The organism is Actinopolymorpha sp. B11F2, assembly GCF_040195635.1.
In the GTDB taxonomy this organism is placed as follows: domain Bacteria; phylum Actinomycetota; class Actinomycetes; order Propionibacteriales; family Actinopolymorphaceae; genus Thermasporomyces.
In genome coordinates, this window is sequence record NZ_JBEFTX010000002.1 from 400,071 (window position 1) to 456,775 (window position 56,705).

Here is a 56,705-nt window from a genome sequence, read left to right on the forward strand (position 1 = left end):
GCGAGGCCACTCACCGGGTTCGGCCGGTCGAGTACGACGAAGCGGACGCCGAGCCGGGCCGAGGACGCGAGCAGGTCGTACATCGTCCAGACGTAGGTGTAGAACCGGGTCCCGATGTCCTGCAGGTCGAAGAGCAGCGTGTCGACCTCGGCGGCCGCCACGACGGCGTCGAGCCCCAGGCCGCTGGAACGGTACGTGTCGTGGAGCGGCAGCCCACTCACCGGATCATGGGTGTCCGGCTCGCTGTCGCCTGCCTGAGCGGTGCCGCGGAGGCCGTGCTCGGGACCGAAGAGCGCCACCAGGGGCACGCCGGCAGCGAGGAGCGCCGCGGCATCGGAGCTGAGGTCCGGCATCACGCCGGTGTAGTTGGTGACGAGACCCAGCCGGCGTCCTGGGCCCGCGAGTGTCGGGTCGGCGCTCAGGCGTTCGGCACCGGTCCTCGTGCGTAGGGGCGTCTCACGCTCGCTCACGTGCCGGCCCTCCTGCCTGCCGTCGCCCCGTGATCACCGGTTGGTGGCGGCCGGCGACGGGCACGGCCGGTTTCTCACCGGTGCCGCGCAGTGGGCGCCGGGTCACCAGGCGGTCTCCGTGTGGTGGCCAGGCCCACCACCTGGAGACACGGTGAGAAATTACCCGTGGTCGTCATGGATCGTCAATTAACCACGTGGCCGGGTGAAGGCATCGGGGGGGCGGCTCAGACCTCCGTGCGCTGGTCGCGGCGGAGGATCTTCGAACCGAGCCACACCAGCGGGTCGTACTTCCGGTCGGCCACGCGCTCCTTCATCGGGATGATCGCGTTGTCGGTGATCTTGATGTGCTCGGGGCACACCTCGGTGCAGCATTTGGTGATGTTGCACATGCCGAGCCCGGCGGCGGCCTGCGAGAGCTCCCGGCGGTCATTGGTGTCGAGCGGGTGCATGTCGAGCTCGGCGTACCGCAGGAAAAACCTCGGCCCCGCGAACGCCTCCTTGTTGTCGTCGTGGTCGCGGATCACGTGACAGGTGTCCTGGCACAGGAAGCACTCGATGCACTTGCGGAACTCCTGCCCGCGTTCGACATCGACCTGCATCATCCGGCGCTTGCCGTCGGCGTCGGGCGGCTGCGGCGCGAACGCCGGGACCTCCTTCGCCTTCTCATAGTTGTACGAGACGTCGGTGACGAGGTCCTTCACGATCGGGAACGTCCGCATCGGCGTGACCGTGATCGTCTCGTCCTGCGCGTACTCCGACAGCCGTGTCATGCACATGAGCCGAGGCCGGCCGTTGATCTCGGCGCTGCACGAACCGCACTTGCCGGCCTTGCAGTTCCAGCGCACCGCGAGGTCACCCGCCTGCGTCGCCTGCAACCGATGGATGGCGTCGAGGACGACCTCGCCCTCCTCGACCGTCACCGTGAAGTCCTGCAGCGCACCGCCGTCGAGATCGCCGCGCCAAATCTTCATCGACAGGTCGTAGCCCATCTCGTCTCCTCGGTCCTTCGTCCTCGTTGCGGCTAGCTCTGGGCGAACAGCGTGTTCAGGTCGTCGGGCATCGCGGTCAGCGGTTGGATGGCCAGGTCGATCGCTCCGGCGCGTTCGCGCAGAACGATGTTCTTGGTTCCCCACTCGTCGTCGGTCATCGGGTAGTCGTCGCGGGTGTGACCGCCCCGGCTCTCGGTCCGGGTGAGGGCCGCACGGGCGATGCACTCCGAGACCCACAACATGTTCTGCAGGTCGAGCGCGAGATGCCATCCAGGGTTGTACTTCCGGTCACCGGCCACCGTGAGGTGGTCGGCGCGCTCGGCAAGCTTCTCGATCTCGAGCAGGGCCTGTTCCAACTCGTCGGCCTTGCGGATGATGCCGACCAGGGAGTGCATGACGTCCTGGAGCTCGCGTTGGACGTCGTACGGGTTCTCGCCGCCCGCGTCGGCGAAGGGCGTCAAGGCGGCGTTGACGGCCGCCTGGACCGCGGCGGAGTCCACCGCCGGCCGTGCCGTGCGGACCTTCACCGCGTGGTACGCGGCGTTGAGACCGGCCCGGCGCCCGAACACCAGCAGGTCCGACAACGAGTTGCCGCCAAGGCGGTTGGAGCCGTGCATACCACCGGAGCACTCGCCGGCGGCGTAGAGGCCCTCCACCGCCGACTCGCCGCTGTCGGCGTCGACCTCGATGCCGCCCATGACGTAGTGGCAGGTGGGGCCGATCTCCATCGGCTCCTTGGTGATGTCGACGTCGGCCAGTTCCTTGAACTGGTGGTACATCGACGGCAGCCGCCGCCTGATGAACTCCGGGTCACGCCGCGACGCGATGTCGAGGTAGACACCGCCGTGCGGGGTGCCGCGTCCTGCCTTCACCTCGGCGTTGATCGCGCGCGCGACCTCGTCGCGGGGAAGCAGTTCCGGTGGTCGGCGGTTGTTGGTCTTGTCGGTGTACCAGCCGTCGGCCTCCTCGATCGTGTCGGCCGTCTCGGCTTTGAAGAACTCCGGGATGTAGTCGAACATGAAGCGCCGACCCTCGGAGTTCTTCAGGATGCCGCCGTCGCCGCGGACCGACTCGGTAACCAGCAGCCCGCGCACCGACAGTGGCCACACCATGCCGGTCGGGTGGAACTGGACGAACTCCATGTTGATCAGGCTCGCGCCAGCGCGCAACGCCAGCGCGTGCCCGTCGCCGGTGTACTCCCAGGAGTTCGACGTGACCTTGAACGACTTGCCGATCCCACCCGTGGCCAGCACGACCGACGGCGCCTCGAAGAGGACGAAGTTGCCGCTGTCGCGCCAGTAGCCGAGCGCACCGGCCACCTTGTCGCCGTCCTTGAGAATGTCCGTGACCGTGCATTCCATGAAGACGTCGATGCCGAGCGCGACCGCCCGTTGCTGCAGCGTACGGATCATCTCCAGGCCGGTGCGGTCACCCACGTGCGCCAACCGGGCGTACCGGTGACCACCGAAGTCGCGCTGCGAGATCAGCCCATCCGCGGTGCGGTCGAAGAGCGCGCCCCACTCCTCGAGCTCGAGCACCCGGTCGGGCGCCTCCTGGGCATGCAGCTGGGCCATCCGCCAGTTGTTGAGCATCTTCCCGCCACGCATGGTGTCGCGGAAGTGCACCTTCCAGTTGTCCTCGGGATAGAGGTTGCCCAAGGCGGCGGCGGCACCGCCCTCGGCCATGACGGTGTGGGCCTTGCCCAGCAGGGACTTGCAGACGATCGCCGTGCGTGCCCCCGCGTCGTGGGCGGCGATCGCCGCGCGCAGGCCGGCGCCGCCGGCGCCGACGACGATGACGTCGTAGGAATGCCGTTCGTCAACTGTGTCTGGAGAGTTGGCGCTCATCGATGGTCCCTCAGGTCTTGGCGAGGCGTTCAGTTGTAGAAGCGGAAGTCGGTGATCCAGCCCGCCGACACGGCCATGATGTAGGCGTCGGTGCCGATGACCGTGACCAGCGAGATCATCGCGTACTGGCCGTGCCGGGTGTTGAGCTTGGACACGAAGGTCCAGTAGCGGTAGCGCCACGGATGCTTGGAGAAGCTTCGCAGCCGCCCTCCGACGATGTGGCGGCACGCGTGGCAGGACAACGTGTAGGCCCACAGCATCGCGAGGTTGATCCAGATGATGAGGGTGCCGAGGCCGATGCCGATCCCACCGTCCTTGCCGTTCAGTGCGAGCACGGCGTCGTAGACGTTGATCAGGCCGAAAACGAGTGCGCCGTAGAAGAAGTAGCGGTGGAGGTTGAGCAGGATCAGCGGGAACCGCGACTCACCGGTGTACTTCTTGTGTGGTTCGGGAACCGCGCACGCCGCCGGGGCGAAGAAGAGTGAACGGTAACCAGCCTTGCGGTAGTAGTAGCAGGTGCCCCGGAAGCCCGCGAGGATCACGAAGGTGATGACCGCGATCGGGATGAACGGCGGCATTGCTGGCAGCGGAGTCCCGAAGTGGCTCGACCCTGGCACACACGCCGAGCTGATGCACGGCGAGTAGATCGGCGTGAGGTAGTGCTCCTCGCCGGCCCAGTAGTACTTGTTCATGAAGATCCGCGCCGTCGCGTAGACGATGAAGAAGAGCAGTACGGCACCGGTGGTCAGCGGGCCCCACCACCACTTGTCACGGCGGAGCGTCCGCTCCGTGATGCGTGCGCGTTCGGGCCCCAGCACTCCCGTGGCCATCTCGCCCCTTCCTCTCCAGGTGTCCTCGGCCGGCCAATCTCGTGGCCGGACGGCCGCGACCTTCGGGTCTGGAGTCTGCCGCATGGCCTGCCGGCTGCCGCCCGTGGGTGATCGGTGAAGATCATCGCGCTGGGCTCGTGCCGGCGTACTCCCGGTCAGCCTCCGCAACGCATCGTGCACCTTCTCGGCCCCGAACGGTGGAACCTGCAGTCCGCATCACATGTGGCATCGGACACACTGTCGCGCGACGACCGGCCCGACGACGCCGGCGTGCGGGCGGTTTCATGATCACCGGAACCTGCCGGCCGGAGCTCACCGGCTTGGGCATGGGGCACTTGTTCCGGCGCGAAGCGGGCGTCGGACATGATGGACGGGATGGCGGATACCTCGCACCAGGTGGTTGTCGCGGCGGCGGTCCTGCGTACGGGCTGCCTGCTCGCAGCACGGCGGCGTACCCCCGCGCGGTTGGCCGGCGCCTGGGAGCTCCCTGGAGGCAAGGTCGAGCCGGGGGAAACCGACGCGGCCGCCCTCGTGCGCGAGTGCCGCGAGGAGCTCGGCGCGGAGATCGATGTGATCGAACGCATGGAGCCCGCGGTCACGCTGGAGTCCGGCTGGGTCCTGCGCGGCCACGTCGTCCGCCTCGCCGCCGGATCATCCGAACCCGTACCCGGGGCCGAGCACGACGCGATCCGCTGGCTGATGCCCGAGGAACTCGACGACGTGGCCTGGCTCGATGCCGACCGGCCACTGGTCGACGCGCTGCGAGAGCGCCTCCTGGACGGCGAACCGCTGCCGGGCGGTGGGGTCGGCGGTGCTGTGCGGATCGGGCCGACCGTACGCCGGCCCGCCGGGCCATGGACCCCGACCATCGCGGAGCTGCTCGATCACCTGCGGGCACATGGCGTTCCCTGCGTGCCTCGCCCGTTGGGCGTCGACGCGCGCGGCCGCGAGGTGCTGTCGTACATCCCGGGGGAGACGGTCGCGGGTGGCGACGGCAGTGTTCCCGGATGGGCACGCGGCGACGACGTGATCGGCGCGGTGGGTAGGTGGTTGCGCCGCTACCACGAGGCGGCGCGGTCGTTCCGGCCCGCCGATCCGCGGTGGCGGCTGGCGGGTGGCGACGCTGAGGAGCTGGCGCCGGACCGGGTGGTATGTCACAACGACATCGCGCCGGCGAACATCGTCGTCGAGCGTGACGTCACGACCGGACGGGTGGAGCTCGCCGGTGTCCTCGACTGGGATGTCGCTGGGCCGGGGCGGGCGATCGACGATCTCGCCTTCGCGGCGTGGAACCTCGTGCCCCTGCACGCCGAGCTCGCGGCAGTCGAGGCGGCCCGCCGGCTGTGGGTACTCGCCGAGGCGTACGGCGGGATCGATCCGTACGAGCTGCTCGCGGCTGTACCCGTCCGCCTGGGCACGTCGATCGACCGGATCCAGGCGGGTGCGGCCCGGGGCGACGCCGGGATGCGACGGCTGCTCGCGGCCGGTGTGGTGACGAGGGTCGAGACCGCACGGGCACGGCTGACCGAACGCCTCCCGCAGGTCGACCGCGCGCTCGCCCGCGAGTCCTGAGCCGAGTTCGACCAGTCGGGATCCTGTCCTTGCACATCGTGCTGGCACGTCATACCGGCACAACGCGTGGTGGCGGTGTGCACGCCCGCCGGACTGGCGGGAAGCGGACAAGGGTGCTTGTCGCCGTGATCGCCACACAGTACGTTCCCGGCGCATGACGTCCTGAACACTTCCATACATGCCGTGACTAGACCCCACTTCTGGTTGGTCGCGGGGCAGCAATGGTGAATCCACCCGACATGTGGCAGCTCCACTTCGAGGAGTTCTTTAGATGACTGCATCTGTCCCGCGAATATCACGCCGAGGGTTGCTCGGTACGGTCCCGGTTCTCGCCGTTGCCGGAGGTGTTCTGTCCCCACGCGGCACCGCGTGGGCGGCCGGATCCGACGGAATCTCCTGGCCGGCCGGGCAGGAACTTCCCACGTTCGCGGGGCCCGAACGCCTTGACGCGCTCTTCATGGCCGGCGACACCCCCACCGACGTCCAGCTTCTCGTCACCACGTTGCAGGGTCTGGTCAACCGGAAACGGCCAGAGATCTACATCATCAAAGGCGAGGCCGGCGAAGGGCGCAAGACCTGGCTCGATGACTCGAAGGTGCCATACCGCGAGTTCACCGATCCGTGGAAAGTCATCAGGACACATCTCGACCGGGCAAAGGGCGTCGTCATCTATGATCCGGCGGTCGTCGAGAGCATCAATGTCGCGACCACACTCGCCGGTCTGAAAGACGCCGTGATCGCGAGCCCGGAACTCGCGGAGAAACTGGCCGCCGAACCGTTCGAGATGCGCGTTGTCGACGACCTGCGCGGGCGGTTCTCGTCCAATATCGAGGCGACGGCCTGGCAGTTCGACAATCTCTGGCCGCAGACCTCCCATCGCGTCGTGCTCGGCATCAATCCTGGCCAGGCCGCGCCGATCCCGCCGGACAACTGGAAGGACTTCGCCGAGGTCGCCCGGGAGGACCGCCCGATCCGCGACGGCTCCAACCGGCAGGTGTACGAGTTCGACCTCAGCAACTTCGCCGGGGGCGACAAGCTCTATCTGCGGTTCCAGGATTCGCAACCGTCCGACGGATGGGGTGGCGCGCTCCACGAGCTGACCCTGACCGCCGACGGCGAGCCGGTCGCGAACTTCGTCGCCGGTGACGAGACCGAGCGGACGTCCCTCTTCGACCGCGGCGGTGCGGGGTTCAAGCCGCAGACCGACGACGGGGACTCGCACCGGTTCGCGGACGGCACCACGTACTTCATCTACGAACTCACCGTCCCGGCCGGCGCGCAGACCATCTCGGTCGCGCTGGACATGTTCAACCAGTTCCTCGTGTCGGCATCCACGACGGCGCCGGCCGTGTCATCCGACGACCGCATCCCGGCGTCGCAGCAGCTGCGCGACTATGCCGTCGCACTGAAGGCGATGCCGTTCTGGCTCGGCTCCAACGACAGCCCGGAGGAGGCCGAGCTGATGAGCCGGATCTTCTCCTCCTGCGAACGGGGGACGCCGTACCTCGGCTGGTTCAGCGGGGAGTTCGCCGGCGTGAAGCTGGCATCGGCCGAAGGTGTGTACGTCCTCGCCGCGGACTTCCTGGAGAACTCCACCGTCCACGGCGGGTTCCGGGCGCCGGTGGAGCCGCAGGTCGCGGCGGAGGCGCCGGCGCTGGGGAACAAGGTCTACCTGACATTCACCTTCGCCGAAGGCGACAACGTGCAGTACTGCCAGCACCGGATGCGCGTGCTGTGGGAGGACGCAGGCCGTGGCAGTGTGCCGATGAACTGGTCGGTGAGCCCGCTGCTGGTCGACGTGGCCCCGCTGATCGTGAGCCACTACCTGAGTACGGCGACACCGAACGACCTGCTCGTCGCCGGGCCGTCCGGGGCGGGCTACTTCTACCCGTCGTTCTGGCCGCAGGACCACCTGCCGGAGTTCCTCGGGCAGAACAAGGCGTACTTCGACGCGCTCGGTCTCCACATGATCTACGCCCTCGACGACATCCCGGCGCTGGAGCAGGCGTCGGCCAATGCGTACGCCGACACGTTGGGACTCGACGGCATCGTCTTCGCGATGTGGGCCGAGCAGAGCGAGACGACGATCATGGCAGACGGCCGGCTGCCGGTGTCGAGCCAGATCGCTCACACCGACCGGGCCGAGGTGCTACGGCGGATCCGTGTCAACGCCGAGGCTTTCGACGGGTCGAAGCCGCTGTTCATCGCGGTGGCGGTCGCGGCGTGGGACCAGACGCCGAGTGACGTGGCATGGATCATGGACCAGCTGGGCGAGGAGTTCGTGGCGGTGCGGGGCGACGAGTACTTCTCCCTGGTGCGCGAGGCGTACGACCAGAACGCCATCGCCTCGGAGCGGAGGCTCCCGACGGCGCCGGGGACATCGACGCCGTCACCCGCCCCGCCCTCGCCCTGACCTGCGTTCGACCTCGCCCCGGCGCGCCGTCGCCCGGCCCTCTCGCCCTGACGCGCGTTCGACCTCGCCCCGGCGCGCGCTCTCGCCCTGACGCGCGCTCTCGCCCTGACGCGCGTTCGAGCCCGTGGGCGGCGTTGGAGCCCTGCTCCGGCAGGTGGGTGGCCTGGTCAGCCAGGCGAACCCCGCCGTGCAGGGCGTCGACGCCTTACCCGGTGTCCACCGGCCCGGTCAGCCAGGCGAGTATCTCCGTCGCCACTACACGGCGACAGGCCCAGCGGCCTGTCCCACATTGGCGAGGGCGTCGCGCAGGAACGCGAGCTCGAGCAGCAGGAGGTTCTCGGCCACGACCTCCTGCGGCGTCATGTGCGTGACGCCGGTCAACGGCAGCACGGTGTGCGGGCGTCCCGCCGCGAGCAGCGCCGACGACAGCCGCAGCGTGTGCGCCGCGACGACGTTGTCGTCGGCGAGCCCGTGGATCAGCAGCAGGGGCCGACGCAGGGACGCCGCCGCGTCGAGGAGGCCGTTGCGGTCGTACACCTCGGGCTGCTCGTCAGGGTGGCCCAGATAGCGCTCCGTGTAGCAGGTGTCGTACAACCTCCACTCCGTCACCGGCGCACCCGCGACCCCCGCGTGGAAGACGTCCGGCCGCGCGATCACCGCAAGCGCCGACAGGTAGCCGCCGTACGACCATCCCCGGATCGCGACCCGCCCGGGATCGACGTCGGACGGATAGCGCTTCGCCACCTCGGAGACGACCTCCACCTGGTCGTCGAGGGTGCTGGCGAAGTCGTTCAGTACCAGGCGTTCCCACGCGGGGCCGCGCCCGGGGGTGCCCCGCCCGTCGGCCACGACGACGCAGAACCCCTGGTCGGCGAGCCACTGGCTGGCGAGGAACGCCGCGCGGGCAGACCTGACCCGGAGCGCGTGCGGCCCGCCGTACGGATCGAGCAGCAGCGGCAGGCACGCCGACCCGGGTACGTGGTCGCGGGGAAACAGTACGGCGGTCCGCAGCTGCCGTGGCCCCAACGCGAGGAGCGTGACCGCCGGGGTGAACGGCGGTCGTTCCTGCCGCGAACCGATCCGGCCGACCTCCTCGCCGCCGTTCTTCTTGCCGCCGACCGCCTCGTCGCCACGGAGGACCCGCACGAGGACGCCGTCATGGTCCAGACCCTGTGAGGCCACCAGCGTGAGGCCGCCGGCGGTCCGTCCCGTGTGCACGCCAGGGTCGGTGGTGAGCGTGGTGACCCGCCCGTCGAGGCCGACCCACGCGACATGCTGCTCCATCGGTTCGGACGTCGCCGACACCAGGACGCCGTCCTCACCGACGTCGAGAACGCCACCCACCTGCAGACCTTCCGGCGTCACCGGAATGCCGTCGTAGGCCAACCGCCTGGTGTCCCCGTCGTCCACCGTGGTGACCAGGCGGCCGTCGGGCAGCCAGGCGGGTGTCCCGGGGATGAGGTCGATCCACGCCGGATCGGTGGTCTCGCGGACGAGCGAGGTCGCCCCGCTGGCCAGGTCGACTGCGAGCACGTGCGCCGTCCGCTGGTCGCGAGTGAGGACATGCAGGAGCGGTCGACCGTACGACGTCCAGCTGACGTCCGCGAGGTACGGGAACGCCGCGCGGTCCCATGCCACCTCCTGCCGGGCCCCGTCGAGGTCGACCAGCCACAGGGTGACCTCGGCGTTCTGCGTACCCGCCGCCGGGTAGCGGACCGGGTTCGGCGCCTGGTCGGGACGGGCGGGGTTGGCGATGTGCCAGACCGGTACCGGCGCCTCGTCGTACCTCTCGACCAGCAGCGTGGAGCCGTCCGGTGCCCACCAGAAACCACGGGTGCGGCCCAACTCCTCGGCGGCGATGAACTCCGCGACGCCCCACGCCACCGTGTCGCTCGGCTCGGCGGGTACGAGCGCACGGTCGTGGTCGCCGTCGAGATCGACCAGCCGCAGGCCCCGGTTGGCGGCGTATGCGACACGTCTCCCGGTCGGGTCCGGCCGGGGGTCGACCACCGGCGCTTCCGCCGGAAGCTCCCGCACCTTGCCGCTCGCCAGGTCGGCAAGGAACAGCCGCGACGACAGCGCGAACGCCGCGACGCGGTGCTCGGCGTCGCAGGCGTAGCCGACGATGCCCCCCGCAGCCTCCCGGGTGCGTTCCCGGCGGGCGCGCTCGGCCGGGGAGAGGTTCTCGGCGTCCGCGCTGAGCAACGCCGTCGGGTCGGCGATCCGACGTTCGGTGCGGTCGGCGACGTCGTAGCTCCACAGCTCGGTGCCACGGTCCGTCCCCGAAGGGGCGCGGAGGAAGACGACCCGACTGCCGTCAGGGGCGAGCGAGAACGTACGCGGTGCGCCCAGCGTGAACCGCAGCGTGCGCGCGGACAGGCGCGGGTACGAGACTTCGGCGGGGGGCTGCTGCCCGGTGTCCGGGTGGGATCTGCTCACGGGAGACGATCCTGGCATGCCCGCGGCGATGCCGCCTGCCCCGATGCCGCCTGCCCCGATGCCGCCTGTCCCGATGCCGCCTGTCCCGATGCCGCCTGTCCCGATGCCGCCTGTCCCGATGCTGCCTGTCCCGATGCTGCCGTCCGCCCCGGATCCGGCCTGTCCCGCTGAGACCTGTGGGTGGGAGTCCGTAGGGTTGGCTCATGGCTGCTGATCGCAGAGTGCTGCTCGTCCACGCCCATCCCGACGACGAGACGATCGGGAACGGCGCGACGATGGCCAGATACGTCGCTGAAGACGCCCGGGTCACCCTCGTCACCTGCACCCGCGGGGAGGAGGGCGAGGTCCTCGTCCCCGAGCTTGCCCATCTCGCCGCCGACCAGGACGACGGCCTGGGTGAGCACCGCGAGAAGGAGATGGCCGACGCCATGGGCGCCCTCGGCGTCACCGACTACCGCTGGCTCGGTGGCGCTGGCCGCTACCGCGACTCCGGCATGGTCGGCACTCCCGCCAACGAACGCCCCGACTGCTTCTGGCGGGCAGACCTGCGTGAGGCCGCCGACCACCTGGTGCCGATCATCCGTGAGGTACGCCCGCAGGTGCTGGTGACCTACGACCAGTTCGGTGGCTACGGACACCCCGACCACATCCAGGCCCACCGGGTCGCGACCTACGCCCACGCGCTCGCCGGTGCGCCGTCCTACCGCCCCGACCTCGGCGAGGCGTGGGACGTGCCGAAGGTCTACTGGACGGCGATGCCGGAGTCGTTGTTCCGCGAGGGTCTGCGCCGGCTCCGGGCGAGTGGCGACGCGACGTCGTTCGAGGGCATGGACCCCGAAGGGGAGTTGCCACCGTCGTTCGTTTCCGACGACCTGATCAGCGCACGCATCGACGGCACGGCGTACGTCGAGCAGAAGATGGCGGCGATGCGCGCCCACGCCACGCAGATCGCGGTCGACGGCCCGTTCTTCGCCCTGTCCAACAATCTCGGCAACCAGATCTGGGGCCTCGAGTGCTACCGCCTGGTCCGCGGCACCCCGGGTCAGGTCGACCCCGAAACTGGCGCGGAGACCGATCTGTTCGCCGGGGTGGCATGACCCACCGGACGCACGCACACAGGTCATAGCCCCGCCGTCGTGTCCGACTACGTACGCTCGCTCGGGACGGTCGGGCTCGGCGTCCTCGGCGCCGTCACTGGCGTCTGCGGGGCCGTGGTCTCCCGGATGGACGCCCGCGTGCTCGGTGTGCCGCTCCCTTACGGTCTGGTGCTCGCGGTCGCCGCGGCGACCCTGCTGTTCTGGCAGGCCCGGAAGTTGTGTGGACTCGCCGGCGCGACCGCGGCGGCGCTCGGCTGGGGCGTACCGGTCGTCATCGCGTTGTGGCCGCGTCCGGAAGGCGACATCGTGTTCGCCGCCGATGGTTTCGGTCTCGGATACATCTGCCTCGGTGTGGTGGCCGCGGCGTGGAACGTGGGGCGGGCGCGTGACCACCACGAGGAGTTCCGTACGACGGGTATGGTCGATGGACGTGCTCGAAGGACTCGGTGAACCAGGGCCGCTGCAGGACTCGGCATCGCCCGACTGTGCGGATGCCCTCGACGCATCCTCGTCCGCGACCTGGCAACCGGTCGATGACGTGACCTACCGCCGCGCGCTCGCACGGTTCGCCAGCGGCGTGACCATCGTGACCACCCAGGTCGACGGGGTCGACCATGCGATGACCGCGAGCGCGTTCACGTCGGTCTCGCTGCGGCCCCCGCTGGTCCTCGTCTGTGTGGAGCGGGTGGCGCGATTCCACGAGGCGGTGCTCGCGAGCGGCCGGTGGGCTGTCTCCGTCCTCCCGGCCGATGCACACGACGTGGCCACCTGGCTTGCCATGCGTGGGCGTGCGCTTGACGGCCAGCTCGCGGGCATCGCCATCCGACGCGGCATCACCGACGCCGCGTTGCTCGCCGACGCGATCGCCACGCTGGAGTGCCGCACGTGGGCGGTCCATGACGGCGGGGACCACTCCATCGTCGTGGGCGAGGTCGTCGCGGCCGAGCCGGTCAACGGCCTGGCCGACCTTCCCGCTGACCCGGCGGCCTGGGGTGGTCGGTCGCCGTCACCGGCTCCACTCGTCTACTTCGCGGGCGGCTACCGCACCGTCACGGAGCCGGCGGACCCCGAGTGACATCCTGGACATGCACCGCAGGATCTGGCGTGTACGCCGCAACCAGCGGAAACCCTCCGGCCTGACCGAAGCTGTCCGTAAGCACTGCGGTATGAACGGGTAGCGGCAGCGGTTGCGGATCCATATCAGCCCGACACCTATAGGGCTCGCTCCTTGCCGAACCCTTTACTCTTGGCGGACTGTCAGCGCCGGCGCCTAGTCTGTGTCCTCGATCTGGGCGGCGGTATCGCGAGCGATGGAAGCGGAGGCACCGTGTACGAGCCGGGGGGAACGGGACAGGCATTTGCCATACCACCTCCGCCTGAACGGCGTAGGGGCCGGATCATCGCGCTCGCCGTCGGCGGCGTCCTGATCGTGGTCCTCGGGCTCTACACCATGATGGTCTTCAGCCTTGGTGACCGGGTTCCACGAGGCACGACCATCGCCGGTGTCCCGCTCGGTGGGCTCACCCGTGCCGCCGCCGAGGCAAGGTTGCGCGACCAGCTCCTCCCTCGGGCCGACCAGCCGATCAAGGTCACCGCCGCGGGCAAGTCGTACTCCCTGAAACCCGCCGACCTCGGGCTCGCCCTCGACGTCTCCGCGACGGCCGACGCGGCCTACCTCGCCAGGACGTTCAACCCGGTCCGGGTCGTGGACGCGCTCGTCGGCGGTGAGGAGGCCGCGCCCGTCCTGACCGTCGACCACGAACGGCTCGACAAGTCGATGGCGGCTCTCGCGCGCAAGGTCGACACGCCGGCGAAGGAAGGCCGCATCACGTTCGCCGGAGGTACGCCGAAGGCCAGCGAACCAGCGTCGGGCCATGAGCTGGACCAGCCCAGGGCGGCCGACACGCTCCAGCGGGAGTTCCTCCTCACCTCCGGACCGATCGACCTGCAGACCGCCGACGTCACGCCGAGGGTGAGCGCGGGCGAGGTCAAGCGGGCGATGCGCGACTTCGCCAACCCCGCGATGGCCGCTCCGGTGACCGTGCAGGTCGGCGACGAGTCGTTCGAGGCGACACCGGCAGAGATCGGGACGTCGCTGCAGATGGTCGCCGGTGAGGGCGGGAAGCTGACGCCCAAGCTGGACGGCAAGGCGCTCACCAAGGCGCTCGGCGGCAAGCTCACCGAGGTTCAGGTGAAGCCCAAGGACGCCACGATCGTGATCTCCGGCGGCCAGCCGACGATCCGACCGGGCAAGATCGGCCACACAGTTCCGCCGGACAAGCTCGCGGCTGCCGTGGTGCGTGCGTTGCCGAAGTCGGCCGACCAGCGCCTGGCGCGGGTCGAGACCGTGACGGCGCAACCGAAGCTCACCACGGCGATGGCGGAGAAGCTGGGCGTGAAGGAGGTCGTCGGCGAGTTCTCGACGCAGTACCCGCACGCCGACTACCGCAACATCAACATCGGCCGCGCGGCCGAGCTGATCAACGGTACGTTGATCAAGCCTGGTGAGACCTTCAGCCTCAACGGCATCGTCGGTGAACGCACCGAAGCCAACGGATTCGCCAAGGGCCTCGTCATCAAGGGCGGCCGGCTCCGTGAGGAACTCGGGGGCGGCGTCTCCCAGGTGGCGACCACGACATACAACGCGGCGTTCTTCGCCGGCATGGAGGATGTCGAGCATCGCCCGCACGGCTTCTACATCAGCCGTTACCCGGTCGGCCGTGAGGCGACGGTCTACTGGGGCTCGCTCGACCTCAAGTGGGGCAACAACACGCCCTACGGCGTCTACGTCCAGGCCTGGCGCAACCTCAGCAGTCCCAGCAGCTACGGCGGCGTGACGGTGCGGCTCTGGAGCACGAAGTACTGGACGGTGAAGTCGGAGACGTCCGACCGGTACAACATCAAGCAGGGCAAAGTGATCCACGACCCCAAGCCGGGCTGCGTGCCGCAGGAGACCGGGGTCGACGGGTTCGAGGTCGACGTACGCCGGTGGATCTACCGCGGCGACGAGCTGGTCGCGTCCGAACTCGACCACGTGAAGTACAACGCCGAGGACCAGATCATCTGTGGGCCCGAGCCCGAGGAGACGCCGCCGCCGGAGGCCGCGCCCGATCCGCCGGCGACCGCGACAGACGAAACCCAGGACTGAACCGCCAAGGAGGGTCCTCAGCCGAGGAGGGTCCCTCAGCTGGCGGTGGTTCGCGGGCCGGCCATCAGCCGCCCGTAGGTGAGTAGTAGCGGTAGTGGTGGTCGACGCCGAAGCCGAGTCGTTCGTACAACGCCTTGGCAGCCGTGTTGGACGAACCGACCTGCAGATAGACCCAGCTCGCGCCGAGGTCGCGACCCCAGCGGCCGATGCGCGCCATGATGGCTCGGGCCATCCCGCGCCGGCGACACGGCGGCGCGACCTCCACGGCCGACACTCCGAGCCAGGGACCGGTGACGACACCGCGACCGATGCCGGCCAGCTCCGGCAGGCGGTCAGCGGTCACGGCATCGGGCGGTCGCGCGACCCGGGCGAGGGCGACGTTCTCCGGGCTCGCCAGTACGTGCCGCGCGGCCTCAAGCGTGGTCGTCCTGCCGTACAACCCGAGCCAACTCTCGTCGAGGGTCCTTCCGAGTTCGACGTCGGCGGCCGAGCTGTCGGCGGCTGAGATGCCGGAGAGTCGCGCCATCATCTCGTCGAGCCGGGCGACCTGCACTTCCGAGGTCGCGTACGCCTCCTTGCCGCTTGTCACGACGGCCCAGCCACGGCCGCGGAGCAGGTCTTCCATGCCGGAGCCGACTGCCACCTGGATCCGGGCGGGGAGGCCGGCTCGGGCGTAGAACCGCTCGACGAACGCCAGTGCATCGTCGAGCGGCAGCCCCGGATCACCATGCGGTACGACCGAGTTGGCGCGCCCGGTGAACCCGTCAGCGGCTTGGAGCAGCCACTCACCGAGGCGTTCGGTGACCAGTGCCGGCCAGCCGTGTGCGGACACCAGGGCCAGGGACGTCCCGCTTTCTGGCTGGGTGACGGGAATCACGCGTCGGGCCCCGGCTGTCGCCTCGTACGCCGCGGAGGGGCGGGTGGGACCGGTTTGCCCGCGACCACGTCCTGGTCAGCGATCTCGATCACCTCGCCAGTCGAGCGTCGGATGAGGATTATCCCATTCGTCCAGGACTCCAGGACGCCGAGGACGTCACCGTAGATCGGCCGCCCGCTCGCCGCGCTCTCAGCCGCCAGCCGCCGGCGTACGACGACGCGCCGACCGATGTCAGCCGGCGACAGTGCCATGGAATGGACCCCTTCGAACCGGGTGTTGAACCGTCCTGGCGATACTAGGAGGGTCAGCTCGAGACGAGGAGGAACCGGTGACCTACGTCATCGCGCAGCCGTGTGTGGACCTCAAGGACAGGGCCTGTGTGGACGAGTGCCCCGTCGACTGCATCTACGAGGGCTCGCGCATGCTCTACATCCACCCCGACGAATGTGTCGACTGCGGTGCGTGCGAGCCGGTCTGTCCCGTGGAGGCGATCTTCTACGAGGACGACGTTCCGGACCAGTGGAAGGACTACTACGCCGCGAACGTCGACTTCTTCGACGACCTCGGCTCGCCGGGGGGTGCCGCCAAGACCGGGGTCATCGAGAAGGACCACCCGCTCATCGCGGCCCTGCCACCGCAGATCACCGAGGAGTGACCGAGGCCACCTCCTCGTGATCATGTCGGTGATCATGAAGCCGAACGGGACGCACGACACCTCAAGGCGTTCATGATCACCGACATGATCACGGCCAGGTCGGCGGTCATGGTCGTGCACATGATCACCGACATGATCACCGAAGGCTGAGGCGAGAGGAACATCGTGCGAGGCCCGCTGCCGGACTTTCCCTGGGACAGACTGGACCCTGACAAGCAACGCGCGGCCGCCCATCCGGACGGGATCGTCGATCTGTCGGTCGGGACCCCGGTCGACCCCACCCCGGAGGTCGTCCGCGAGGCACTCTGCGCCGCCGCCGACGCCCCCGGGTACCCCACGACACACGGCATCCCTGCGCTGCGGGAGGCCGCGGTCGGCTACCTCGACCGGCGCTTCGGGATCACCGGGCTCGAAGCTGCCGCCGTCCTTCCGACGATCGGCTCGAAGGAGTTCGTCGCCTGGCTGCCGAGCACCCTCGGACTCGGCCAGGGCGACGTCGTGGTGGTGCCGGAGACGGCCTATCCGACGTACGCCGTCGGCGGACAGCTCGCCGGCTGCACCGTCGTACCGGCGGACTCGACCATGGCGCTGGGGCCGGAGACGCCTGCCCTCGTGTGGTTGAACTCACCGTCCAACCCGACGGGCCGGATCCTGCCGGTCGAGCACCTCGCGAAGGTCGTCGCCTGGGCGCGCGAACGCGGTGTCACCGTGGTGTCCGACGAGTGCTACCTCGAGTTCGGCTGGGACGCCCGACCGGTCTCGGTCCTGCACCCGGACGTGTGCGGCGGCAGCCACCAGGGGCTGCTCGCCGTCCAGTCACTGTCCAAAAGGTCCAACCTCGCGGGCTACCGAGCCGGCTTCGTCGTCGGCGATCCCGTGCTCATCGATCGGCTTCTCGGCGTACGCAAGCACGCCGGCATGATGGTCCCGCGCCCTGTCCAACAGGCGATGGTCGCGGCCCTGGACGACGACGCCCATGTCGACGCCCAGCGGGAGCGCTACGCGGCTCGACGGGAGGTCCTCCGCCGGGCGTTCGAGGCGGCGAGATTCCGGATCGACCACTCCGAGGGCTCGCTGTACCTCTGGGCCACCCGCGACGAACCCTGCTGGGACACCGTGCGTTGGTGTGCGGACAGAGGCATCCTGGTAACACCAGGTGACTTCTATGGTGCCGCGAGTGTCCGGCATGTCCGGGTAGCGTTCACCGCGACGGACGAACGGGTCGCCGCTGCCGCGACTCGGTTGGAGGCCACGCGAGATCCGGCGTGACCTTCGATGCCTTTGACGAATTGCCGAACCCGCAACATGGGCTGGACGGAGGACGAGGGTGAGCGACGTACATTTCACGCTGGGGCACGGCGACGACCAGGTGGAGTTGCCCGTGGTCAAAGCGACCGAGGGTTCGTCCGGAATTGACATCTCCTCGCTCCTGCGAACCACCGGTCACGTGACGCTCGATCCGGGCTATGTCAACACCGGTGCGTGTACGTCGGCGATCACCTACATCGACGGTGACGCCGGCGTTCTGCGTTACCGGGGATATCCCATTTCCGAGCTTGCGGAGAAGAGCAACTTTCTCGAAGTGTCGTACCTCCTGATTTACGGCATCCTGCCCACTCAGGCACAGTACGAGGATTTCGCCGACAAAGTACGCCGGCACACTCTTCTCGACGAGGATCTCAAGCGGTTCTTCGACGGATTTCCTCGCGATGCCCATCCGATGCCGGTGCTGTCGTCGGCGGTCAACGCGCTGTCGACGTTCTATCAGGAAAGCCTCGCGCCGTTTGACCCGGAGCAGGTCGAGATCTCCACGGTCCGGTTGATGGCCAAGCTGCCTACGATCGCTGCGTACGCCTTCAAGAAGACGATGGGCCAGCCGTTTCTGTACCCCGACAACTCGCTCGGATACATCGAGAACTTCCTCCGTATGACCTTCGGTCTCCCGGCCGAGCCGTACCACCCGGACTCTGCGGTGGCCGAAGCGTTGGACCTGTTGTTCATCCTGCATGCCGACCATGAACAGAACTGCTCCACATCAACGGTCCGACTGGTCGGGTCGAGCCAGGCCAATCTTTTCGCCTCGGTTTCCGCCGGCATCAATGCACTTTCCGGCCCTCTGCACGGCGGCGCGAACGCCGCTGTGCTCCAGATGCTGGAATCCATCGCGGCCGAGGGTGGCGACGTCGGCCACTTTGTCGACCGCGTGAAGAACAAGGAGCGCGGCGTCCGGTTGATGGGATTCGGGCACAGGGTCTACAAAAACTACGACCCGCGGGCCGCAATCATCAAGAAGACCGCAGACGATGTGCTCGCTCGGCTCGGCAAGTCCGACCAACTTCTCGACATCGCCAAGGAACTCGAGGAAGTCGCGTTGCACGACGACTACTTCGTCGAGCGAAAGCTCTACCCCAATGTCGACTTCTACACCGGCCTGATCTACCGCGCCATGGGCTTTCCGACCACGATGTTCACGGTGCTGTTCGCCATCGGCCGGTTGCCCGGCTGGATCGCCCAGTGGCGGGAGATGGTCAGCGATCCGGCGACCAAGATCGGTCGCCCGCGCCAGGTCTACATCGGCGAGCCCGAGCGCTCGTTCGTTCCGATCGACCAGCGCTGAGCATCCACGCGCTGTGCCTCGGCTGGGGTGGTGCGTCCGCCGACCTCGGGTTGATGACCACGCTGCCCATGCAGGGTAGGGGCCGGGCAGTGCTGGGCTCCGCCTGAGGTCGTGCCCCCGCCGACCTTCGGCAAATTCGGCAAATTCGCCAAATGACCACGCTGCCCATGCGTTCGGAATCCGGGACAGGTGTCGGTGCCTCGGCGGCGAACACAGGCATGGGTAGCGTGGTCATTTGCGGCGAGGTTCGCGGGGGAGGGCCGGCGAGGTTCGCGGGGGAGGGCCGGCGAGGGCCTGGGACCCCCGGGACGTGGAAGTCCACGGACGAGGCTGTCACCCGGTGGCGAGCACGATGCGGATCCGACCTGCGGGAGCCGACTGATCGGCCTGTCGCCACCCCTTGGTCGATTCCGCTGCCGACCAGGTGCGCTCGCCGTAGGACACCGACACGATCCCGAACCGCTGGGAGTACGCCACCGCCCACTGGGCGACCGACCATCCGTACGACGGTGCCGTGTCACCGAGGGGGATGTCGACGGTTCCTTCCTCGTCGCCGCCAGAGCCAGCGCCGTCGCCGCCAGCGCCGTCGCCGGGATTCCTACCCCGACCATCCGTGCGCACCTCGGCTGGACCGGCCCCGTCGGCCGTCGTGCGGGACCGGCTGGCGACGCCTCCGGCCCGCGCGCCGTCCGGGCTGGTACCGAACGCCTTCGCCAACTCGCTGCGGAGGGCGTCCGGGTCGGCGGTGGTGGGTGCCTCCCGCAGCTCGCAGAAGAATGCGGCCGGCGTCTCGCCGGTCAGCGACGACGCGAGGGCCCGCGCGCCCGGCTCGTGCTGGGCGTAGGCGCCACCGTCCGCGGAGTTCTGGACCAGTTGCGCCGCGTCGGCGATCTCCATCGCGTCATAGCCGTCGATCTTCGCCAACGCGGTGTAGAAGCGCGACGTCGCGTAGTAGGGGTCGAGGATCTCCTCGGGCGTCCCCCAGCCCTGGCTCGGCCGTTGCTGGAAGAGGCCTACCGAGTCGCGATCGCCGTAGTCGATGTTGCGTAGGCCGGACTCCTGGAACGCCGTCGCCAGGGCGATGGTCGCGGCCCGTGCCGGCATCCCACGCTGGACTGACAGGGCCGAGATCAGGGCGGCGTTCTCGGCCTCCTCGATGCTGAGCCGGGTGGTCCTGTCCAGCACGCGGGCAGAGCAGCCGTCGACGAGCGGCTGCTCGAACAGCTTCTCCGACGCGATCTTGGCGCCGATGACCACCACAGCGCCGGCCGCCGCGAGTCCGAGGCAGACTCGGACAACCTTGCCCCCGCGCATCAGTCGTCCCGGAGTCAGTCGTTGGCGTGGAGGGCGGTGTTGAGCTCGACGCCGGTTCCACCGCGGGGGAGTGCCTCCAGGGCGCCGGAGAGGCTGTTGCGGCGGAACAGCAGGCCGGGCATGCCAGACAGCTCGAGCGCCTTGACGATCTCGCCGTCGGGGAGCCGGATCTTCGAGCCAGCCGTGATGTAGCAGCCCGCCTCGACCACGCAGTCGTCGCCGAGCGAGATCATGATGCCGGCGTTGGCACCGACCAGGCAGCGCTTGCCGATCGAGACGACCTGGGTGTTCCCGCCCGAGAGGGTGCCCATGATCGAGGCGCCGCCACCGATGTCGGAGCCGTCCTCGACGATCACGCCGGCCGAGATCCGGCCCTCCACCATGGAGGAGCCGAGCGTGCCGGCGTTGAAGTTGACGAAGCCTTCATGCATGACCGTCGTGCCCTCGGCGAGATGTGCCCCGAGCCGTACCCGGTCGGCGTCGGCGATCCGTACCCCGGCCGGTACGACGTAGTCGACCATTCGAGGGAACTTGTCGATCCCGTAGACGGTCACCGCCCGGCCAGCCGCCCGCAGCCGCCGGCGGGTCTGCTCGAAGGCGTCGATGTCACAAGGGCCCTCGCTGGTCCAGACGACGTTGGCGATGACACCGAAGATCCCCTCGACGTTGGCATCGCGCGGGCGGACCAGCCGGTGCGAGAGCAGGTGCAGTCGCAGGTAGGCGTCCGGCGCGTCGGCCGGTGGGTGGTCGAGCGAGGCGAGGACGGTACGTACGACAGTGGTGCGTACTCTCCGCAGTTCGTCGTCCCCTTCGAGCGCGACGAGCTCGGCCGGAGGTTGGTCGTCCTCGGGTCCCGGTGGTCCCAGCGCGGGCGTCGGGTACCAGGTGTCGAGGATCCTGCCGGCGTACGTCGAGGTGGCGACTCCGAAGCCCCAGGCACCAGGTGTGTCGGTCATGGCGTTCAGCCTGCCAGAGCGCGGGCTCGGCCTGCGCGCGGGTCCGCAAAGTTCGCCCACGGTGGCCGGGGATGCGCCGGAGCGAAAGTTTCCGGCCGGGTTGGGTCGTCCAGGGTGTGAATCGTCGCCCGCCGGGCCTGCCGGGCAGTGGCAAGATGTCGTGCGGACTGCGGTTTCCGACCGTTTGCCTGCCGGCTTTCTCACCAGGGGAGCAACCAGCACATGACGTCGCTCAAGGTCTTGTTCATCGGTGGCACGGGCATCATCAGCTCCGCCTGCGGCGCCAGAGCCGTCGCGACCGGGATCGACCTCACGATCCTCAATCGCGGCACGACAACGCACCGCGCGGTGCCCGAAGGCGCCGAGGTGATCCAGGGCGACATCCGTGACCCCGAGTCCGCGCGGTCGGCGCTCGGAGACCGGGAGTTCGACGTCGTGGTCGACTTCGTGGCCTTCACACCCGACCAGGTGCAGGGCGACATCGACCTGTTCTCCGGGCGGACGGGCCAGTACGTCTTCATCAGCTCGGCGTCGGCCTACCAGACGCCGCCGGGGAGGCTGCCCATCGTCGAGTCCACGCCGCTGCGCAACCCCCACTGGCAGTACTCCCGCAACAAGATCGCCTGCGAGGACCTGCTCATGTCGGCGTACCGCGAGCGCGGGTTCCCGGCCACCGTCGTCCGCCCTTCGCACACCTACGACCGGACAGCCATTCCGACGATGGGGCACTGGACCGACATCCACCGGATGCGTCAGGGCCAGGGCGTCGTGGTGCACGGCGACGGCACCTCACTGTGGGCGATCACGCACCACACCGACTTCGCCAAGGCGTTCGTCGGCCTGCTCGGCCACCCGAAGGCCGTCGGCGACAGCTTCCACATCACGACAGACGAGATCACGACGTGGAACGAGATCTACGCCGCGCTCGCGGCCGCGGCCGGGGTCGAGGCGAACCTCGTCCACGTCGCGTCGGACACGATCGTGGCGGCCGAACCCAACCTCGAGGGTGCGCTGCTGGGCGACAAGGCGCACTCGGTGATCTTCGACAACTCCAAGGTCAAGGCCCTCGTGCCGGACTATGTGGCGACCATTCCGTTCGCCGCCGGTGCCCGGGAGATCGTCGACTGGTACGACGCACACCCCGAGCGTCAGACGGTGAACGACGACATGAACGCGTTGTTCGACAAGCTGGTCGCCGCCGCGGCTGGGTGAGCACCTGGGGAACGGGATCCACCCGGTCCCACAGCGTTGCGGCCTACCAGGCCGGCAGGCTCACGACTGGGCCGGCGGCTGGATCGGTTCCGGCGCAAGCTGGACGATCCGGAAGTGGTTGCCGAAAGGGTCGCGTCCGCCGCAGTCGATGCCGTAGAAGTGCTCGGTCGGCTCCTGGGTGAACTCCACGCCGCGCGATTTCAGTACTTCGTAGGTCTTGCGGCAGTCGTCGGTCGTGAGGCCGAACGTGAAGCCGGTCGCCCCCTTGGTGACGAGGTCGCGGATCTGCTCCGCCGAAGCCTCGTCGATCGAGGGCGGGCCCGGCTTCTCCAACAGGATCTGGCGGTCCGGATCTCCCGGTACGCGGACGGTCAGCCACCGCATCACGCCGAGATCCATGTCCGCGGCGACCTCGAGGCCGAGCTTGTTGACGTAGAAGTCGTACGCCTCGTCCTGGTCGAGGACAAAGACGTGCGAGATGTTGATGTTGTTGTACATGGTGGTTCTCCTGGGTGTTTGGACGTGGGAACGGTTCGGTCACGACGCTAGTCAGCGGCGGAAGCGGGAGCTTCTCCGAAACTGCTCTTCACGGCCGGCGCCCACTCCATCGGGCCGCTCGGTCGTGTCCAGGACATCACGAAACAGCTGGGGACCGCGGTGCGGTCGATGCGCCGTCGATACCCCGACGGCGACTCGCCCACGATGTCGCGGAAGGTTCTACTGAACGTGCCGAGGCTCGTGAAGCCGACCTCGAGGCAGATGTCGGTGACGCTGCGGTCGCTCTCGCGGAGCAGGAACATCGACCGCTCCACCCGCCTCCGCTGGAGGTACCGGTGGGGCGTCTCGCCGAACGTCGCCCGGAATGTCCGGATGAAGTGGGACTCGGAGACGTGGGCGATCCGGGCGAGAGCTGGGACGTCGAGGGGTTCTGCGTACGCACGGTCCATCGCGTCGCGGGCGCGCAGCAGTAGGCGATTGGACCGCTCCACGGCTCTGCTCACGACGTCATCACACCACGGATCACCACGGCACCACCGGCGAGGATGTACGCGGCAGAGTCCGACGGGCCGCGCCGGATGGCAGACTGCCCGCATGCCTTCGCAGGATCAACTCGATCTCGGTTCGGACGTCGCCTCGCTCACGGAGTCCCTCGTCGACTGCGAGTCGGTGAGCGGAAACGAGCGGACGCTGGCCGACCGGGTCGAGGCAGCGCTGCGGCCCCTGTCGCATCTGTCGACGACGCGGCGCGGCAACAACATCGTGGCGCGAACCGAGCACGGCTGCGCCGAGCGCGTGGTCGTGGCGGGACACCTCGACACCGTGCCGGAGGCGGGCAACCTGCCGTCGCGGCGGGTCGGCACCCGCATCTACGGGCTCGGGGCGTGCGACATGAAGGGCGGCGTGGCGGTGGCGCTCCGCCTCGCTGCCGCGATCGCCGAACCCGTCCGCGACGTGACGTACGTCTTCTACGACTGCGAGGAGGTCGAGGCCGAGAAGAACGGGCTCGGCCAGCTGGCCCGGCACTCGCCCGCCGTGCTGGCCGCGGACTTCGCCGTCCTCATGGAACCGTCGAGCGCCCAGGTCGAGGGCGGGTGCCAGGGCACTCTGCGGGCCGACATCGTCCTGCGTGGCAAGCGGGCGCACAGCGCGCGGGCGTGGATGGGTGCGAACGCGATCCACGCCGCCGGCGAGGTGCTGGCCCGGCTGGCGTCCTACCAGGCGCGCGAGGTCCCGATCGACGGGCTCGTCTATCGCGAAGGGCTCCACGCCGTCGGCGTCACCGGCGGCGTCGCGGGCAACGTGATCCCGGACGAGTGCCGGGTCACCGTCAACTACCGCTTCGCGCCGGACCGGTCGGAGGACGAGGCGTTCGCGCACGTGCGCGAGGTGTTCGGCGACCACGCCGTCGAACTTCGCGACAGCGCACCGGGGGCATTGCCAGGGCTGGATCGCCCGGCAGCGGCCGACTTCGTTGCGGCGGTGAAGGCCGAGCCGCGGCCGAAGTTCGGCTGGACCGACGTCGCCCGTTTCGCCGAGCTGGGGGTGCCGGCGGTCAACTACGGCCCGGGCGAGTCACAGCTGGCCCACACCAAGGACGAGTACGTCGAGATCGCCGAGTTGCACCAGTGCGAGGAACGCCTCACCGCCTGGCTCACGGCCTGACCCTCTCGCGCTCCCAGCCCAAACCCCCAGCCGGGCTCCCCGTGATCATGATCGTGATCATGAAGGATTCGCGGGCCCATACGTGCTTTTCTTTCATGGTCATGAACGAGCGTCAGGGCCCGCTGGGCGCGGCTTGCGGGGCGCGCGGCGCGTGGGGCGCGCGGCGCGTGGGGCGCGCGGCGGCCGGGGCGCGGGTCAGGACGCCTCGGGGAGCGGGACGGTCGAGGGGTACTTCAGACCCGTACCGGTGTTGAGCACCACCACCTCCTCACCTGCGGCGATCCAGCCGGCCGCCCTGAGCTGGCGTACGGCCTCGAACGCCGCCGCACCTTCCGGGCACACGAACGCACCCTCCAGCTCCGCCACCCGGCGCTGCGCGGCGAGCAGGTCCGCGTCCGACACCGCGACCGCGCACCCTCCGGTCTCTCGCACCGCCCGCAGGATGAGGAAGTCCCCGAGCGCCTTCGGCACCGTGATCCCGAACGCCACCGTCCGAGCGTCCGCCCAGGGCTCGCTCTCCGCCGCGCCTCGTTCGTACGCCGACACGATCGGCGCGCACCCCTCCGCCTGCACCGCCACGAGCCGCGGTAGCGACCCGGACACCCAGCCCAGCGACAGCAGCTCGCGCAGCGCCTTCCAGATCCCGATCAGCCCGACACCGCCGCCGGTGGGGTAGAGGATCACGTCGGGCATCCGCCAACCGAGCTGTTCGGCGATCTCGAGGCCCATCGTCTTCTTGCCCTCGATCCGGTACGGCTCGCGCAGGGTCGACACGTCGAAGTAGCCGTCCCGTTCGGCCAGCGCCGTGCGCACGACGGCAGCCGCATCGCCGATCAGCCCGTCGACGAGGACCAGTTCCGCGCCCACGACGGCGCACTCACGGCGGCAGATCTCCGGCGCGTCGTACGGCATCGCGATCAGGCTCTGCATTCCTCCCCGCGCCGCGTAGGTCGCCCATGCCGACCCGGCGTTGCCGTTGGTGGGCATCGCGATCTTCTTCACGCCCAGCTCGCGCGCCCGTGACACCCCGACCGCGGCACCGCGGGCCTTGAACGAACCCGTGGGCACCAGTCCCTCGTCCTTCATGAGCAACCGGTCGACACCGACCTCCCGCCCGTACGAAGGCAGCGGCACGAGCGGCGTCATTCCCTCGCCGAGCGACATGACCTGCGACTCCGCGCGCACCGGCAGCAGCTCGTGATAACGCCACAGCGACGGTGCCCGGCCGGCGATCTCGTCGCTGGACATCCCGCTGCCGACCTCGGCCAGGTCGTAGTCGACGAGCAGAGGCGAACCGCACGTACAGACGTTCGTCACCTGGTCGGCGTCGTGGTGCTGGTCGCAACGTGGGCAGGACAGGTGGGAGAGAGCCGAGAAGCGCATGGTGATCGATGATGGCATGTTCACTGCGTTCGGCCGTTCGGTGTCCCGCGGAGCAGTGCCTCGAGCACGTCCACGGCCACGGGGATGGACGCCTCGTCGATGTCGAACGACGGATGGTGGTGGGGCGCGCGGTTGCCACCGCCGACGAGCATGTACGTCGCGAGCCCGCCGGCCCCCTGCACCTCACGGGCGAACAGGCTCGCGTCGTCGCTCCCGCCGAGGGGCCGCAGGGCGACGGCGCGCCCGTCGCCGTACTTCTCCGCGGCGATCGCCGCGATGGCGTCGACCAGCTGGCGGTCGCAGGTCATCGTGGTCGACCCGCCGGTGCGTTCGATCTCGACGGTCAGGTCGTGCATGGCGGCCGCGCCACGCAGGACCCCCTCCACGCGGGCGGTCAGTGCGTCACAGATGTCGGCGTCGGTCGAGCGCGCTTCCAGCGTCATTTCCGCGTACGACGGAACGATGTTGACGTTGTCCCCGCCGTGCAGGGTGCCGACGTTGAGCCGGGTGTCGGCGGCTGCGTACCTCGGCAGGGCCATCACGTTGAGCAGGGCGCTCGCGGCGCCGACCAGCGCGTTGCGACCCCGCTCCGGGGTGCCCGATGCGTGCGCGGCCTCGCCCCGGTACACCGCGCGGAGCTTGTGGGTGGCGAGGAGACCTTCGCAGCCGCCAGCGACCAGACCGCTCGGCAGTCCCAACCCGAGGTGGACCGCGACGAACCGGTCGATGCCATCGGCCGCACCCGCCGCGATCATCGCCGCCGCTCCGCGCCCGCCCTCCTCGGCCGGCTGGAAGAGGATCCGTACGCGGCCGGGGAAGTCGTGGTCGGACAGCCGGGCGGCGAGGGCGATCCCGATCGCGGTGTGACCGTCGTGGCCGCAGGCGTGCATGAACCCGTCCTGGCAGGCGAATCCCAGCGCGGTCGGACGATGGTCCTCGTCGGTCGCCTCGGTCAGGGGCAGGGCGTCCATGTCGCAGCGCACGCCCCAGGTCGGCCCCGGACGGTCACCGGCGATCTCGGCGATGACGGCGGTACCTTCGCCGGCCGCGCAGGCGGCGAGGTCGGGATCGGCGCCGGACTCGACCGCGCGCCCACGCATCCGCTCCCGGGTCGCCGCGTCCGGGTAGCGGGCCACGCCATCGGTTCGCATGGCTTCTGCGCCGCGCCGTACCTCGATCCCGAGGCCCCTCAGCCGCGCGACCACGATGCTGGACGTACGAATCTCCAGAAATGCCGGCTCTGCGTGGCGGTGGAAGTCGCGACGGAGCCGGATGATCTCGTCCGGGTCCACGCGACCCCACCGTAGTCGGGCTCGGGCGCGCCATGATGCCGTCGCCGGGTCCGGTAGCCGCTTGGCCCTCGGGTCAGCCGCTGCCGGGCCGGTAGCGCTCGGCGGCGCTTGGCGGCGCTTGGCGGCGGTGGGCCCGGATCGAGCATCGACCGTGCGGTGTGGCGCTGGGCATCTACCATTCGAAGGATGTCCCACCAGCAGAACGTCCCGGCCGAGCACGGTGAGCAGTCGAGGAACCACGCCCGCGCCGACAGCCCGGTCGAGCAGCGGGGGCGGATCGTGACGCGCCGCGGCCAGGTGTCTCGGGTGGCCGATGCGAGCACGACGGACCAGCGACTCCTCGACAGCCGTGGTTCCGGCGACTGGGTGCACACCGACCCGTGGCGGGTGATGCGGATCCAGTCCGAGTTCGTCGAGGGCTTCGGGATGCTGGCCGAGCTCGGGCCGGCGATCAGTGTGTTCGGCAGCGCGCGCACGGCGCGGACCGACCCCGACTACGCCACCGCCGAACGCCTGGGCCGCGCACTGGCCCACGCCGGATACGCCGTGATCACCGGCGGTGGTCCGGGCGTCATGGAGGCCGCGAACAAGGGCGCGAGCGAAGCGGGCGGGATCTCCGTCGGACTCGGCATCGAGCTGCCGTACGAGCAGGGCATGAACCACTGGGTCGATGTCGGGCTCAACTTCCGGTACTTCTTCGCGCGCAAGACGATGTTCGTGAAGTACGCCCAGGGCTTCGTGGTGCTCCCCGGCGGCTTCGGCACCTTCGACGAACTCTTCGAGGCGCTCACCCTGGTCCAGACGCGGAAGGTGACGCGCTTCCCCGTCGTCCTGATCGGCACGGCGTACTGGTCCGGTCTGCTGGCCTGGCTGCGCGACACCGCGGTGGTCGGGGGCAAGATCAAGCCGCACGACGTCGACATGCTGTTCGTGACCGATGACGTCGACGAGGCCGTAAGCCGCATCCATGCCGTCGAGTCCGAGGCCGCCGGTCCCTCGGAGGTGCCGGACATGGTTTCCGGCGGCGTGGTTTCGGGCGACGTGGGTTCCGGCGACCTGGGTTCCAGCGGCGTGGTTTCGGGCGACGTGGTTTCCGGCAACGGCCGGCCCGTGGGCCCGGAGGGCTGAGCCGCGGTCGGGGCGTGGCGGGCCGGCGCGCCGGTCAGAGGCCACGCCGGGGGGCCGCGGGTGGTCGCGTACCCCGGATCGAGGCCACCATGTCCAGCACCTGCCGGGTCTCGCGTACGTCATGCGCCCTGAAGACCCGGGCACCCAGCCACGCCGACACCGCGGTGGCGGCCAGTGTGCCCGCCAGCCGCCGCTCCACCGGAAGGTCCAGGGTCTCGCCCACGAAGTCCTTCCGGGACAGGGCCACCAGGACCGGCCAGCCCGTACGCACGAGTTCGTCGAGTCGCCGGGTGATCTCGAGGGAGTGCGCGGTCGTCTTGCCGAAGTCGTGGGTGGGGTCGATCAGGATGGCGTCCCGTCGTACGCCGACAGCCAGGGCGTGCTCGGCCAGCCCACCCACGCGGTCCAGCACGTCGGCGACGACGTCGTCGTAGACCGGCCGGCGCGGGTCCGTTCGCGGTGGCAGGCCGCCGGTGTGTGAGCAGACGATCCCGACGCCGTACTCCGCCGCGACCTCGGCGAGGGCCGGATCCGCCCCGGACCAGGTGTCGTTGATCAGGTCCGCCCCTGCCGCGCAGAGCTCCCGGGCGACTGGTGCCCGCCAGGTGTCGACGCTCAGGACGAGGTCGGGCCAGCGGGAGCGGACTTCGGCGACAAAAGGGGCGGTACGCCGGAGTTCCTCGACGACGCTCACCTCCGTGCCTTCACCCGCCTTGACGCCGCCGATGTCCACGATCGCCGCGCCCTCGGCGACGACCTGGGCCACCCGGTCGAACGCCGGACCGTCGGAATAGGTCGCTCCACGGTCGTAGAAGGAGTCCGGCGTACGGTTGACGATCGCCATGACCGCATGATCGTCCGGCCCGAACGCTCGGCTCCCCAGCCGCAGCCACATCTGGCCTCCCTGCGCGTCCGGCTCGTCGGGGTGTCCGGACCACCCCCAGCCTCGCACCTGGGGCGAAATGCAGGTTTAGGAGATCAATGCCCACGATGCGCGGCAATTTGACGCGCATCGTGGGGATTTGCCGCGCATCGTACGCAAAGGCGCAGCCCGATTTCGGTCCAGAACGCGGTTTCGCGGCGTCCCCACCCGACACGTGGATGGGCTGACATGGCACGATCAGGCCATGACCTGGTTGTGGGTCGCCCTGGTGGTCGTTGTCCTCGGTCTCACCGCCACAGTCGCGGTGGGGCGTGGCGGCGCGATGGCACGTGCCTATCCGGACCGGCGCGACGTCCGCCTGCCCGCGGACCGGCCACTGAGCGCGGACGACCTCAGCGACGTCGACTTCTCCGTCGTACTCCGTGGTTATCGCATGGACGAAGTGGACGACGTGATCCGGCGCCTCGTGCACGAGATCGCCGCCCGCGACGCCCGGCTCGCGCGACTTGGTGAGGCCGGCAGGGAAGCCGGCTACGGGCACCATGCGGCTACCGATCCGGCCAGCGCGCCCGGCATGCCCAACGCTCCCGGCATGCCCCCCACCACGTCCGGCGTCAGCGGCGCCCCTGGCGACGGCTACCCTTCCCGGCCCGGGCATCGTGCCACCGGCGACGTCCTCGTCGGCGCCGATCCAGGCGTCTGGCACCCTGCCGAGCCCGATCCCGGACACCCAGCAAACCCTGGACATGCCGCAAACCCCGGACACGCCGCAAACCCCGGACACGCCGCAAACCCCGGACACCCCGAACGGACCGGAAACCTCCGTGACGACGAGGCGGCGGCCCTGTTCGACCCGTGGGCCCGAGAGCCCGTCGACACGCCGGAACGCGGGCCGCTCGAGTCCACCTACCCACCGCACCCGCATGAGTCCTCCGGCCGGCACGCGGGCGCCGGGGAGCCGTGAGCGCACCGGTCGGCCCGGACGGAACCACGCGGTGCCCCTGGGCCAACTCCACTCCGGACTACATCGCCTACCACGACGAGGAGTGGGGCCGGCCGGTCCGTGACGACCGTGGCATGTTCGAACGCCTGACCCTCGAGGCATTCCAGTCCGGCTTGTCCTGGCTGACGATCCTGCGCAAGCGCCCCGGGTTCCGGCGGGCCTTCGCCGATTTCGACATCGCCACGGTCGCGGGCTACGACGAGGCGGACGAGGCGCGCCTGCTCGCCGACACCGCGATCGTCCGCAACCGGGCGAAGGTCGGCGCGGCCCTCCGCAACGCCCGCGCAGCGCTGGAACTACCCGACGGGCTCGCCGTGTTCCTCTGGTCGTACGCACCCGAGCCGGACGGGCGCGCCGCCCCCCTGACCTTGGCCGACGTACCGGCCAAGACTCCTGAGTCGACCGCCATGGCGAAGGCGTTGAAGCGGAACGGGTTCGCCTTCGTCGGCCCCACGACCTGCTACGCCATGATGCAGGCCACCGGCATGGTCAATGACCACCTCGCCGACTGCGTGGTCCGCGCCACGGTCGTCAATGCCTCCCGTACCACCTCAGTACGCCGAGTGGCGGCGGCCACCACCCCCCAGGCGGGGAGCCAGGTCACGCGCGGCCGGCGCCAGCACGTCCCCATGAGATCCTCGACACCCCGACCGAGGGAGTGAGTCCCATGCCACGTCAACGGGTGTCGTCAGGGTCGCCGTACGAGAAGGAGATCGGCTTCAGCCGGGCGATCTCCGTCGGCGACCGGATCCTCGTCGCCGGCACCGCGCCGGTCTGGGACGACGGCGAGGTCGATCCGGATCCGGGGGTCCAGGCGTTCCGCTGCCTGGAGATCATCCTCACCGCTCTCGCCCAGGTGGGTGGCGCCCCCGAGCACGTCGTACGCACCCGGATCTACCTCACCGACGCGTCCTATGCGGATGCGGTGGGTCGCGTACACGGCAAGGTCTTCGGTGAGGTACGCCCGGTCGCGACGATGGTTGTGGTGGCCGGACTGCTCGACCCGCGGTGGAAGGTCGAGATCGAGGCCGAGGCGATACTCGAACCACGCCGCAAGGGGTGGAAGGCCCTCGGCGGCTGACCGCCCTGCTCGAAACTTTTCGTTCCCCGTCGGCCTTGCCGAAGGCCCTGATGTCGTCCAGGTTTGACGTTACAACTCACTTGGCGCTGGAATCCAGTCGCGAGTTGGGGCCCGAAACTGCTGTCCAGTAAGGCTTCGGCCGACAGGGGTCGTTGTCAGGTCTTCGTCGGCGTGGCAATCAGGCGCCACGGTCGCCCACATTGCTGCCCGGGGGGCAGCTGTCCGCGCCGAGTAGCAGAGCTCGGTCCGTGTTTCTGCCGGCAGCCCACTGTCGCTACGCGGGCTGCCTGAGCGCGCTGCTATTGCGACGCAGAATGAGAGAGGAGAATCTCCGTGGATCACACTAGCCTCAAGGCTGGTCTGACGAGGCGACAGCTGCTGGCGACGGGGGGCGCGGCGTTCCTGGCGACGACCTCGGCTACCGCATGCGACGCACTCTCCACTCGCCCGGGCGGGAACGACGGCCCTCCCAAGGGCAACGGCGCCAAGGGGATGGAGGCGCCCTCCCTGGCCCAACAGGTCAAGGCAGGGAAACTGCCGCCGGTCAAAGAGAGGTTGCCCAAGGAGCCGTTGGTCGTCAGGCCTGTAGAGAGGATGGGCACCTACGGAGGCGAATGGATCAACTGCGTCACCGAACTTGCCGGGGGATACGAGTACTTCGGCTATGAACAACTCGTCGGCTGGGACATCGAGTGGACAAAGGTCGTCCCCATGGTCGCGAAGTCGTGGGAAGTCTCTGACGGTGGGAGGTCATACACCTTCACCTTGCGAGAAGGAATGCGATGGTCCGACGGGGAGCCTTTCACCGCCGACGACGTCGTCTTCGCGTACGAGAACGTCCTGAGTGACAAGGAGCTGTATCCCGACTTTCCGGCGTGGCTCACCTCGGGTGGTGAGCCGGCTGAGCTGGAGAAGGTCGATGACTACACCTGTCGGTTCAGCTTCTCCGAGCCGCACGCGTTCTTCCTGCAGCGGCTCGCCTCGCCCGATGGCATCATCCTCACGAGCTTGCCCAAGCACTACCTGCAGGAGTTCCACAAGAAGCTCAACCCCGACGCCGAGCAGGTCGCCAAGCAGGAGGGCAACTCCAGCTGGGCAGAGCTGTTTCTTGCCAAGGGTGGGGCCGGGTTGCTTGACCTGGGTCCTTGGCAGAACGCGGACTTTCCGACCTTGCTGGCGTGGCGCGTAGCCACCCCCCTGGCAGGTGACCGGCTCGTTGTCGAGCGCAACCCCTACTACTGGAAGACCGATCCGGAAGGCAGCCAACTGCCCTACCTCGACCGCGTGGTCGTGGAAGTCGTCCAGGATGCGGAAGTGGCCGTACTCCGGACCACCGAGGGTCGATACACGCTTCCACCGAGCGACTTCCTGACGCCAGACAACAAACCGGTGTTCGCACGCGAGCGTGAGAGCGGAGGCTACCACTTCGCCCCGCTCGTCACCGCCGACACCAACTACACGACGGTCGCGTTCAACATGACGGTCGAGGACCCCGCGTTGCGGGAGGTCTTCCAGAACAGGGACTTTCGGATAGCGCTGTCGCACGCCATCGACCGCGACGAGATCATCACAGCGGTCTATCAACGGCAGGGCGAGTCGTGGCAGGTCGCTCCGCGTAGGGAGGGTGACTTCTTCCACGAGACCCTGGCCAAGCAGTACACCGAGTTCGACATGGCAAAGGCCAACAAGCTTCTGGATGATGCGGGGTTCACCGAGCGGAACGGTGACGACATTCGGCTCCGTGGCGACGGGAAACCCATCCGTTTCACCGTCGAGATCCCGATCGGTTTCGACCCGACCTGGCCGGACGTGGCGGAGATGGTCCAGGGCTACTGGAAGAGCGTCGGCGTGCAGCTGGACATCAACCCGGAGTCGACGGACCTCTTCTTCGAACGAACGGGAGTGAACAAGCACCAGGCTGTTTTGTACTCCGGTGAGAACGGGCTCTACGACGCCATCCTGGATCCAAAGTGGTATCTCCCTCTGAACGCAGGGTCCCTCTTCGCCACGCAGTGGGGGCTCTGGTACGACTCCGGCGGCGAAGGTGGAGAGAAGCCACCCGCTCAACCCCTGCGGCAGATGGAGCTCTACGACGAGATCAAGGTCACGCCGGACGAGGCACGGCAACGCGAGCTGTTCATGCAGATCCTGGACATCGCGCAACAGGAGTTCTACCTCATCGGAACCGTCCTGCCCACTCGTTACAACATCGTCCAGAACGACTTCATGAACGTTCCCAAGATGCCCGACTCCTGGATCTATCCTGATCCGGCACCCGCCAGACCAGAGCAGTACTTCCGCCGCGCCTAGGAAGAGCGACCGCCTTCCCTCGGCGGTACGAAACATCGACGGGCCAGGCCGCTGGTGCGAGACATCGCACCAGCGGCCCGGCCATGCCTCATGGCGATGTCCTACTCCATGGCCGCGCCGGATACGTACGCCCGGTAGGTGTGTCCCTCGTCGGCGTCCAGTTCGATCAGGTCCGTATCGGCCTTCGTCGTTCTCGCGGTGTCGCCATGTGTGAGGTCCAGCACGACGTAGCGCCCGGCGAACATCCGACCGCGTATCCTCACGCGGCCGCCATGGTCGGCGGTAATGAGGATCTCGTCGGCCTCGCCGTCGTTCCATGCCACACCGACGGTGTAACCTCCGCGGCCGCGGAGCCCACTCACCGCCCCGGTCGGCCAGGCTGCCGGGAGCGCCGGCAGCAGGTGCAACTCGTCGTTGTGGCTGTGCAAGAGCATCTCGGCGATGCCCGACGTCGCGCCGAAGTTGCCGTCGATCTGGAACGGCGGATGCAGGTCGAACATGTTCGTGGCCAGCCGGGCGGGCGTGAGGAGCTCGCTGAGTAGGTCGTGCGCCCGTTCCGGCTCCTCGAGGCGCGCCCAGAAGTTGATCTTCCAGGCCAGCGACCAGCCGGTTCCCGCGTCGCCACGCAACTCCAGGGTCCGCCGCGCCGCCTCGAACAGCTCGGGGGTGTCTCGCCTGGTGACCTGGTTACTGGGATGCAGCCCGTACAGGTGGGAGACGTGCCGGTGGTTCTGCTCTGTCTCCGTCCAGTCGTGGAGCCACTCCTGGATGTTGCCCCGCGCACCGATCTGCAGAGGTGCGAGGCGTTCCCTGGTGGCAAGAACGTGAGCGCGGAACTCGGCGTCCACACCGAGGATCGCACTGGCGCTGACGCAAGCTCCGAACAGGTCACGGAGGATCTGCATGTCCATGGTGGGCCCGGCGCACACGCTGACGTCAGGGTGGTGGGCAAGCTCCGGTGAGTTCGACGGGTTGGTGACCAGCCACCCGAGACCGGGCTCCTCCACCAGCGAGTCGAGGAAGAATTCGGCGGCGGCCTTCATCGCCGGGTAGGACGACCGGAGGAAGTCCAGGTCTCCGGTGAAGCGGTAGTAGTCCCAGATCATTGTGCTGAGCCAGGCGCCGCCGGTCTGCCACATGCCCCAGAACGCGCCGTCCACGACGGAGCCTCCGCGCCAGGCGTCGGTGTTGTGGTGGGCGACCCAACCGCGGGCGCCGTACTGCGCCTCGGCGGTACGCGCCCCGGTCACGGTCAGGTCCTCGATCATGTCGAAGACCGGCTGATGGCACTCGGCCAGGTTCGTCGGCCCTGCCGGCCAGTAGTTCATCGGCAGGTTGATGTTGAGGGTGTACTTCGAGCCCCACGGCGGATCCAGCTGGTCGTTCCAGATGCCCTGCAGGTTCGCGGGCTGGGTGCCTGGCCGCGAACTGGAGATCAGCAGGTACCGGCCGTACTGGAACAACAACGCCGCAAGCTGGGGATCGTCCGTGGTGGCGTGGCGCTGGATCCGTACGTCGGTAGGCTGGTCGGCGGCTGCGGTACGTCCGAGATCGATTGACGTGCGGGCGAAGAGCTCCCGGTAGTCAGCGATGTGGCGCCTTCTGAGCTCGTCGTACGGCCTGTCCTTCGCGTCGCGGAGGTGAGCCCACGCGACCGCTTGATGGTCGCCGCTCACATCCTGGTAGTCGACGTAGCTGGTGCCGATCGAGATCAACAGGGTGACGCTGTCGGCACCGGTAATCCGCAGTGTCCCGCCGCTGCTACTGACCTCGCCGTCGTGGGTGACGGCCCGGGCGAGCGCGAGGAACCGTACCGACCCGGGGACACCTTCCATGTCACTGGACACACCGTCCAACGCGATCGTCGCATCGTCGGGGCTGATCGTGTTCGTGCGTTGCGGGCTGTCGAAGGTTGCCGAGAACGTGATCGCCCCGGGGGTGTCCGCTGTCAGGCGCAGCGCGACTACCTGGTCAGGAGCGCTCGCGATCACTTCGCGCCGATACCGCACACCGTCCGCCGCGTAGTCGACCGTGGCCGTTGCCGTGGTGAGGTCGAGCTGCCGGCGATAGTCGGTCACCTCGCTCGGAGTCGGGAAGGCGAGCCGGAGGTCACCCACGGGTTGGTAGGCCAGCTGCCCGACCGGGCTTCCCAGGAAGGCCTCGTTGGTCAGGTCCTGGGCTTCCCGCCATCGGCCTTCGAACACCAGGCGCTGGATTTCCGGCAGGGCATCGGCTCCCTTGGAGTTGCTGGAGTCGTACGGTCCACCGGCCCAGACAGTGTCCTCGTTGAGCTGGAACCGCTCGGCATCGACGTTGCCGAACACCATGGCGCCGAGCCGTCCGTTGCCGACAGGCAGGGCACGAAGCCAGCTCGTGCAGGCTGGTTCGTCGTACCAGAGTCGTAGGTCGTGGGTCGCGGGAGTCTGTGGCGAGTGGCCGCGGGTCAGATCGGTCATGTGTCCCCCTCGAACTCCGCGCCCGACCTCTCCCGCGGGAGAGCTGACGTCGTTAGGATCGATCGCGGCTCAAGGTATAACGTCAAACCCACGAAGGGGAAGGGCGGGCGCTGGCCCGGCCGGGCGACTGAACGCTGCACGCCGAGGGTCGCGGGATGACGGCCGCGGTTCAGCCTGGGGTCCTCCCCTCTGCCGACCACCGAAAGGTTTCAGCATGAGCATGTCCAGCGCACGCGCGGTCGTCGATCTCGATGTCACCGGTGCAACGATCAGCCGACACCTGTACGGCCACTTCGCCGAGCACCTCGGCCGGTGCATCTACGGCGGCTTCTACGTCGGTGAGGACTCCTCGATCCCGAACGAGGGCGGTATCCGTCTCGATGTCGTCGAGGCTCTGCGCGCTCTGCAGATTCCCAATCTGCGCTGGCCTGGTGGCTGCTTCGCCGACGAGTACCACTGGCGTGACGGTATCGGCCCGAAGGAGCAACGTCCCCGGATGGTCAACACGCACTGGGGCAACGTCGAGGAGAACAACCACTTCGGCACCCATGAGTTCATGGCCTTGTGCGAACTGCTCGGAGCCGACGCCTATGTCAACGGCAACATCGGTTCAGGCACTGTGCAGGAGATGAGCGACTGGGTGGAGTACCTCACCCGCGACGGTGACAGCCCGATGTCCCGGCTTCGCAAGGCCAACGGCCGCGACGAGCCCTGGAAGGTGCCGTACTGGGGTCTCGGCAACGAGGCCTGGGGCTGCGGCGGACACATGCGCGCCGAAGCCTACGCCGATGAGGCACGGCGTTACTCGACCTTCTGCCGCAACCATGGCGACAACACGTTGTACCGCATCGCCGCCGGTGCGGCCGATGACGACCTGGCCTGGACCGAAGCCCTGATGAAGGCCGTCAGCTGCCTTGGTTGCGCCCGTGAACCGCGCCGCATGTTCCAGGGCATCTCGTTCCACTACTACTCCCATGACGGCAGCGGACTCAACAAGAGCCCCGCCACCGCATTCAGCGATGAGCAGTACTACAACACCATGATCAAGGCGGTCGACATCGACCGCGTCATCGCGGGCCATACCGCGGTCATGGACGCCTACGATCCGAAGCGCAGGATCGGTCTGATCTGCGACGAGTGGGGCACCTGGTGGAACACTGAACCGGGGACGAACCCGAGGTTTCTGTACCAGCAGAACACCCTGCGCGACGCCCTGGTTGCCGGCGTCCACTTCGACATCTTCCACAAGCACGCAGCCCGGCTCCACATGGCCAATATCGCCCAGACCGTCAACGTCCTCCAGTCGATGATCCTGACCGACGACGACGGAGGCATGGTTCTCACGCCCACCTACCACGTGTTCGAGATGAACAAGGGCCATCATGACGCGCTGCAGCTCCCGGTCCATCTGATCGAGCGGCCGGACACCTACGACGCGGAGGGCGCACAGCTCGACCTGGTCTCGATCTCGGCCAGCACCAAGGGCGCAAACGCCTTGATCTCGGCCAGCAACCTGGCGCTCGACTCCGACACGACGCTCACTCTCGACCTACGCGGTCGCACCGTCATCGGACACCACGCTCGCGTACTCACCGCGGACGAGCCACAGCGCCACAACACGACGGCGGCTCCGGACGCGGTCGCTCCGACCGATCTGGACCTCGCCCTCGACGGCGGAGTGCTGACGGTCACCCTGCCGCGTCATTCGTTCAGTACGATCCACCTCGACCTGGCATAGGCCATCGTTCGGTCAGCGGCGGGTCGAGTCACGCTCGATGATCTTCGCCTCGGGCATGACGACTCGCGCTGGCCGAGATGCGCCACCATGCTCGATCCGTTCCATCAGCAGGGAGCAGATCGCCTCGGCCATCTCGTCGTTCCCCGGCTCCACCGTGGTCAACGCAGGCAGCGTGAAGCGACTCTCGGCGATGTTGTCGAACCCGATCACCTGGACATCCCCGGGAACGTGCACTCCCTTGTCCGCGAGCGCACGCAACGCCCCGACAGCAGCCGAGTCGGTCAGCGCGAAGATGGCGTCGACGTCCACGCCGTTGCCGATCAACGTCAACGTGGCGGCGTATCCGTCGACGATCCGGAAGCAACACGACACGATCAGATCTTCGTCGACCGGCAGTCCGGCGGCCTCGTGTGCCTCGCGATATCCGCGGGCGCGGAGCTCCGGCATCGACTGCTCATCTCCTAGTACGCCACCCAGGAGCGCGATCCGGCGTGCTCCAGACTCCAGCAGCAACTCGGTGGCCCGCCGGGCCCCGCCCACGTTGTCCATCAACACATGATCGAAGCGCGCCGGTACGGCCCGCTCCCCGATCAACACGATGGGTGTGTCGATGCTGAGCTTTTCCAGATCGGCCGCGTCGCCGGCAACCACGCTGAGCACGAAGCCGTCATAGGTCCGCAACCGCGCCGCAGCAAGCGCATCCAACTCAGCCTGGCGTTCGCCGCCAGTCCGTTCCATCACCAACCGAAGGTCGTGGTCGGCGAAACGATCGGCCAAACGGCCAGCGAGCTCGGGATAATATCCAGACTCGAAGCCAGGAACGGCCAGGCCCACCATGCCCGTCCGCCCCATGCGGAGGTGCCTCGCCGTCATGTTGACCCGGTAACCGAGCGCGGCAATGCTCGCCAGCACCCGACGCCTGGTCGATTCACTTACCCGCTGGGACCGCCCGTTGATCACATTGGACACGGTCATGGTGGACACCCCGGCATGGCGAGCCACATCGTGCATGGTCACACCGGCACGACGATGTACGCCCCTGCCCGGACCGCTCACCGTCTGCCCTCCCCTCAAGGCGCAACGTACGCCCCCGCGCATCCGAGCTTACGCACCCGATCCAGGTGTCCTGATCTCCCATATCGCTGCAGGTGCCGGGGGACTCCTGCATTCCGCTGTCTTGAGGGGCGGGCCGAACCGACCGCGCGGCGGCTCCCTCCCTCACCTGGGGATCAGCTCGCCGTACGTCCCCAACGTGTCTTGGGGTCGGTGTGAACCACGTAGTACGGCTGATTGGCCAGATCAGGAGCGAGGCCCGGGTACGGCCAGGCGGCGTAGCCTGCTGTGACCTCGAAGAAGTACTGAACGGAGTAGAGGCTTCCGGCCGTGTCGGTGGGGATCTCTCCGACGAAGGCGCCGTCTCGTTGCTCCAGGTCGAGAGAGCTGTAGGCGAGGGCCTGGTTGACCGGCCGCCACCGCACACGAACGCCGGTGACCCGTTCGTCCTCGGTTCGCCAGCTGATCTTGATCGCCTTCCCCGGTTCGAAGTACTCCGCGGGTGTGTGCTCTCCGATCGGGGCAGGTGGTGTGGTCAGTTGCTCTTCGAGGGCGACCGGATCGGCATCGGTGTCCGCGGTCTCCGTGTCCTGCAAGGTGGCTCCGAGCGCTGCGAGATCGGCGAGCAGGGCGGGGCGACGGTCGGCCCAGGTGCCGCGGGAGAAGTCGGTCTGACCGAACGGAAGGTCACTGACGTAGGGCTTTGCCGCCTCCACGATCGCGTCCCAGGCGGCGATGGCGGACCGTTGGTGATCGACGGCGCGGGCCAGCATGGGCCGGCCGAGTGATCGGAGCCCGTAGGCGACCGCGGCCCGCAGCGCGGAGGCGAAGTACCGTGCGAGCTGCGCCTGGATCCGGACATCGATGGCGACGACCCTGAACAGCGGCTCGTTGCCTCCACCACCGCCACCATCGGCGCCATCGGCCTGCTCGGCCTCGGCGAGGGCAGTCAGCGCCTCCTCGGCCAACTGCTCGAGCCGATCCGCGAGCTCCACCGGCGTGTGCTTGCCGCGCCACTGTCCCGCCAACACATCGGCGGCGAACTCATCCACACCGTAGATCAGCTCGGGGTCCAACGGACTGACGTTGCCGAAGGAGTACGGAGGCGTCATGTCGAAGTCGGAGTTCGCCGGCCAACCCTGGGCCCGGTACGGACTCTCCATCCGCTCGGTCCGCGGTAGCAGTGACACCGGAGTCGGCATCTCGGGCCAGTAGACATTGCACGCCGTCGACGGTGCGTGGAGCACCGTGACCAGTGGCAGCACCCGGGAGGCAGCGCCGAGTGCGCGACCGGTCGCGTCCGCCGCGCCACCGAAGGTCGTCCGCAGCTCCCTGGTCAGTTCCGCCACCGGGGTCTCCGGCTCGTAGGCGGTGCGGCCGAGGAGGCGGTAGGTGTGGCGATACTTCTGCCAGTCGTCAGCGGCGGCGTGCAGGTCGTCGTCCTGGTACAACCGCCTGCTCGTTCGCGGCCCGTCCGGCGACCCGAGCGCGGCGCTGTCCTTCTTGCCCAGAAAGGACATGGGCTCGAACCACTCCATGCCCAGCGCGTCGGCGAAGTCCGCGTGTCGGCCGTAGCCGGCGGCCAGCACCGGATCGCCCCAGAGCAGCACCCGCTGGGTTCCGGGCCACACCCGGTGCAGCAGTCGGTAGGGCCGGTTGGTGTGGGCGTAGTCGCCGTACCCATAGCGGGTGAAGCTGCGGCGCGAGGTGGTCTGCGTGCCGGTCGCCTTCGCGTCGGGGTGCCCGGTCCCGGGTGCCCACACGCCTGCAGGCTCGGCCTTCTCGCCGGCTTTTCGACGACCGGTCCGCTCCTTCTCGCGGATCGCGGCCTGCTGGTAGGGCAACCCCTGGTGTTCGCCCCAGTGCTTGGTCGACAGCGTCAGCGGTACGCCGAGATCGGTGGCGATCGCGATCATCTCCGCGCTCACGCCCTTGGCATGAAAGTCGAGTTCGACCAGACGTCCGACCTGGAGAAGCCCGCTGAGCACCACCCGCCAGAACTCGTGCGTGGGCTCAGGTACGCCGCCTTCGAAATGGACCCGAAAGGTCAGGCGCCCGATCTCCGGACAGGCCTGCAACAGTGTGGTGAGGCCATCCCGGCTGTACTCGGCATGGTTGTCCGGACCCAGCCCCCTGATCGGCCACCGCTCGGTGTCGGCGTCCGGGTCGTAACGGTAGGCGTGGTTCCACAACCCGAGCCCGAAATCGAGACCACGCCGGGTCGCCTCACGGGCAATGAATCGCAGGGACTCCAGATTGCGCTCCCGCTCGGCGTCACTGACCCCCTCGGCCCGTACGTCGTAGCCGTCCACCTCGGTCAGGAACGGGTAGGGGAAGCAGAGGTAGTTGTCGGTGACCCGGCGGTCGATGAGGTAGTCGTTCATGGCACCCAGGCCCAGACTGAACCGGTTGAACCGCTGGCAGGCGAGATGGGTGAGGTAGTCCTGCCAGAAGGCCTGGTCGTGGAACCATGCCCGGTCGGTCGCCGCCGTGGTGAAGATCCGCGTAATTCCACGAGCGACGTTACGCGGGCGTTCGAGGTACTCGCGGAGTCCGTGATACTCCGCCAGCGCGTCGGCGCTGTTCTGGGCGATGTCGTAGAGCTCCAGCAGCGCGTAACCAAGTCCGCGGTCGTCAGCGGCCGTGATCAGCACCGTCGAATCGGCCGGCACCGACGCCATCGCGAAGGACTCCGGAGTCGTCGCGAGGTCAGAGTCGTGTCTGCGCCGCCATCGGTCCACCAGATCGCGAACCCGGCCGTCACCGGGCGGGCAGACCAGCAGCCGAACGTCGGCCTGGACCTCAGGCTCTACCAGGCGGAACCCTTGCCTGGCCAGCTCCTCTGTGAGCAGCTCCCGCGCCCATGGCGCGGTCGACAGTCGGGCGTCGGAATGGCCGATGGTCACCGTTGGACCAGTCATCGATCTGACCTCTCCTCACGTTCATGAGCGGCGTCGCGCCATAGACGGGTTTCCGTCGCCGCCCGCGGGGAGGTGACTGCGACTGTCGCACCTGTCAATTTCCGTATCGTAGAATTACCTTTTCAGTTCTTTGCCTGGCTTGGATAGTTCCGGTCCTCATCCGGTCATCCGGACGTTGTCCACGTTGTCGTGACGGGGCTGATATACCTGTCAGCTCGAGAACCCAGCACCGGAGGTCGGTGGCTGACCATGGGCGTCGGGATCGACGAGGCGATCGAGGTCTTCGTGCGGGGATTCTCCTTCCAGCGGAGCCGTACGCATCCCTACGTCCCCGAGCGGATCGGTCCGGCCTGGGTCATGCGCGACGCGTCACGCGGGGGCAGGGCGCCCACCTACCGGCGCGAGGAGTGGGTTGCGTGGGGGGTCGACCCGGCCAGCCTCCACGCCCTCGCAGCCGAGCACACCCGCGGCCGGTACGCGATCTGCGCGATCCGTGCACCCGGCGAGGCGGACGGGCCGTTGCGTCAGGCGTACAAGCAGCTCGGCTACCGGCTCGGCGCGACCGAGGCGCTGATGGTGCATCGACTGGACCGGATCCCGCGCACCAAGGCGCCGGCGCGGATCACCCGCGTGACGACGCCGGAGCTGGCAGGACGCCTGGCCCGGGCGACTGAGAGCAAACCGCTCGAGGAAGCGGCGCTTGCGCGTGACGCTCCGCTCCGGCAGTACGTCGCCCTCGACGGCGACGAGCCCGTCGGATGGGTCCAGAGCATCGTCGTCCGCACGGAGACGTCGGGCGACGGGGGGCCGATGACCTGGTGCGCGGACATGTTCGTCCAGCCGTCGCATCGCCGCCGCGGCATCGGCCGCGCTCTGCTGGAGCGGATGCTCCGCGATGACCGTAAGCGGGGAGCGGCGGCCGCGGTCCTGTTGGCGAGCCACGACGGCGCGAAGCTGTACCCCGTGATGGGGTACGACCAGATCGGCCAGCTCTACCTCTACTCGCCGACCAGGCGCTGACGCCGCCCGCCGGCAGTGTTCAGTGGCCGTGGAATGTCGGGCGCTCCTTGGCCTGGAACGCCGCGACCGCGGCCCGGTGGTCCTCCGTCGTACCCGTGAGCCGCATCATCTCCCCCTCGAAGTCGAGCGACTCCTGCAGCGTGTGGTTCGCGGCGTACGCGAGGGACAGCCTGATCGCGGCGTAGGCGGCGGTGGGACCGGCGGCCAGTTCCCGGGCGAGCACGGTCGCCTCGGCGGCGAGAGAGTCGAGAGGCACGACGGACGTGGCCAGCCCGATGTCGGCCGCTTCCTGGGCCGAGATGGTGCGGGGACGCATCAGGAGGTCGACCGCGCGGGCGTGCCCGACCAACCGCGGCAGCGTCCACGACGTACCCGTATCGCAGGTCAGCCCGATCGCGGCGAACGCGAGGTTGAAGCCGGCGGTGTCGGCGACCACCCGGAAGTCGCAGGCGAACGCAAGCGCGGCGCCCGCTCCCGCGGCCACGCCGTTGACGGCGGCCACGACCGGTTTTGGCATCGTCGCCAGCCCGAGAGCGATCGGAATGTAGTGGGCGGGCACCGTGCTCCAGACCTCCTCCGGCGCCTTCTCGGCGAGGCTCACGGCATGCTCGCGGAGGTCCTGCCCGGCAGAGAACGCCTTGTCACCCGCACCGGTCAGGAGTACGCAGCGGATCGACTCGTCCTCGGCGGCCTGGCGGACCGCGTCGCGCAGCGCCTCCTTGGTGAACAGGTCGAGGGCGTTATGGGCCTGCGGCCGGTCGAGGGTGATCGTCGCCACGGCGTCGGTCACGTCGTAGCGCACGGGGGGCTGGTCGGTCATCAGGTCCCTCCTGGTGGAGCGAGGCAGGCATCGACGAAGCGGGTGGCCGCGGGATGGAGGCGGGCTGCGTGGGTGTCGAAGTACGCCGCCGCCTCGTCGCCGGGCCAGTCGTCGGGAAGGAGGCTGCGGGGGAGTCCGGGGTCGGTGAAGAGGAACTTCCGCCATTCGTGCACGAGCCGGCTTCGTAGCGCGTAGGCGGTCTCGTCATCGCGTTCGGCGTCCTGCGTGCCGTCGAGCAGGGTACGTGCATCGGCGAGCCAGTCGCGATAGGCCGCGCCGAGCGCGTCGAGGTCCCAGGCGCGCCGCGCCAACGCTTTCGGGTCGGTGGGCTCGCCGGCCAGGAAACTGTCGGCGTGGACGCCAGCGGCGGCGAGGAGCCCTTCGACCTCGCCGGACGGGCGCGGCGCGATCCAGGTCGTACCGGCGAGCCTTGCGTATCCGAGGAAACGGAGGCCGGCCTCGAGTCGTTCGCGGGCGGTGCGGGCACGGACCGGGGAGGTGACGAGGAGGTGCCACCGGCCGTCCCAGCCGGCCGCGCGGGTGCGGTAGATCCGTACCGCCGCATCGTCGAGCCTGCGGACGGCGCGGTCGGTGAGGGCGTATCTGGTTCCGGCGCGCGGCTGCCGCACCGGTGTGAGCCAGCCCTGGCGTACCATCCGCGACACCGCCTGGCGTACCGCCGGCGCCGCGATCCCGAGGGGGGCCAGCAGCCGGACGAGGGCCGAGACCGGCGCGCGTCCGCCTCGCGACCGGAGGTGATCGCCATAGAGGTCGAACAGCGCCGATCTTGCCTGCATGACACCGAGTCTGCCCGACGGCGGCGGGTCAGAAGCCGGCCAAAGAGGACACCTTCGCGTTTCCGGCAGGTGCCGCGCCGATCTTGACTACCGGGCCGGTCCGGCCATGCGGGATAATGGGCCCTCGAATCGACACGCGTCGGCGGCGTGTCACCGGTTCTCGGTGTGTCGTCGCGTACGGACGGCAGGAAGGAGTGCGCGCATGGCGGCCATGAAGCCGCGGACGGGCGACGGACCGCTCGAGGTCACCAAGGAGGGGCGCGGCATCGTCATGCGAGTGCCGCTGGAGGGTGGCGGGCGGCTCGTCGTCGAGCTCTCGGCAGACGAGGCCGGTGAGCTCGGTGACGCGCTCAAGTCGGTCGTGGGCTGAGCCCATCGCCTCACCGGCTCCAACCGGAGTGGGTCTGGTACGACATCCAGGCCTGACGCGCCACATCAGCTAACGGGACTACGCGGCCCCGGTCAGATCAGTACTGACCGGGGCCTCGGCATGCCCGGCTCGCATGTCGTACGACCGGGCGCGGAGCTCTTGAACATGGACGATCGTCGGCGAGGCCTCGGTCATCGACGCCGTGGCGTCGACGCGGAACTCCTCGCTGTAGCGGCATGTCGCCGTTCTCCGCACTCCCAGCAGTAATAACGGCTTTGTAACCATTTGGCCGGCCTCTCGACACTCGCGCAACATTCTGGCTGTTCATGTCGTCCTGGGTGCTACATACTGCTGCGTATATACTGAGTATGTAAGATCCGTTGCTCCACATCCTGTTACACGGGGCAGCGGGGAGTTCGAGGTAGGGTCTCGCGCCGCCAGGTACACCCTCGTGACCTCAGCGACACGTCGCGGGTTCGCGGATGTCTCGACCCGGGTGGCGGCATCCTGGGAGTTCCGGTCGGCCAGGGCTCCCCGGTCGGGGAAGGCGTTGCCGGTGAGCGTGGTGCGGTTCGCGCCCCCCCCGTTGACGCACGTAACCGGGTTCTGGGCAGCGGCCCGACGCTGGTTCCGGTGACGGTCCAGTCCCTGCTCCGCAAACCGAACCTCACCGTACGCACGCTGTCGATCCAGGCGTCGACCGACGACGGGCGGACCTGGACGCCGGTCCGGCTCACGCGACGGCCGCACGGCGAACAGGTCGCGGTGGTCCCGCAACCCTCTCGTCCTGCGTACGTGTCGTTGCGGGCGAACCTGGTCGATATTCACGGCAACCGGTCGGAGCAGACGATCACCCGCGCGTACGCGGTGCGATGAGGCGGCCGGTCGACGCCGACGCCGTCAGAGCAGGCTCGCGTAGACGTCGGTCGTACGACGGGCAATCGCGTTCCAGTCGAAGTCCCGCACGGCGCGCTCGCGACCGGCCCGGCCCATCGCACGGGCACGCCCCGGGTCGGCCACGAGTGCGTTGACCGCGGAGGCCAGGTCGTGCTCGAAGCAGTCCGGGTCGGCCTGGTCGTAGGGCACGAGCAGCCCGGTCTCGCCGTGCACGACCACCTCGGGGATCCCGCCCACGGCGCTCGCGACCACTGCCGTTTCGCAGGCCATGGCCTCGAGGTTGACGATGCCCTGCGGTTCGTAGATCGAGGGGCAGCAGAACACCGTCGCGTGGGAGAGGACCTGGATGACCTCGTGCCGAGGAAGCATCTCCTCGATCCAGACGACACCCTTCCGGGTGGTACGAAGCAGATCGACGGCGGCGGCCGCCTCGCGGGCGAGCTCGGGGGTGTCGGGGGCGCCGGCGAGGAGTACCAGCTGAGCCGCCGGGTCGAAACGGGTCGCCGCCCGGAGCAGGTGCCGCACCCCCTTCTGCTGGGTGATCCGGCCGACGAACACCACGGACGGGCGGGACGGGTCGACACCCAGGCGTTCGACAACGCCGGTGTCGGGGTCAGGCGCGTACTGCCGGGTGTCGATGCCGTTCGGGATCACCGTGACTCGGGCTGGGTCGACGCTCGGGTAGTGCGTGAGGACGTCGCGCCGCATCGCCTCGCTCACGGAGATGATCGCGTCGGCGCTGGTGTAGGTCGTGCGTTCGGCCCAGGTCGACAGCAGGTAGCCGCCGCCGAGCTGGTCGGCCTTCCACGGCCGGAGCGGCTCGAGGGAGTGCGCGGTGACGACGTGCGGGATCCTGTGGAGGAGCCCGCCGAGCTGGCCGGCGAGGTTGGCGTACCACGTGTGGGAATGCAGGACCTGTGCCTGGCCGACGGCAGCGGCCATCTCGAGGTTGGCGGCGAAGATCCGCAGCGCCGGGTTGGCGCCGTCGAGGCGGGGGTCCTGCTCGGTGTGCGCGGTCGCGCCGGGGCGAGGAGTACCAAGGCAGTGGGTGTCGAGGTCCACCAGGGGCGCGAGCGCCCGCGAGAGGTAGTCGACGTGGACGCCGGCACCGCCGTAGACGTCCGGCGGATACTCCCGGGTGAGTAGGGCGACGCGCATGCGGGCGACTATGCGGGTCCTGGGGACTGGTTTCAAGGGCTTGCGTGGGTCGGGATTCTGTGCGTTCTGTCGGAGCTGTTGTCCTCGCCCGTCCGCCCGGGAACCTGGCGGCCCCGACGAAAGGACCTCGATGCGCTTCCGCGCGTCTACGGTCCGATCTCTCTTGATGCCGTTGTCCGGGTCCACGAATTCTCAGCCGGACCTGACAGGACCTTCACCGTGCCCGCTCACCTTCGGCGGCGATGACTCTTCCGCCGACGCCGCTATGTGCGGAGTCTGGTGTTGCGTAGGGGTTTTCGGGTTTTGCTGATCCATTCGGGTGGGGTGAATTCTGGTTGGCCGTCGGCGGCCATGTGGACGGTCCAGGTGCCTTGGTGGATGAGGCGGTGGTGGTAGCCGCAGAGGAGCACGCCGTTGTCGACGGTGGTGGGTCCGCCTTGGAGCCAGGCGATGATGTGGTGGGCTTCGCACCAGGAGGGCGGGTGCAGCCGGGGAAGGCGCAGCCGCGGTCTCGGAGTTCGAGGAGTCGGCGGGTCTTGCCGATGAAGAGTCGGATGCTGTCGGTGATTGCGGGTTCGCCGTTGATGGTGCCCCAGAGGGAGATCTTCGCGTCGCATGCGGCTTGTTGGGCGGTGCGGGCGGAGACGGTGGTGCCGGTGCGGAGCAGCGTGGCGTAGCCGGTGCCGGCTGCGAGGTCGTCGCCGTCGATGGTGATGACCAGGTGTGGTTTCTCCCCGGCGTGGGTGGGTGATTCACCGGAGTTGAGGTAGCGGTGGAGGAGTTCGACGAGCCCGTCGCCGAGGCGTTGGGGATAGCTGCGGGTGTCGGGTCCGTCGGCGGTGGTGGACCGTGGCGCGGCGAGGGGTTCGAGGGCGGTGCGGAGCATGTCGGCGGCTACCGGGTCGAGTTTGCCGCGGATGAGGGTGCTGGTGCTGTAGGGGTCGTCGTGGAGGGACAGTTCGCGTTGCCGGGCGGCTTTGCGTTCTTCGTCGGCGAGTTGTTTGGCGAGGAGTCGTTCGGCCAGGTCGGGGTCGACGGCTTCGAGGATGGTTTTGCCGAGTTCGGCGAGGATCTTGGGGTTGAACGTCCTGGCGTGGCCGAGGAGGACCTGCTCGGCTTCGGATCGGATGTCGGGGCCGGCTTCGGTGGGCAGGTCTCGGATGGTTCGGGCGATCACGTGGGCGTGGTCGTCGGAGATGTCGCCGGCGTGGAGGTTGAGCTGGGTGAGTACGAGGTGGCTGTCGAGGTCGTGGGCGAGCTTCACCATCCGGTGGGCGTGTTCGGGGCGGAGTCGGAGCAGTCCGGACAGCCAGTTCGCTGTCGAGGTGGCGCCAGCGGTCTTGCCCAGATCGCGTCGGTCGGCCTCCCGGGTGGCGTTCAAGGTGACGGCTGCGATCTGGCTGGTCAAGGCGTGCAATTCACCTAGCAGTTCGGTGAGTTCCTCGTCGGGCATTGACCACAACAGCGCCTGGGACTCCTCGCCCACCCGGACCCGCATCCGCGACACCAACGTCGACAACCGATGCCGTGGCTCCGGCGCCCGCCACCCGCCAACACCCACGCCAGCGGTGACGGTTGCGCTGCCGGCATCTCCGTTGCCGCTGGCGCTGCCGCTGCCGCTGGCGCTGCCGCTGCCGCTGGCGCTGCCGCGTCGGGTGGTGGTGGCCGTGTCCATGATCCAACCATAGCTGCGATCACCGACAACCGAACCGCGAAAGCCCTGTAAAACAAGGGCTGTTCCATGATCATGAAGGGCACGCGGTGCTATACGCCCGAACGCCTTCATGATCACGATCATGATCACGGGGGTCAGCGCCGCCCGCCTTCGGCCGCTGTAGGTCGTAAACCGATTGCGCCCTGTCCGCATCGGCTGGTGTGCTCACGTTCGTCCGTACGAGAGGGTGGTGGAGCCATGACGGCGTACGTCCTGACACCGCACCAGAAACGTGCCGCGGAACTCCTGCGGGAACGGTTCGGGTCTGTCGGCGTTCGCCCGCATGAGACGTGGGGTTCGTCCATCGTCGTGGAGGCGCAGACTCCGGATGGTGGCATTTTCCTGAAGGCCAACGGGGACCGGAGCGTGCGAGCCGAAGCGCTCGTCGCCCGCGTCGCTCGTGACGCGGGAGTGCCGGTCCCGGAGATTCTCGACCTTGGCGACGATACGCGGCTGCCGGGCGGAAGTTGGATCTTGATGGGTCGAGTTCCCGGCCAGCAATGGGATACTCGCATGCTGCCGGAGCCGGCGACGACCGTCACGATCAACGACCTGGCAGAGTACCTGTCCCGGCTCCACGGGGTGCGCCTGCCCGGATACGGCTGGCTGGACGACAGCGGGCGCGGTACGTCGCCGACCTGGCGTGCATGGATGCGCTCCGAGGCGGCGGAGTCGGCGAAGGTCCTTGTCGCGCACGACGATCTGCCCGCCAGCTTTCCCGCCGAGGTCGACCGGGTGATCCGCGCGGTCGTCCCTGACGACGTACGACCGGCGCTCCTCAACGCCGACCTCGGCCTGTCGGAGATCTTCGTCGATCCGAAGACGGGTTCGGTCACCGGAATCCTCGACTGGGCGGCCGCGGCCATCGGCGATCCGCTCTACGACCTTGCCACGTTCGCCTTCGGCGGTCCGGCCGGCGACCCGGTGCCCCCGCTGCTTCAGCCGCGCCTGTTCGATGCGTACTGCGCGCACGATCCGGTGATCGCGGGCCGCTCCGAACGCCTCGTGGCGTTGTACCAGATGCTCAACCATCTCGCGAACGCGTGCTGGAGCATCGCCGAAGGGGTCGATTCGTGGACGGGCGACCTGTGCGTGGAGGCGATGCGACTTCTCGACGTCGCGCGCGAGTGATCATGCTGTTTCCTTTTGCCCCGCACGGCACGGATGGCCCGAGCGGTTTGCTGGCGTTATTCGGTCGTACGCAGATGTACGCAACGGATAACGTCGGCCCATGGAGATCGTCGTGACGCTGGACTGCAAGGATCCTGGGGCGCTCGCCCGCTTCTGGCAGGCTGCGTTGTCGCCGATGGGCTACCGACCGGCGTTCGATGCGCCGCCGTACTTGAGCCTCGTCTCGGACGGGGGGCCGACCCTGCTCCTGCAGGAAGTTCCGGAACCCAAGTCCACCAAGAATCGCATGCACCTCGATGTGGGTGTCGAACACCTGGAGGCCGAGGTCGACCGGATCGTCGGTCTCGGCGCGCGAAAAGTCGAGACCGACCTGACCGAACACGGTTATCGGTGGGCGGTTCTGGCTGACCCGGAGGGTAACGAGTTCTGTGTCTTCGTGCCGCCAGGGTCTCCGTGACTCACGCGTGCGTGGCGCCGGGGTGGTCGTAGGGTCGGTGTGAGGTGTCGGTGGGCTGTGTGAGGATCGGCGGATGGTGAAGAGGGATCCGGCGCGGACCGATCCGCTGATGCGGCTGCGAGCGCTGTGCGTCGCGATGCCCGAGGTCACCGAACGCCCGAGCCACGGCGAGCCGACCTGGTTCGTGCGGGACAAGAAGGTCTTCGTGAGCTACGCCGACCATCACCATGATGACAGGCTCGGGTTCTGGTGCGCCGCGCCCGAAGGCGTCCAGACCATGCTGGTCGAGGGTGAGCCGGAGCTTTTCTACCGCCCGCCGTACGTCGGACATCGGGGGTGGCTCGGCGTCTACCTCGACGTCGACGTCGACTGGGACCGGATCGCGGAGATCGTCGAGGACGCCTATCGCATGGTCGCGCCCAAGCGCCTCCTCGCCCAGCTCGACCGTGATCCGGGAGCAGGGGACTAGTACTGCAACGGCAAGTCCTGCGAGTTGTCGGAGGTTGAACCGCCCAGAGCGGGACAGATCTCCCGCGTTCCAGTCGTCCCGCCAGGGAGGCACATTCGTCGCAGAACGGACGTCAGGCGGCGAGGTGCCCGCTCGTGGGTCGAAGGCGGACGGTCAGACGGCTGCGGGTGAGCCGGACGCGAGTTGAGCTGTACCCCGGCCAATCGTGGGCGGAGGGCGATGAGGCGTCAGCTGGTAGGCACCCAGAAGCGCAGCTTGTCGAGGCGCTGATCCTCCAAGACCCCACCGGCCGACTCGATGACCTTCCGCGACGCCACGTTGTCGGTGTCGCAGGTGACGAGGACCGCAGCGAGACCGAGCCCGTTCGCGATGGGCAACGCCGCACGCAGCATCGCGGTCGCATGCCCGCGCCTTCGTGCAGTCGGTCGTACGTCATAGCCGATGTGACCACCCTGCTCGAGCAGGGACGGCGTGAGCCGGTGCCGGATCGCGAGGCGTCCCAGGTAGGTCGAGCCGTCGACCCACCAGAGGCTGGTCGCGGGGACGAGGCCGTCGGGTCGCGGGGTGTCCTCACGAGCGGCCACGATCAGGGTCTCGACGTACGCCGCGAAACCCTCCGGGGTCTCCCAGGTCGCTGCGTACGCCCTGGTCTCGCGTCCGATCATCGTGTTGTCCGAGCCGCGGCCGCGACCCTCGGCGTGGAACTCCGTCATGGCCTGGAGAAACGATGCGTGGACGCGGGTCGTGGGCGCAACCAGTTCGGGCATGGGCCCATTGTCCCGGGGATGGGCAGTGACGTGGCCGGGCTGCCCCGCGCTGTCCGGGGGATAGGCCGTCCCGCAGGTGGCACAGCCCGGGATGGCGCTGTCGTGGGGATGGCGCTGTCGTGGGAGGGGATGGGCCGCGACGGCCAGGTACAGCCAGGACAGCCTGCCGTCACGCATCCGCAACGCTCGCCTACTAGGGTGCGCACATGGGCAAGGATCCGCGCGTGCTCGGGATCGTTCTGGCCGGCGGCGAGGGCAAACGACTCATGCCGTTGACAGCCGACCGGGCCAAGCCGGCCGTGCCGTTCGGCGGCACCTACCGGCTCATCGACTTCGTCCTCTCGAACTTCGCCAATGGCGGGATACGTCGGATCTGCGTACTCACGCAGTACAAATCGCATTCGCTGGACCGGCACATCTCGCTGACCTGGCGAATGTCGACGCTGCTCGGCAACTACGTCACGCCGGTGCCGGCGCAGCAGCGCCTTGGCCCGCGGTGGTTCCAGGGGAGTGCCGACGCGATCTACCAGTCGCTGAACCTCATCCACGACGACCAGCCCGACTACGTGATCGTGTTCGGCGCCGACCACGTCTACCGGATGGACGTCTCGCAGATGGTCGAGAGCCACATCACCAGCGAGGCTGGAGTGACCGTCGCCGGGATCCGCATGCCGCGTACCCAGGCGTCGTCGTTCGGCGTCATCCAGACCGGCGCGGACGGTCGCACGATCCGGGCATTCCTCGAGAAGCCGGCGGACCCACCAGGCCTGCCCGACAACGCTGACGAGACGTTCGTGTCCATGGGCAACTACGTCTTCACGACCGACGCCCTGCTCGACGCCCTACGCATGGACGCCGATGACGAGGGCTCCGTCCACGACATGGGCGGCAGCATCATCCCGATGATGACCGACAAGGGTGACGCGCACGTCTACGACTTCGCCAACAACGAGGTGCCCGGCACGACAGCGCGTGACCGCAGCTACTGGCGGGACGTCGGGACGCTCGACTCCTACCACGAAGCACACACCGACCTCGTCTCGGTCGATCCGGTCTTCAATCTCTACAACCGGGAGTGGCCGATCTACACGAGCTTCCCGCAGGATCCCGGCGCCAAGCTGGTGGCGGGAGGCAGGGCGAGCGACTCGATCCTGTCGATGGGGTCGATCGTCTCCGGGTCGGTCGACCATTCGGTCCTCTCGCCAGGCGTACGCATCCAGGTCGGGGCGGAGGTCACCAACTCCGTGATCCTCGACGGGACGGTCGTGGGGCACGGAGCGGTCGTACGCGATGCGATCCTCGACAAGAACATCGTGGTGCCCGAAGGTGCCGAGGTCGGCGTCGACAAGCAGGCCGACCGGGCGCGCGGATTCACCGTCAGCGAAGGCGGCATCACCGTGCTCGGCAAGGGCCAGCGCATCCTCGACTGACGTTCCGACGGCACGCGGCGGCCCAGCGGCCATGCCCCGGGCGGTGATGCCGACGGCACGCGGCGACCTAGCGGGCCCGCCCCCGGGCCGGTGATGCGCACGGCACGAGGCGACCCAGCGGCCATGCCCCGGTCGGTGACGTGGCCTGGTCAGCCGGGCCAGCGGAACCTGGGACAGGTGTCGATGCCTGTTCGGGCTACCGGACGCATGGGCAGCGTGGTCATTTGGGGAACGGTCGGGCCCTTCAGGAACCGCGCTTGGCGGCGCAGAGCAGGCCGTCGCCGACGGGGAGCAGGACGGGAACGACGCGTTCGTCGTCGAGAATCCGCTTGCCCAGCTCACGAATCGTCACCGTCGCTGGGTCGCGCTGAGCCGGATCGGCCACCCGGTCGTGCCACAGGGTGTTGTCGATCGCCACCACGCCACCAGGTCGCAGGAGCCGCAACGCCGCTTCGTAGTAGTCGGGGTACTCCTCCTTGTCACCGTCACAGAACACCAGGTCATAGGCGTTGTCGGTGAGCCGCGGGAGCACGTCGAGCGCGCGTCCGGTGATCAGCCTGGTGCGCTGCGGTGGGATGCCCGCGTCGGCGAAGGACTCCCGGGCAAGCCGCTGGTGCTCGGCTTCGACGTCGACACTGGTGAGGGTGCCGTCGGGCCGCATGCCTCGGATCATCCAGATCCCGGAGACGCCGCAACCGGTGCCGATCTCCACCACCGTCTTGGCGCTGACGGTCGCGGCGAGGAAACGCAGCGTGGCGCCCCCGCCCTGGCCGATCGGCGTCGCACCGACCTCGGCCGCGCGGTTGCGGGCCTGCACCAGCACGTCGTCCTCGGCGATGAAGTTCTCGGCGTAGGCCCAGGTCGCGGGCTTCATCTCCATGGAGACGACTACCTCCTGTGAGTCTTGCCCTGGGCTCGAGCCGCGGGCCGTTCTGTCCGGCTTCTCCGGACACGTTGCGTCACCGAAGCCTAGTGCCCTTTACCACCAGAATCGGGCTTTAGGGCCGGTCCGGGCGAACCCTGACCTCTGGCATTCCTAAGAAGGGGCTAAGACCAGGGTTCGGCCGGAGCCATTTTGGGTGGACAGTGGCAACAATGGAACACCTGCCGGCGGAAGCGGTCGGTTGTGTTCGGCCGGCCGGCAGCGGTGAACCGTGGCGTCCGACGCCACGGAAGCCGGCATCCGCCGGCTGGGCGATGTGGGGAGGTGGGTCTGGTGGCAGAGGATCTCGCGGGCACAGCACCCGTCGACGTCTGGACGCCTCCGTCCTGGGAGGAGATCGTCCGTACGCATTCATCTCGGGTCTACCGGCTCGCCTATCGGTTGACGGGTAACCGGCACGATGCGGAGGACCTCACCCAGGAGGTGTTCGTCCGCGTCTTTCGTTCCCTTTCGACCTATACGCCCGGCACGTTTCAGGGCTGGCTGCACCGGATCACGACGAATCTGTTCCTCGACCTTGCCCGCCGCCGGCAGCGGATCCGGTTCGACGCGCTGCCCGACGACGCCCCCGAACGCCTGCCCGGGTCCGAACCGAGCCCCGCGGAGGCATACGACGACCGCCACCTCGACGCCGACATCCAGGCCGCGCTCGAAGCGCTGCCGCCGGAGTTCCGGGCTGCTGTCGTGCTCTGCGATATCGAGGGACTGTCGTACGAAGAAATCGCGGCGACGCTCGGCGTCAAGCTCGGCACCGTCCGCAGTCGGATCCACCGCGGCCGCTCCCAGTTGCGGGAGGCCCTCAGGCACCGTATGCCCGTCAAGCCGGCCGTCGCGGAAACCGCTGACGCCACTGTCCCTGAGCGCGCGGAGCCCGCTCGCCTCGAATCCGCGGAGCACGCCCGCCCAGAAGGTTCGGAAGGGGTGGAACGCCCCGAACCTCACCCGGCCGGTCAGCCGGCCGGTGGCGGAGGAGGATCGGTGTGGTGAACCACGCCCACGCCCGTCTGTCCGCACTGGTCGACGGTGAGCTCAACCACGAGAGCCGCGACCGCGTTCTCGCTCACCTCGCGCACTGTGCCGAATGCCGCGCCGCCGTCGACGCCGAACGCCAGGTCAAGGCCATCCTCGCCGGCACACCTGATCCGGCTCCCACGGAGGATTTCCAGGCCGCCCTGTTCGGGCTGGGTGCGCTCACTTCGGTGGGTGCCACCGACCGGACGACTGGCACTAACCCGACGACTGTCACCGAACCAACGACCGGTACCGACCCGACGACCGGCATAGACCGGACGACTGGCACTAACCCGACGACTGGCGCGGCCCGGACGGCTGGTGCGGTCGGCCGTGAGCCGAGCGTGGTCGGAGCGGCTCATGCCGTCGGACCTCTACGCATGCGCGAGCGGTCTTCCCTGCGCACCTGGCGAAGGCGGACCGGTCCGTGGCCAGCTCGGCCGCCCGCGCAGCCGGGCACACGTCGCCCGGGTGACGCTTCGGCCATGGCGATGGCTGCCGGCCGCTTCCCGCGCCGGATGGCCGCCGGTGTGGCCGGCCTCGCGGCTATGGCGGGCATGGCGGCGGTCGCCGCGTTCGCCGCGGGCGGGGACGCTCATCCTGAGGTGACCGTCGTACCCCCCATCCGGCAGTACTCCGTCGAGCACGCCGACACTGTGTCCGACCTACCGTTGTCCGATCCGGGTGCCGTGACCGCGGTCCTGGAACGTGGGCTCCGCGGCCGTTCGTCCGGTCGCTGAACGCCCGGGACGCTGGGGGCGGCGTGGACAGTGAAAGCGGCGTGGACGGCTATCGCGGCCTGGGCTCTGCAAGCGGCACCGGCACTGAAAGCGGCCTGAGATCCGGCAGCGATGTCGACAGCATTGACCAGTCGCCGCGGCACGGTTCTCGACGCGCGGCACCTGTGCGGTTCGTGGCGTTCGTCGTCTTGGCCGGAGTCCTTCTCACCAGCGGAGGTGCGACCGGCCTGGCCGTGCCTGCGGCGACGGACGGTACGAACAATCGCGGGCCAGGAGGCAGGTCAGTCGCCGGCGAAGGCGATACGGTCCCAGCGGCCCGGGACCAGCCCGAAGCCCTGGCGGCGCTTCGCCGGGCCACGCGAGCCGAGTGGACGACCGCCTACGCCGGCACGAAGTTCATCGCGGTATGGACCGAGGCCGCGGGCCGTACGGCGACGGGCAGCATGTCCGAGCTCGTCGACGTCACCAACATTCCGGGGCGTGGCACCGTCGTCCGGATCCACCGCGACTCCGTGGGCGGCAAGCGCGGCGCACCGGACCGGGGCCACCCGGCGGACGACCGTGGCGCGGACGCGGCCCTCGTGGCTCCCGGTCGACCCGGCAGCGCCGAGCCCGCGTCCACCGCCACCCCGGCGGGGCGCTCGCCGGCCCCCACCGGATCGGCGACGCCCGGGATCGAGCCGAGCCCGGCGCCTGCGGCGGTCGACGCGCAGGCGGTCAGCGTCGTCGCACTCGCCCGTGCGTACTCCGTCCAGCTCGCCGGTGCGGCGACCGCGGCCCACCGCGAGGCGACCGTGGTGGCCGCCCGCCGGCACGACGGTTCGATGGCCGCGAAGTTCTGGATCGACGAGGCAACCGGCTTGCTGCTCCGCCGCGAGGTGTTCACCCGCCACGGCGTCATCACCCGCGCCAGTGGGTTCGTCACGGCGAGGATCGGCGCACGCGTGACCCGCTCAGGCCTGCCGCCGGCACTCGCCAGCGAGCCGGCCGACGTGGTCCCTCCACGCTCCTACGCCGTCCTCGCAGACCGGGGCTGGGACTGCTGCGACCGGCGCCTTCCCGGTGGGTTCGGGCTCTATGACGTACGTACGACCGACGCCGGCGCCACCCTGCATCTTTCGTACTCCGACGGCC

The 56,705-nt window shown here is 68.8% G+C and carries 52 protein-coding genes and 1 pseudogene (2 of these 53 cut by a window edge); 28 read left to right on the top strand and 25 right to left on the bottom strand.

Annotation, left to right across the window (positions count from 1 at the left end):
- The 4 genes from ABN034_RS05705 to sdhC all read right to left on the bottom strand — a co-directional run.
- Nucleotides 1-470, bottom strand: the beginning of a protein-coding gene (locus ABN034_RS05705) for an exo-beta-N-acetylmuramidase NamZ family protein (RefSeq protein WP_349689920.1). It extends 766 nt beyond the left edge of the window; the window shows 470 of its 1,236 coding nt (coding positions 1-470); the start codon lies at nt 468-470; its stop codon lies beyond the left edge, outside the window.
- Nucleotides 471-694: 224 nt separating this feature from the next.
- Nucleotides 695-1,459, bottom strand: coding sequence for a succinate dehydrogenase/fumarate reductase iron-sulfur subunit (locus tag ABN034_RS05710; RefSeq protein WP_349689921.1), 765 nt, complete (start codon nt 1,457-1,459; stop codon nt 695-697).
- A gap of 32 nt (nt 1,460-1,491) precedes the next feature.
- On the bottom strand, nt 1,492-3,306 hold the full coding sequence (locus tag ABN034_RS05715) for a fumarate reductase/succinate dehydrogenase flavoprotein subunit (RefSeq protein WP_349689922.1): 1,815 nt from the start codon (nt 3,304-3,306) through the stop codon (nt 1,492-1,494).
- Between the two features lie 29 nt (nt 3,307-3,335).
- Complete coding sequence (sdhC, locus tag ABN034_RS05720) at nt 3,336-4,136, bottom strand: succinate dehydrogenase subunit SdhC (protein WP_349689923.1); 801 nt, start codon at nt 4,134-4,136, stop codon at nt 3,336-3,338.
- Nucleotides 4,137-4,511: 375 nt separating this feature from the next.
- Here sdhC and ABN034_RS05725 point away from each other — a divergent pair, with 375 nt between their 5' ends.
- Both ABN034_RS05725 and ABN034_RS05730 read left to right on the top strand, forming a co-directional pair.
- Nucleotides 4,512-5,708 carry an NUDIX domain-containing protein gene (locus tag ABN034_RS05725; RefSeq protein WP_349689924.1) on the top strand — a complete coding sequence of 399 codons (1,197 nt, stop codon included), beginning with the start codon at nt 4,512-4,514 and terminating at the stop codon, nt 5,706-5,708.
- Between the two features lie 271 nt (nt 5,709-5,979).
- Nucleotides 5,980-8,121, top strand: a complete 2,142-nt coding sequence (locus tag ABN034_RS05730; RefSeq protein ID WP_349689925.1) for a GxGYxYP domain-containing protein — start codon at nt 5,980-5,982, stop codon at nt 8,119-8,121.
- Nucleotides 8,122-8,376: 255 nt separating this feature from the next.
- Here ABN034_RS05730 and ABN034_RS05735 read toward each other — a convergent pair whose 3' ends face one another.
- Entirely contained in the window at nt 8,377-10,560 is a 2,184-nt protein-coding gene (locus ABN034_RS05735) for a S9 family peptidase (protein WP_349689926.1), read from the bottom strand.
- Nucleotides 10,561-10,595: 35 nt separating this feature from the next.
- Between ABN034_RS05735 and ABN034_RS34275 the strand changes: the two genes are divergently transcribed.
- From ABN034_RS34275 to ABN034_RS05755, 5 genes are all read left to right on the top strand, one after another.
- Nucleotides 10,596-10,754, top strand: a complete 159-nt coding sequence (locus ABN034_RS34275) for a pentapeptide repeat-containing protein (RefSeq protein ID WP_502878976.1) — start codon at nt 10,596-10,598, stop codon at nt 10,752-10,754.
- A gap of 9 nt (nt 10,755-10,763) precedes the next feature.
- Nucleotides 10,764-11,657, top strand: a complete 894-nt coding sequence (gene mshB / locus ABN034_RS05740; RefSeq protein WP_349329887.1) for an N-acetyl-1-D-myo-inositol-2-amino-2-deoxy-alpha-D-glucopyranoside deacetylase — start codon at nt 10,764-10,766, stop codon at nt 11,655-11,657.
- 39 nt (nt 11,658-11,696) lie between these two features.
- Nucleotides 11,697-12,107: a DUF6113 family protein gene (locus tag ABN034_RS05745; protein WP_349689927.1), complete on the top strand. Its 411-nt coding sequence runs from the start codon at nt 11,697-11,699 to the stop codon at nt 12,105-12,107.
- Nucleotides 12,082-12,732 carry a flavin reductase family protein gene (locus ABN034_RS05750; protein ID WP_502878968.1) on the top strand — a complete coding sequence of 217 codons (651 nt, stop codon included), beginning with the start codon at nt 12,082-12,084 and terminating at the stop codon, nt 12,730-12,732. The genes ABN034_RS05745 and ABN034_RS05750 overlap by 26 nt, the downstream gene beginning before the upstream one ends.
- A gap of 252 nt (nt 12,733-12,984) precedes the next feature.
- Nucleotides 12,985-14,805 (top strand): VanW family protein, encoded by a 1,821-nt coding sequence (locus ABN034_RS05755; RefSeq protein ID WP_349689928.1) that lies wholly within the window; start codon nt 12,985-12,987, stop codon nt 14,803-14,805.
- Nucleotides 14,806-14,869: 64 nt separating this feature from the next.
- Here the strand turns inward: ABN034_RS05755 and ABN034_RS05760 are convergent, their stop codons facing one another.
- Together ABN034_RS05760 and ABN034_RS05765 are read right to left on the bottom strand one after the other, a co-directional pair.
- Nucleotides 14,870-15,637 carry a GNAT family N-acetyltransferase gene (locus ABN034_RS05760; RefSeq protein ID WP_349689929.1) on the bottom strand — a complete coding sequence of 256 codons (768 nt, stop codon included), beginning with the start codon at nt 15,635-15,637 and terminating at the stop codon, nt 14,870-14,872.
- Nucleotides 15,638-15,678: 41 nt separating this feature from the next.
- Entirely contained in the window at nt 15,679-15,933 is a 255-nt protein-coding gene (locus tag ABN034_RS05765; protein WP_349689930.1) for a putative acetyltransferase, read from the bottom strand.
- A gap of 77 nt (nt 15,934-16,010) precedes the next feature.
- Between ABN034_RS05765 and fdxA the strand changes: the two genes are divergently transcribed.
- The 3 genes from fdxA (at nt 16,011) to ABN034_RS05780 (ending at nt 18,954) form a co-directional block, all read left to right on the top strand.
- Complete coding sequence (gene fdxA / locus ABN034_RS05770; protein WP_349329882.1) at nt 16,011-16,337, top strand: ferredoxin; 327 nt, start codon at nt 16,011-16,013, stop codon at nt 16,335-16,337.
- 165 nt (nt 16,338-16,502) lie between these two features.
- Complete coding sequence (dapC, locus tag ABN034_RS05775) at nt 16,503-17,606, top strand: succinyldiaminopimelate transaminase (RefSeq protein WP_349689931.1); 1,104 nt, start codon at nt 16,503-16,505, stop codon at nt 17,604-17,606.
- A 58-nt stretch (nt 17,607-17,664) separates the two neighbouring features.
- A complete protein-coding gene (locus tag ABN034_RS05780) occupies nt 17,665-18,954 on the top strand; it encodes a citrate synthase (RefSeq protein ID WP_502878970.1) in 1,290 nt (429 codons plus the stop codon).
- Between the two features lie 333 nt (nt 18,955-19,287).
- On the opposite strand, the gene ABN034_RS05785 is transcribed toward ABN034_RS05780, so the two are convergent.
- Nucleotides 19,288-20,268: a VldE C-terminal domain-containing protein gene (locus tag ABN034_RS05785; RefSeq protein WP_349689932.1), complete on the bottom strand. Its 981-nt coding sequence runs from the start codon at nt 20,266-20,268 to the stop codon at nt 19,288-19,290.
- A gap of 14 nt (nt 20,269-20,282) precedes the next feature.
- The gene (dapD, locus tag ABN034_RS05790) at nt 20,283-21,224 is read right to left on the bottom strand and encodes a 2,3,4,5-tetrahydropyridine-2,6-dicarboxylate N-succinyltransferase (RefSeq protein WP_349689933.1); all 942 of its coding nucleotides are present in this window, start codon (nt 21,222-21,224) and stop codon (nt 20,283-20,285) included.
- Between the two features lie 222 nt (nt 21,225-21,446).
- Between dapD and ABN034_RS05795 the strand changes: the two genes are divergently transcribed.
- Nucleotides 21,447-22,436, top strand: a complete 990-nt coding sequence (locus ABN034_RS05795; protein ID WP_349689934.1) for an SDR family oxidoreductase — start codon at nt 21,447-21,449, stop codon at nt 22,434-22,436.
- A gap of 60 nt (nt 22,437-22,496) precedes the next feature.
- Here ABN034_RS05795 and ABN034_RS05800 read toward each other — a convergent pair whose 3' ends face one another.
- Nucleotides 22,497-22,934 (bottom strand): VOC family protein, encoded by a 438-nt coding sequence (locus ABN034_RS05800; RefSeq protein ID WP_349689935.1) that lies wholly within the window; start codon nt 22,932-22,934, stop codon nt 22,497-22,499.
- Nucleotides 22,935-22,981: 47 nt separating this feature from the next.
- Entirely contained in the window at nt 22,982-23,437 is a 456-nt protein-coding gene (locus ABN034_RS05805) for a helix-turn-helix domain-containing protein (protein WP_349689936.1), read from the bottom strand.
- A gap of 91 nt (nt 23,438-23,528) precedes the next feature.
- On the opposite strand from ABN034_RS05805, the gene dapE reads away from it, so the two are divergent.
- Nucleotides 23,529-24,599, top strand: a complete 1,071-nt coding sequence (gene dapE, locus ABN034_RS05810) for a succinyl-diaminopimelate desuccinylase (RefSeq protein ID WP_349689937.1) — start codon at nt 23,529-23,531, stop codon at nt 24,597-24,599.
- 195 nt (nt 24,600-24,794) lie between these two features.
- Here the strand turns inward: dapE and ABN034_RS05815 are convergent, their stop codons facing one another.
- Together ABN034_RS05815 and ABN034_RS05820 are read right to left on the bottom strand one after the other, a co-directional pair.
- Nucleotides 24,795-25,982 carry a threonine synthase gene (locus ABN034_RS05815; protein WP_349689938.1) on the bottom strand — a complete coding sequence of 396 codons (1,188 nt, stop codon included), beginning with the start codon at nt 25,980-25,982 and terminating at the stop codon, nt 24,795-24,797.
- 20 nt (nt 25,983-26,002) lie between these two features.
- Complete coding sequence (locus tag ABN034_RS05820) at nt 26,003-27,274, bottom strand: amidohydrolase (protein ID WP_349689939.1); 1,272 nt, start codon at nt 27,272-27,274, stop codon at nt 26,003-26,005.
- Between the two features lie 276 nt (nt 27,275-27,550).
- Between ABN034_RS05820 and ABN034_RS05825 the strand changes: the two genes are divergently transcribed.
- Nucleotides 27,551-28,402: an LOG family protein gene (locus ABN034_RS05825; RefSeq protein ID WP_349690059.1), complete on the top strand. Its 852-nt coding sequence runs from the start codon at nt 27,551-27,553 to the stop codon at nt 28,400-28,402.
- Nucleotides 28,403-28,436: 34 nt separating this feature from the next.
- On the opposite strand, the gene folP is transcribed toward ABN034_RS05825, so the two are convergent.
- Nucleotides 28,437-29,297, bottom strand: coding sequence for a dihydropteroate synthase (folP, locus tag ABN034_RS05830; RefSeq protein WP_502878971.1), 861 nt, complete (start codon nt 29,295-29,297; stop codon nt 28,437-28,439).
- Between the two features lie 232 nt (nt 29,298-29,529).
- On the opposite strand from folP, the gene ABN034_RS05835 reads away from it, so the two are divergent.
- The 4 genes from ABN034_RS05835 (at nt 29,530) to ABN034_RS05850 (ending at nt 33,679) form a co-directional block, all read left to right on the top strand.
- Nucleotides 29,530-30,249 (top strand): DivIVA domain-containing protein, encoded by a 720-nt coding sequence (locus ABN034_RS05835; protein ID WP_349689941.1) that lies wholly within the window; start codon nt 29,530-29,532, stop codon nt 30,247-30,249.
- Nucleotides 30,246-30,950 carry a DNA-3-methyladenine glycosylase I gene (locus ABN034_RS05840; protein ID WP_349689942.1) on the top strand — a complete coding sequence of 235 codons (705 nt, stop codon included), beginning with the start codon at nt 30,246-30,248 and terminating at the stop codon, nt 30,948-30,950. The genes ABN034_RS05835 and ABN034_RS05840 overlap by 4 nt, the downstream gene beginning before the upstream one ends.
- Before the next feature lie 5 nt (nt 30,951-30,955).
- On the top strand, nt 30,956-31,369 hold the full coding sequence (locus tag ABN034_RS05845; protein WP_349689943.1) for a RidA family protein: 414 nt from the start codon (nt 30,956-30,958) through the stop codon (nt 31,367-31,369).
- Between the two features lie 333 nt (nt 31,370-31,702).
- Nucleotides 31,703-33,679: an ABC transporter substrate-binding protein gene (locus ABN034_RS05850; RefSeq protein ID WP_349689944.1), complete on the top strand. Its 1,977-nt coding sequence runs from the start codon at nt 31,703-31,705 to the stop codon at nt 33,677-33,679.
- A gap of 101 nt (nt 33,680-33,780) precedes the next feature.
- Here the strand turns inward: ABN034_RS05850 and ABN034_RS05855 are convergent, their stop codons facing one another.
- Complete coding sequence (locus ABN034_RS05855; protein WP_349689945.1) at nt 33,781-36,135, bottom strand: glycoside hydrolase family 95 protein; 2,355 nt, start codon at nt 36,133-36,135, stop codon at nt 33,781-33,783.
- A gap of 214 nt (nt 36,136-36,349) precedes the next feature.
- Between ABN034_RS05855 and ABN034_RS05860 the strand changes: the two genes are divergently transcribed.
- Nucleotides 36,350-37,873: an alpha-N-arabinofuranosidase gene (locus ABN034_RS05860; RefSeq protein WP_349689946.1), complete on the top strand. Its 1,524-nt coding sequence runs from the start codon at nt 36,350-36,352 to the stop codon at nt 37,871-37,873.
- Between the two features lie 12 nt (nt 37,874-37,885).
- Here ABN034_RS05860 and ABN034_RS05865 read toward each other — a convergent pair whose 3' ends face one another.
- Together ABN034_RS05865 and ABN034_RS05870 are read right to left on the bottom strand one after the other, a co-directional pair.
- Complete coding sequence (locus tag ABN034_RS05865) at nt 37,886-38,971, bottom strand: LacI family DNA-binding transcriptional regulator (protein ID WP_349689947.1); 1,086 nt, start codon at nt 38,969-38,971, stop codon at nt 37,886-37,888.
- 131 nt (nt 38,972-39,102) lie between these two features.
- The gene (locus tag ABN034_RS05870) at nt 39,103-41,847 is read right to left on the bottom strand and encodes a hypothetical protein (RefSeq protein ID WP_349689948.1); all 2,745 of its coding nucleotides are present in this window, start codon (nt 41,845-41,847) and stop codon (nt 39,103-39,105) included.
- A 249-nt stretch (nt 41,848-42,096) separates the two neighbouring features.
- Here ABN034_RS05870 and ABN034_RS05875 point away from each other — a divergent pair, with 249 nt between their 5' ends.
- Nucleotides 42,097-42,867 carry a GNAT family N-acetyltransferase gene (locus tag ABN034_RS05875; RefSeq protein WP_349689949.1) on the top strand — a complete coding sequence of 257 codons (771 nt, stop codon included), beginning with the start codon at nt 42,097-42,099 and terminating at the stop codon, nt 42,865-42,867.
- A gap of 19 nt (nt 42,868-42,886) precedes the next feature.
- Here ABN034_RS05875 and ABN034_RS05880 read toward each other — a convergent pair whose 3' ends face one another.
- Both ABN034_RS05880 and ABN034_RS05885 read right to left on the bottom strand, forming a co-directional pair.
- Nucleotides 42,887-43,687, bottom strand: a complete 801-nt coding sequence (locus ABN034_RS05880) for an enoyl-CoA hydratase/isomerase family protein (protein WP_349689950.1) — start codon at nt 43,685-43,687, stop codon at nt 42,887-42,889.
- Nucleotides 43,687-44,484 (bottom strand): PaaX family transcriptional regulator, encoded by a 798-nt coding sequence (locus ABN034_RS05885; RefSeq protein WP_349689951.1) that lies wholly within the window; start codon nt 44,482-44,484, stop codon nt 43,687-43,689. The genes ABN034_RS05880 and ABN034_RS05885 overlap by 1 nt, the downstream gene beginning before the upstream one ends.
- Before the next feature lie 202 nt (nt 44,485-44,686).
- Here ABN034_RS05885 and ABN034_RS05890 point away from each other — a divergent pair, with 202 nt between their 5' ends.
- Nucleotides 44,687-44,854 (top strand): DUF3117 domain-containing protein, encoded by a 168-nt coding sequence (locus tag ABN034_RS05890; RefSeq protein ID WP_349329860.1) that lies wholly within the window; start codon nt 44,687-44,689, stop codon nt 44,852-44,854.
- A 78-nt stretch (nt 44,855-44,932) separates the two neighbouring features.
- Here the strand turns inward: ABN034_RS05890 and ABN034_RS05895 are convergent, their stop codons facing one another.
- On the bottom strand, nt 44,933-45,139 hold the full coding sequence (locus ABN034_RS05895; RefSeq protein WP_349689952.1) for a hypothetical protein: 207 nt from the start codon (nt 45,137-45,139) through the stop codon (nt 44,933-44,935).
- A 348-nt stretch (nt 45,140-45,487) separates the two neighbouring features.
- Here ABN034_RS05895 and ABN034_RS05900 point away from each other — a divergent pair, with 348 nt between their 5' ends.
- A complete protein-coding gene (locus tag ABN034_RS05900; protein ID WP_349689953.1) occupies nt 45,488-45,730 on the top strand; it encodes a hypothetical protein in 243 nt (80 codons plus the stop codon).
- Nucleotides 45,731-45,754: 24 nt separating this feature from the next.
- On the opposite strand, the gene glgA is transcribed toward ABN034_RS05900, so the two are convergent.
- The 3 genes and pseudogenes from glgA to ABN034_RS05915 form a co-directional block, all read right to left on the bottom strand.
- The gene (glgA, locus tag ABN034_RS05905) at nt 45,755-46,909 is read right to left on the bottom strand and encodes a glycogen synthase (protein WP_349689954.1); all 1,155 of its coding nucleotides are present in this window, start codon (nt 46,907-46,909) and stop codon (nt 45,755-45,757) included.
- A gap of 263 nt (nt 46,910-47,172) precedes the next feature.
- On the bottom strand, nt 47,173-47,526 hold the full coding sequence (locus ABN034_RS05910; protein WP_349690060.1) for an HNH endonuclease signature motif containing protein: 354 nt from the start codon (nt 47,524-47,526) through the stop codon (nt 47,173-47,175).
- Nucleotides 47,478-48,776, bottom strand: a pseudogene (locus ABN034_RS05915) (DUF222 domain-containing protein); the annotation flags it as partial. The pseudogene ABN034_RS05915 and the gene ABN034_RS05910, both read right to left, overlap by 49 nt.
- Nucleotides 48,777-48,821: 45 nt before the next feature.
- On the opposite strand from ABN034_RS05915, the gene ABN034_RS05920 reads away from it, so the two are divergent.
- The 3 genes from ABN034_RS05920 to ABN034_RS05930 all read left to right on the top strand — a co-directional run bounded on the left by ABN034_RS05920 (nt 48,822) and on the right by ABN034_RS05930 (nt 50,680).
- Nucleotides 48,822-49,754, top strand: a complete 933-nt coding sequence (locus ABN034_RS05920; protein WP_349689955.1) for a phosphotransferase family protein — start codon at nt 48,822-48,824, stop codon at nt 49,752-49,754.
- A gap of 100 nt (nt 49,755-49,854) precedes the next feature.
- Nucleotides 49,855-50,211 (top strand): VOC family protein, encoded by a 357-nt coding sequence (locus ABN034_RS05925; RefSeq protein ID WP_349689956.1) that lies wholly within the window; start codon nt 49,855-49,857, stop codon nt 50,209-50,211.
- Nucleotides 50,212-50,284: 73 nt separating this feature from the next.
- On the top strand, nt 50,285-50,680 hold the full coding sequence (locus ABN034_RS05930) for an MmcQ/YjbR family DNA-binding protein (protein WP_349689957.1): 396 nt from the start codon (nt 50,285-50,287) through the stop codon (nt 50,678-50,680).
- Between the two features lie 227 nt (nt 50,681-50,907).
- Here ABN034_RS05930 and ABN034_RS05935 read toward each other — a convergent pair whose 3' ends face one another.
- On the bottom strand, nt 50,908-51,447 hold the full coding sequence (locus tag ABN034_RS05935; protein WP_349689958.1) for a GNAT family N-acetyltransferase: 540 nt from the start codon (nt 51,445-51,447) through the stop codon (nt 50,908-50,910).
- A 206-nt stretch (nt 51,448-51,653) separates the two neighbouring features.
- Between ABN034_RS05935 and glgC the strand changes: the two genes are divergently transcribed.
- Nucleotides 51,654-52,877: a glucose-1-phosphate adenylyltransferase gene (gene glgC / locus ABN034_RS05940; protein ID WP_349689959.1), complete on the top strand. Its 1,224-nt coding sequence runs from the start codon at nt 51,654-51,656 to the stop codon at nt 52,875-52,877.
- Nucleotides 52,878-53,121: 244 nt separating this feature from the next.
- On the opposite strand, the gene ABN034_RS05945 is transcribed toward glgC, so the two are convergent.
- A complete protein-coding gene (locus ABN034_RS05945; RefSeq protein WP_349329849.1) occupies nt 53,122-53,757 on the bottom strand; it encodes an O-methyltransferase in 636 nt (211 codons plus the stop codon).
- A 333-nt stretch (nt 53,758-54,090) separates the two neighbouring features.
- Between ABN034_RS05945 and sigE the strand changes: the two genes are divergently transcribed.
- The 3 genes in view from sigE to ABN034_RS05960 are tightly spaced (at most 23 nt apart) and all read left to right on the top strand, a layout consistent with a single transcriptional unit that may run on beyond the window.
- Nucleotides 54,091-54,807 carry an RNA polymerase sigma factor SigE gene (gene sigE / locus ABN034_RS05950; protein WP_502878977.1) on the top strand — a complete coding sequence of 239 codons (717 nt, stop codon included), beginning with the start codon at nt 54,091-54,093 and terminating at the stop codon, nt 54,805-54,807.
- Nucleotides 54,801-55,571, top strand: coding sequence for an anti-sigma factor family protein (locus ABN034_RS05955; protein ID WP_349689961.1), 771 nt, complete (start codon nt 54,801-54,803; stop codon nt 55,569-55,571). The genes sigE and ABN034_RS05955 overlap by 7 nt, the downstream gene beginning before the upstream one ends.
- A 23-nt stretch (nt 55,572-55,594) precedes the next feature.
- A protein-coding gene (locus ABN034_RS05960; protein WP_349689962.1) for a sigma-E factor regulatory protein RseB domain-containing protein crosses the window boundary here: on the top strand, nt 55,595-56,705 show its 5' portion. It continues 296 nt past the right edge of the window; 1,111 of the gene's 1,407 nt are visible here — the first part of the coding sequence; its start codon is at nt 55,595-55,597; the stop codon falls past the right edge of the window.

Bases quoted from the DNA above. Each gene is read 5' to 3' on its own strand.
- ABN034_RS05710 (WP_349689921.1), bottom strand. From the start codon at position 1,459: ATGGGCTACGACCTGTCGATGAAGATTTGGCGCGGCGATCTCGACGGC.
- ABN034_RS05715 (WP_349689922.1), bottom strand. From the start codon at position 3,306: ATGAGCGCCAACTCTCCAGACACAGTTGACGAACGGCATTCCTACGAC.
- sdhC (WP_349689923.1), bottom strand. From the start codon at position 4,136: ATGGCCACGGGAGTGCTGGGGCCCGAACGCGCACGCATCACGGAGCGG.
- ABN034_RS05725 (WP_349689924.1), top strand. From the start codon at position 4,512: ATGGCGGATACCTCGCACCAGGTGGTTGTCGCGGCGGCGGTCCTGCGT.
- ABN034_RS05730 (WP_349689925.1), top strand. From the start codon at position 5,980: ATGACTGCATCTGTCCCGCGAATATCACGCCGAGGGTTGCTCGGTACG.
- mshB (WP_349329887.1), top strand. From the start codon at position 10,764: ATGGCTGCTGATCGCAGAGTGCTGCTCGTCCACGCCCATCCCGACGAC.
- ABN034_RS05750 (WP_502878968.1), top strand. From the start codon at position 12,082: ATGGACGTGCTCGAAGGACTCGGTGAACCAGGGCCGCTGCAGGACTCG.
- ABN034_RS05765 (WP_349689930.1), bottom strand. From the start codon at position 15,933: ATGGCACTGTCGCCGGCTGACATCGGTCGGCGCGTCGTCGTACGCCGG.
- ABN034_RS05785 (WP_349689932.1), bottom strand. From the start codon at position 20,268: ATGCGCGGGGGCAAGGTTGTCCGAGTCTGCCTCGGACTCGCGGCGGCC.
- dapD (WP_349689933.1), bottom strand. From the start codon at position 21,224: ATGACCGACACACCTGGTGCCTGGGGCTTCGGAGTCGCCACCTCGACG.
- ABN034_RS05795 (WP_349689934.1), top strand. From the start codon at position 21,447: ATGACGTCGCTCAAGGTCTTGTTCATCGGTGGCACGGGCATCATCAGC.
- ABN034_RS05800 (WP_349689935.1), bottom strand. From the start codon at position 22,934: ATGTACAACAACATCAACATCTCGCACGTCTTTGTCCTCGACCAGGAC.
- dapE (WP_349689937.1), top strand. From the start codon at position 23,529: ATGCCTTCGCAGGATCAACTCGATCTCGGTTCGGACGTCGCCTCGCTC.
- ABN034_RS05815 (WP_349689938.1), bottom strand. From the start codon at position 25,982: ATGCGCTTCTCGGCTCTCTCCCACCTGTCCTGCCCACGTTGCGACCAG.
- folP (WP_502878971.1), bottom strand. From the start codon at position 29,297: ATGTGGCTGCGGCTGGGGAGCCGAGCGTTCGGGCCGGACGATCATGCG.
- ABN034_RS05835 (WP_349689941.1), top strand. From the start codon at position 29,530: ATGACCTGGTTGTGGGTCGCCCTGGTGGTCGTTGTCCTCGGTCTCACC.
- ABN034_RS05845 (WP_349689943.1), top strand. From the start codon at position 30,956: ATGCCACGTCAACGGGTGTCGTCAGGGTCGCCGTACGAGAAGGAGATC.
- ABN034_RS05855 (WP_349689945.1), bottom strand. From the start codon at position 36,135: ATGACCGATCTGACCCGCGGCCACTCGCCACAGACTCCCGCGACCCAC.
- ABN034_RS05860 (WP_349689946.1), top strand. From the start codon at position 36,350: ATGAGCATGTCCAGCGCACGCGCGGTCGTCGATCTCGATGTCACCGGT.
- ABN034_RS05865 (WP_349689947.1), bottom strand. From the start codon at position 38,971: ATGCGCGGGGGCGTACGTTGCGCCTTGAGGGGAGGGCAGACGGTGAGC.
- ABN034_RS05870 (WP_349689948.1), bottom strand. From the start codon at position 41,847: ATGACTGGTCCAACGGTGACCATCGGCCATTCCGACGCCCGACTGTCG.
- ABN034_RS05875 (WP_349689949.1), top strand. From the start codon at position 42,097: ATGGGCGTCGGGATCGACGAGGCGATCGAGGTCTTCGTGCGGGGATTC.
- ABN034_RS05880 (WP_349689950.1), bottom strand. From the start codon at position 43,687: ATGACCGACCAGCCCCCCGTGCGCTACGACGTGACCGACGCCGTGGCG.
- ABN034_RS05885 (WP_349689951.1), bottom strand. From the start codon at position 44,484: ATGCAGGCAAGATCGGCGCTGTTCGACCTCTATGGCGATCACCTCCGG.
- ABN034_RS05890 (WP_349329860.1), top strand. From the start codon at position 44,687: ATGGCGGCCATGAAGCCGCGGACGGGCGACGGACCGCTCGAGGTCACC.
- ABN034_RS05895 (WP_349689952.1), bottom strand. From the start codon at position 45,139: ATGGTTACAAAGCCGTTATTACTGCTGGGAGTGCGGAGAACGGCGACA.
- glgA (WP_349689954.1), bottom strand. From the start codon at position 46,909: ATGCGCGTCGCCCTACTCACCCGGGAGTATCCGCCGGACGTCTACGGC.
- ABN034_RS05910 (WP_349690060.1), bottom strand. From the start codon at position 47,526: ATGCGACGCGAAGATCTCCCTCTGGGGCACCATCAACGGCGAACCCGC.
- ABN034_RS05920 (WP_349689955.1), top strand. From the start codon at position 48,822: ATGACGGCGTACGTCCTGACACCGCACCAGAAACGTGCCGCGGAACTC.
- ABN034_RS05925 (WP_349689956.1), top strand. From the start codon at position 49,855: ATGGAGATCGTCGTGACGCTGGACTGCAAGGATCCTGGGGCGCTCGCC.
- ABN034_RS05930 (WP_349689957.1), top strand. From the start codon at position 50,285: ATGGTGAAGAGGGATCCGGCGCGGACCGATCCGCTGATGCGGCTGCGA.
- ABN034_RS05935 (WP_349689958.1), bottom strand. From the start codon at position 51,447: ATGCCCGAACTGGTTGCGCCCACGACCCGCGTCCACGCATCGTTTCTC.
- glgC (WP_349689959.1), top strand. From the start codon at position 51,654: ATGGGCAAGGATCCGCGCGTGCTCGGGATCGTTCTGGCCGGCGGCGAG.
- ABN034_RS05945 (WP_349329849.1), bottom strand. From the start codon at position 53,757: ATGGAGATGAAGCCCGCGACCTGGGCCTACGCCGAGAACTTCATCGCC.